This is a genomic window from Saccharibacillus qingshengii (assembly GCF_013185195.1).
Lineage (GTDB): Bacteria > Bacillota > Bacilli > Paenibacillales > Paenibacillaceae > Saccharibacillus > Saccharibacillus qingshengii.
Genome location: NZ_JAAZWC010000009.1, coordinates 57,672 through 115,342 on the forward strand (window position 1 = coordinate 57,672; position 57,671 = coordinate 115,342).

General features: G+C 56.6%; 43 protein-coding genes and 5 riboswitches (2 of these 48 cut by a window edge). Of the genes, 30 read left to right on the plus strand and 13 right to left on the minus strand.

The features are described 5' to 3' along the window. The 3 genes from HRQ60_RS09815 to HRQ60_RS09825 form a co-directional block, all read right to left on the minus strand. Positions 1 to 2,664, minus strand: the 5' portion of a protein-coding gene (locus tag HRQ60_RS09815) for an ATP-binding protein (RefSeq protein WP_172195636.1). The gene continues 66 nt to the left of window position 1, outside the view; the window shows 2,664 of its 2,730 coding nt (coding positions 1–2,664); it begins with the start codon at positions 2,662 to 2,664; its stop codon lies off the left edge, out of view. 267 nt (positions 2,665 to 2,931) lie between these two features. Beyond that, positions 2,932 to 4,632 (minus strand): hypothetical protein, encoded by a 1,701-nt coding sequence (locus tag HRQ60_RS09820; protein WP_172195637.1) that lies wholly within the window; start codon positions 4,630 to 4,632, stop codon positions 2,932 to 2,934. Beyond that, entirely contained in the window at positions 4,629 to 5,582 is a 954-nt protein-coding gene (locus HRQ60_RS09825; protein WP_172195638.1) for a hypothetical protein, read from the minus strand. Before HRQ60_RS09825 ends, HRQ60_RS09820 begins: the two co-directional genes overlap by 4 nt. Before the next feature lie 601 nt (positions 5,583 to 6,183). On the opposite strand from HRQ60_RS09825, the gene HRQ60_RS09830 reads away from it, so the two are divergent. The 13 genes from HRQ60_RS09830 to HRQ60_RS09890 all read left to right on the plus strand — a co-directional run bounded on the left by HRQ60_RS09830 (position 6,184) and on the right by HRQ60_RS09890 (position 27,262). Continuing rightward, positions 6,184 to 8,001 carry a vWA domain-containing protein gene (locus tag HRQ60_RS09830; protein ID WP_172195639.1) on the plus strand — a complete coding sequence of 606 codons (1,818 nt, stop codon included), beginning with the start codon at positions 6,184 to 6,186 and terminating at the stop codon, positions 7,999 to 8,001. Between the two features lie 624 nt (positions 8,002 to 8,625). Then, a complete protein-coding gene (locus HRQ60_RS09835) occupies positions 8,626 to 12,015 on the plus strand; it encodes a tubulin-like doman-containing protein (protein ID WP_172195640.1) in 3,390 nt (1,129 codons plus the stop codon). A 1-nt stretch (position 12,016) separates the two neighbouring features. Then, positions 12,017 to 14,530: a transcription initiation factor TFIID gene (locus HRQ60_RS09840; protein ID WP_172195641.1), complete on the plus strand. Its 2,514-nt coding sequence runs from the start codon at positions 12,017 to 12,019 to the stop codon at positions 14,528 to 14,530. A gap of 482 nt (positions 14,531 to 15,012) precedes the next feature. Further along, a complete protein-coding gene (locus HRQ60_RS09845; protein ID WP_172195642.1) occupies positions 15,013 to 16,341 on the plus strand; it encodes a vWA domain-containing protein in 1,329 nt (442 codons plus the stop codon). A 258-nt stretch (positions 16,342 to 16,599) separates the two neighbouring features. Beyond that, positions 16,600 to 17,961, plus strand: a complete 1,362-nt coding sequence (locus HRQ60_RS09850; protein ID WP_172195643.1) for a dihydrolipoyl dehydrogenase family protein — start codon at positions 16,600 to 16,602, stop codon at positions 17,959 to 17,961. Positions 17,962 to 18,390: 429 nt separating this feature from the next. Next, positions 18,391 to 19,062: a beta-mannanase gene (locus HRQ60_RS09855; RefSeq protein WP_172195644.1), complete on the plus strand. Its 672-nt coding sequence runs from the start codon at positions 18,391 to 18,393 to the stop codon at positions 19,060 to 19,062. Positions 19,063 to 19,127: 65 nt separating this feature from the next. Continuing rightward, the gene (locus HRQ60_RS09860) at positions 19,128 to 20,384 is read left to right on the plus strand and encodes a TRAFAC clade GTPase domain-containing protein (protein WP_172195645.1); all 1,257 of its coding nucleotides are present in this window, start codon (positions 19,128 to 19,130) and stop codon (positions 20,382 to 20,384) included. A gap of 3 nt (positions 20,385 to 20,387) precedes the next feature. Further along, the gene (locus HRQ60_RS09865) at positions 20,388 to 23,636 is read left to right on the plus strand and encodes a GAP1-N2 domain-containing protein (RefSeq protein WP_172195646.1); all 3,249 of its coding nucleotides are present in this window, start codon (positions 20,388 to 20,390) and stop codon (positions 23,634 to 23,636) included. 160 nt (positions 23,637 to 23,796) lie between these two features. Continuing rightward, a complete protein-coding gene (locus HRQ60_RS09870) occupies positions 23,797 to 24,411 on the plus strand; it encodes a hypothetical protein (protein ID WP_172195647.1) in 615 nt (204 codons plus the stop codon). Positions 24,412 to 24,478: 67 nt separating this feature from the next. Beyond that, positions 24,479 to 24,790 carry a hypothetical protein gene (locus HRQ60_RS09875; RefSeq protein WP_172195648.1) on the plus strand — a complete coding sequence of 104 codons (312 nt, stop codon included), beginning with the start codon at positions 24,479 to 24,481 and terminating at the stop codon, positions 24,788 to 24,790. Between the two features lie 137 nt (positions 24,791 to 24,927). Next, complete coding sequence (locus HRQ60_RS09880) at positions 24,928 to 25,929, plus strand: hypothetical protein (protein WP_172195649.1); 1,002 nt, start codon at positions 24,928 to 24,930, stop codon at positions 25,927 to 25,929. 144 nt (positions 25,930 to 26,073) lie between these two features. Then, positions 26,074 to 26,388 carry a hypothetical protein gene (locus HRQ60_RS09885; RefSeq protein ID WP_172195650.1) on the plus strand — a complete coding sequence of 105 codons (315 nt, stop codon included), beginning with the start codon at positions 26,074 to 26,076 and terminating at the stop codon, positions 26,386 to 26,388. Positions 26,389 to 26,971: 583 nt separating this feature from the next. After that, positions 26,972 to 27,262, plus strand: coding sequence for an immunity 53 family protein (locus tag HRQ60_RS09890; RefSeq protein ID WP_172195651.1), 291 nt, complete (start codon positions 26,972 to 26,974; stop codon positions 27,260 to 27,262). Between the two features lie 88 nt (positions 27,263 to 27,350). On the opposite strand, the gene HRQ60_RS09895 is transcribed toward HRQ60_RS09890, so the two are convergent. Together HRQ60_RS09895 and HRQ60_RS09900 are read right to left on the minus strand one after the other, a co-directional pair. After that, the gene (locus HRQ60_RS09895; RefSeq protein WP_172195652.1) at positions 27,351 to 28,208 is read right to left on the minus strand and encodes a carbohydrate ABC transporter permease; all 858 of its coding nucleotides are present in this window, start codon (positions 28,206 to 28,208) and stop codon (positions 27,351 to 27,353) included. Between the two features lies 1 nt (position 28,209). Further along, entirely contained in the window at positions 28,210 to 29,097 is an 888-nt protein-coding gene (locus HRQ60_RS09900) for a carbohydrate ABC transporter permease (protein ID WP_172195653.1), read from the minus strand. A gap of 170 nt (positions 29,098 to 29,267) precedes the next feature. Between HRQ60_RS09900 and HRQ60_RS09905 the strand changes: the two genes are divergently transcribed. Continuing rightward, positions 29,268 to 30,092: a cache domain-containing protein gene (locus tag HRQ60_RS09905; protein ID WP_172195654.1), complete on the plus strand. Its 825-nt coding sequence runs from the start codon at positions 29,268 to 29,270 to the stop codon at positions 30,090 to 30,092. Here the strand turns inward: HRQ60_RS09905 and HRQ60_RS09910 are convergent. After that, positions 30,032 to 30,274 (minus strand): RNA polymerase sigma factor, encoded by a 243-nt coding sequence (locus HRQ60_RS09910; RefSeq protein WP_172195655.1) that lies wholly within the window; start codon positions 30,272 to 30,274, stop codon positions 30,032 to 30,034. The genes HRQ60_RS09905 and HRQ60_RS09910 overlap by 61 nt on opposite strands. Before the next feature lie 218 nt (positions 30,275 to 30,492). Between HRQ60_RS09910 and HRQ60_RS09915 the strand changes: the two genes are divergently transcribed. Further along, complete coding sequence (locus HRQ60_RS09915; RefSeq protein ID WP_172195656.1) at positions 30,493 to 31,800, plus strand: extracellular solute-binding protein; 1,308 nt, start codon at positions 30,493 to 30,495, stop codon at positions 31,798 to 31,800. Between the two features lie 139 nt (positions 31,801 to 31,939). On the opposite strand, the gene HRQ60_RS09920 is transcribed toward HRQ60_RS09915, so the two are convergent. Next, entirely contained in the window at positions 31,940 to 32,287 is a 348-nt protein-coding gene (locus HRQ60_RS09920; protein WP_172195657.1) for a winged helix-turn-helix transcriptional regulator, read from the minus strand. Between the two features lie 109 nt (positions 32,288 to 32,396). Here HRQ60_RS09920 and HRQ60_RS09925 point away from each other — a divergent pair, with 109 nt between their 5' ends. After that, entirely contained in the window at positions 32,397 to 33,311 is a 915-nt protein-coding gene (locus tag HRQ60_RS09925; RefSeq protein ID WP_172195658.1) for an arginase family protein, read from the plus strand. A 75-nt stretch (positions 33,312 to 33,386) separates the two neighbouring features. Here the strand turns inward: HRQ60_RS09925 and HRQ60_RS09930 are convergent, their stop codons facing one another. Next, a complete protein-coding gene (locus HRQ60_RS09930) occupies positions 33,387 to 36,068 on the minus strand; it encodes a DUF4084 domain-containing protein (RefSeq protein WP_172195659.1) in 2,682 nt (893 codons plus the stop codon). Between the two features lie 203 nt (positions 36,069 to 36,271). Next, complete coding sequence (locus HRQ60_RS09935) at positions 36,272 to 37,246, minus strand: aldo/keto reductase (protein WP_216671541.1); 975 nt, start codon at positions 37,244 to 37,246, stop codon at positions 36,272 to 36,274. A 307-nt stretch (positions 37,247 to 37,553) separates the two neighbouring features. Between HRQ60_RS09935 and HRQ60_RS09940 the strand changes: the two genes are divergently transcribed. After that, positions 37,554 to 37,934: a DUF2750 domain-containing protein gene (locus HRQ60_RS09940; RefSeq protein WP_172195660.1), complete on the plus strand. Its 381-nt coding sequence runs from the start codon at positions 37,554 to 37,556 to the stop codon at positions 37,932 to 37,934. Positions 37,935 to 38,047: 113 nt separating this feature from the next. Here HRQ60_RS09940 and HRQ60_RS09945 read toward each other — a convergent pair whose 3' ends face one another. Then, positions 38,048 to 40,000 carry an FAD-dependent oxidoreductase gene (locus HRQ60_RS09945; RefSeq protein ID WP_172195661.1) on the minus strand — a complete coding sequence of 651 codons (1,953 nt, stop codon included), beginning with the start codon at positions 39,998 to 40,000 and terminating at the stop codon, positions 38,048 to 38,050. A 324-nt stretch (positions 40,001 to 40,324) separates the two neighbouring features. Here HRQ60_RS09945 and HRQ60_RS09950 point away from each other — a divergent pair, with 324 nt between their 5' ends. The 3 genes from HRQ60_RS09950 (at position 40,325) to HRQ60_RS09960 (ending at position 42,727) form a co-directional block, all read left to right on the plus strand. Beyond that, positions 40,325 to 40,831, plus strand: coding sequence for a hypothetical protein (locus tag HRQ60_RS09950; protein WP_172195662.1), 507 nt, complete (start codon positions 40,325 to 40,327; stop codon positions 40,829 to 40,831). Between the two features lie 274 nt (positions 40,832 to 41,105). Continuing rightward, positions 41,106 to 41,666, plus strand: coding sequence for an RNA polymerase sigma factor (locus HRQ60_RS09955; protein ID WP_172195663.1), 561 nt, complete (start codon positions 41,106 to 41,108; stop codon positions 41,664 to 41,666). Continuing rightward, positions 41,663 to 42,727 carry a hypothetical protein gene (locus HRQ60_RS09960; protein WP_172195600.1) on the plus strand — a complete coding sequence of 355 codons (1,065 nt, stop codon included), beginning with the start codon at positions 41,663 to 41,665 and terminating at the stop codon, positions 42,725 to 42,727. The genes HRQ60_RS09955 and HRQ60_RS09960 overlap by 4 nt, the downstream gene beginning before the upstream one ends. Positions 42,728 to 42,950: 223 nt before the next feature. On the opposite strand, the gene HRQ60_RS09965 is transcribed toward HRQ60_RS09960, so the two are convergent. The 3 genes from HRQ60_RS09965 to HRQ60_RS09975 all read right to left on the minus strand — a co-directional run bounded on the left by HRQ60_RS09965 (position 42,951) and on the right by HRQ60_RS09975 (position 45,740). Further along, the gene (locus tag HRQ60_RS09965) at positions 42,951 to 44,393 is read right to left on the minus strand and encodes an FtsW/RodA/SpoVE family cell cycle protein (protein ID WP_172195664.1); all 1,443 of its coding nucleotides are present in this window, start codon (positions 44,391 to 44,393) and stop codon (positions 42,951 to 42,953) included. Next, positions 44,390 to 44,722, minus strand: a complete 333-nt coding sequence (locus HRQ60_RS09970; RefSeq protein ID WP_172195665.1) for a PadR family transcriptional regulator — start codon at positions 44,720 to 44,722, stop codon at positions 44,390 to 44,392. The genes HRQ60_RS09965 and HRQ60_RS09970 overlap by 4 nt, the downstream gene beginning before the upstream one ends. Before the next feature lie 247 nt (positions 44,723 to 44,969). Then, the gene (locus tag HRQ60_RS09975; RefSeq protein WP_172195666.1) at positions 44,970 to 45,740 is read right to left on the minus strand and encodes an SH3 domain-containing protein; all 771 of its coding nucleotides are present in this window, start codon (positions 45,738 to 45,740) and stop codon (positions 44,970 to 44,972) included. Positions 45,741 to 46,535: 795 nt separating this feature from the next. Between HRQ60_RS09975 and HRQ60_RS09980 the strand changes: the two genes are divergently transcribed. The 10 genes from HRQ60_RS09980 to HRQ60_RS10025 all read left to right on the plus strand — a co-directional run. Continuing rightward, entirely contained in the window at positions 46,536 to 48,242 is a 1,707-nt protein-coding gene (locus HRQ60_RS09980; RefSeq protein WP_172195667.1) for a proline--tRNA ligase, read from the plus strand. A 115-nt stretch (positions 48,243 to 48,357) separates the two neighbouring features. After that, positions 48,358 to 48,447, plus strand: a riboswitch (cyclic di-GMP riboswitch). Positions 48,448 to 48,538: 91 nt separating this feature from the next. Continuing rightward, positions 48,539 to 48,629: riboswitch (cyclic di-GMP riboswitch) on the plus strand. 81 nt (positions 48,630 to 48,710) lie between these two features. Continuing rightward, the gene (locus tag HRQ60_RS09985) at positions 48,711 to 48,881 is read left to right on the plus strand and encodes a hypothetical protein (RefSeq protein ID WP_172195668.1); all 171 of its coding nucleotides are present in this window, start codon (positions 48,711 to 48,713) and stop codon (positions 48,879 to 48,881) included. A 372-nt stretch (positions 48,882 to 49,253) separates the two neighbouring features. Further along, complete coding sequence (locus tag HRQ60_RS09990) at positions 49,254 to 49,934, plus strand: class D sortase (protein ID WP_246281255.1); 681 nt, start codon at positions 49,254 to 49,256, stop codon at positions 49,932 to 49,934. A gap of 247 nt (positions 49,935 to 50,181) precedes the next feature. Beyond that, positions 50,182 to 50,268: riboswitch (cyclic di-GMP riboswitch) on the plus strand. A gap of 66 nt (positions 50,269 to 50,334) precedes the next feature. Then, positions 50,335 to 50,420, plus strand: a riboswitch (cyclic di-GMP riboswitch). Between the two features lie 13 nt (positions 50,421 to 50,433). Further along, positions 50,434 to 51,252, plus strand: a complete 819-nt coding sequence (locus HRQ60_RS09995; RefSeq protein WP_172195670.1) for a transglutaminase-like domain-containing protein — start codon at positions 50,434 to 50,436, stop codon at positions 51,250 to 51,252. Positions 51,253 to 51,431: 179 nt separating this feature from the next. Then, positions 51,432 to 51,517, plus strand: a riboswitch (cyclic di-GMP riboswitch). 13 nt (positions 51,518 to 51,530) lie between these two features. After that, positions 51,531 to 52,352, plus strand: a complete 822-nt coding sequence (locus HRQ60_RS10000) for a transglutaminase-like domain-containing protein (RefSeq protein ID WP_172195671.1) — start codon at positions 51,531 to 51,533, stop codon at positions 52,350 to 52,352. An 86-nt stretch (positions 52,353 to 52,438) separates the two neighbouring features. After that, a complete protein-coding gene (locus tag HRQ60_RS10005) occupies positions 52,439 to 53,032 on the plus strand; it encodes a hypothetical protein (protein ID WP_172195672.1) in 594 nt (197 codons plus the stop codon). 47 nt (positions 53,033 to 53,079) lie between these two features. Then, positions 53,080 to 53,820 (plus strand): LytR/AlgR family response regulator transcription factor, encoded by a 741-nt coding sequence (locus HRQ60_RS10010; protein ID WP_172195673.1) that lies wholly within the window; start codon positions 53,080 to 53,082, stop codon positions 53,818 to 53,820. Next, positions 53,820 to 55,109 (plus strand): GHKL domain-containing protein, encoded by a 1,290-nt coding sequence (locus tag HRQ60_RS10015; RefSeq protein ID WP_425501648.1) that lies wholly within the window; start codon positions 53,820 to 53,822, stop codon positions 55,107 to 55,109. Before HRQ60_RS10010 ends, HRQ60_RS10015 begins: the two co-directional genes overlap by 1 nt. 145 nt (positions 55,110 to 55,254) lie before the next feature. Then, a complete protein-coding gene (locus HRQ60_RS10020) occupies positions 55,255 to 57,384 on the plus strand; it encodes a serine hydrolase domain-containing protein (RefSeq protein WP_246281256.1) in 2,130 nt (709 codons plus the stop codon). Between the two features lie 210 nt (positions 57,385 to 57,594). After that, positions 57,595 to 57,671: the 5' portion of a methyl-accepting chemotaxis protein gene (locus HRQ60_RS10025; RefSeq protein WP_172195675.1), read on the plus strand. The gene runs 1,756 nt beyond the window's last position; the window shows 77 of its 1,833 coding nt (coding positions 1–77); its start codon is at positions 57,595 to 57,597; its stop codon lies off the right edge, out of view.

The following is a 57,671-nucleotide window of genomic DNA, read 5'->3' on the forward strand; positions in this document are numbered from 1 at the left end:
ATCCGACGCGCCGGCAGCCAAGCACATTTCCCGTTCTTCCTTCATGGCTTTGGCCGAAAGGACGATGATGGGTACGCTGCTGAACTCGGGTTTGGAACGAATCTGCTGCATCGCTTCGTATCCGTTCATCTCGGGCATCATGATATCCATCAGGATGAGATCGTACGAAGGGTCGCGTTCCAGCACTTCCAGCGCTTCGCGGCCGTTCTCGGCGATGCCGACTTCCGCGCCCTTGTTCTCGAGCGCGATCGAAATGGCATAAATATTGCGCGCGTCGTCGTCGACCAGCAGCAGCTTGCGGTTGCGGAACAGTTCCAGATCGCCTTCGCGATCCGCGGGCATGGCGAGCTTCGATACGCCCGGAGCAATGGCAGCGCGGCTCGGTACGGGAGCAGGCTTGAACATCAGATCCGCTTCGTCCGTCTGCGAATCGCGCAGATCGAGCGGAAGAATTACGGTGAACGTACTGCCTTTGCCATCGGCGCTTTCCACGTCGATCCGGCCTTTGAGCAGCCGCGAGAACTCGCGGCAGATCGATAATCCGAGCCCCGTTCCTCCGTATACGCGCTCCGTCGTGCTGTCCGCCTGGCGGAAAGCTTCGAAGATCAGGCTCCGCTTGTCGTCCTTGATCCCGATACCCGTATCGGAGACTTCGATCTTCAATTCGCGGCTTCCCGGTCCCGTTTCCGAATCGACGGTGCCAATCTTGAGCTTCACCGAGCCCTGCGGCGTAAACTTGATCGCATTGGACAGCAGATTTTTGACGATCTGCTCGACACGTCTTCCGTCTGTCCAGATCAACTCCGGCGTATCCGGTTCAAGGCTCGCTTCCAGCACAAGGTTTTTGCGTTTGGCGATTTCGCTGAACAGACCGAGCATCGAATGGGGGAGTTCCGTCACGTTGTACGGTTCGATGAGGACGTCCATTTGGCCGGCTTCCGCTTTAGCCAGGTCGAGAATATCGTCGATCAGAGCCAGCAGGTCTTTGCCGGAGCGATAGATCGTGGAGGCATATTCTTTCTCCTGTCCGCTCAGCGAGTGATCTTCTTTCTCGGACAAAATCTGCGACAGAATCAGGATGCTGTTCAGCGGCGTCCGCAGTTCGTGGGACATGTTGGCGAGGAACTCGGACTGGAACTCGGAGTTCCGGACCAGCTCGCTCTGCACGACTTCGAGCAGCCTGTTCTTCTCTTCGACCTGCAGGTTGGTGCGCTCGAGCTGTTCGTTGGCGCCGCGGAGCGTATCCTGCTGGCTGCGCAGCTCTTCCGATTGGGCCTGCATTTCTTCCGACTGGGACTGCAGCTCTTCCGCCTGTGTCTGTAGTTCTTCGGTCAGCATCTGCGATTCGCGCAGCAGGCGGTCGACTTCCATCCGGCCGGCTACGCTGTTGAGCGCGATGCCGAGCGTATTCGTCAGCTGTTCAACCAGGTGCTTCTGCGCAGGACTAAAAGGTTCGAGTGAAGCAAACTCCACGACCGCTTTGATCCGGTTCTCAAACTGAATCGGCACGATCAGAAGACTGGCCGGCGCCGCTTGTCCCGTTCCCGAAGCAATCCGCAAATAATGCTCCGGCACGTGGGCGATCGAGAGAATCTCTCCGCTTTCCGCGGCGCGCCCTACCAGCCCTTCGCCGATTTTGAAACTTTCGTGAGGTTCTCCCGAAGGATAACCGGCAAAGGACGAAATCCGTTTCAAGTCGTCGTTTTCCGTACGCAGATAAAATACGCCGTAAGCCGAGCCCGTCAGCGGGACCACTTTGCGCAGAAAGGTATAGGAGAGCTGATCGAGCGTGTTGATATTCTGGTACAGCGCCGAAGACTCCGCCAGCGCCGTCTGGATCCAATTGTATTCGGCAAGTTCTTCGTTCAATTCGCGGGCTTTGCGGTTATGGGTCTCCAGCGAAGCGGCCATTTCATTGAACGAAAAAGCGATATTTCCGATCTCGCCGTGCGGATCGGTATGAAGGCGGGGAAGCGACTCCGCATTGTTAAAATCGACACCGCGCATCACATCGCTTACCGACTTGAGACTGCGTGTCGTACCGCGTATGGTCCAGAACATAAGGAAAATAGAGAGGAGGATGGTTACGGGAATAGCGATTCCGATTACCCACAGCGTGATTCGGGTGATTTCGCCCGTACGCTTGCGGGATTCTTCCAGCGCCTGCTGCTGAACGGATTGAAAAGCATCGAGGTTTGTGACAAGGTCGGCGCGATTCCGCTCCGTGATGCGGCTCAGCTCCGCCGCCGCATCTGCGCTGCGGCCGCTGCCGATCTCTTCGGCCAGCGTCTGCGCGGAATCCAGATAGGTCTCGTAATCGACCCGGATCGCGGCAAGGCGCGCACTGCCCGGATCGCCGCCATCGAAGCTTTCGGCGATCAGCAGATGCTCCATGGCCTGGCGGCGGTACTGCTGAATCTGTTCAATCCGCGAAGCGACCCGGGATCGGTCTTCTTCGGCGACGAGATGGACCAATTCGCTGTCCAGTGTATAGAACGTGCTACGCAGGTCAGAGACGGCTTTGACCTTTCCGTAACGGGCTTCCATATCGACGTTGACCGATTTGTTGTTGAGATAGAGGAACACGGAAGCTGCGGCCAGTACGATTAACAAAATAGCCAGCAGACCGCTGAACCCTAAAATCTGTCTCTTCTTGTAGTTCAAGTGGGGTGTCCTCCAGACTGGATGTAGGTCGGATCGGATGTGTCAGATAAGTTGTGCTCAACTAGTACCTTGACCGAATCAAATCTGAGGTTTGCGTTCATCGGAAACACGCACGGTTCAAGCGGGTTTTCGAGGGGCGTAACCTAACATCGTTATCGGTCAAGGTACTAGTATAAACCAATTTCAGCGCCTTTGCCCTACAACGGCCGAGAGAATCAGAAAATGTTTGATCCGCATAGAGCAGGAAGCTGGAGCGCCGTCCATGGTCTACGGGGCAGCCTCTACTTCGAATACGGGCACGGACCGTTCTGCCGGTTCGGAAGTATCCGGCGCTGTGTGGGTCTCCGGCTCCATATCCGCTTCTGGCGTTTCTTCGGTGGCGATGCCCGGATCGAGTTCGACAAAAGAAAACACAAGGCCCTGAAGCTCGTATACGGCGCTCTCGCCTTCTTCTTCGGCATCGATCGGATGAGCGGCGCGCAGCGTTTGTCCGCCGTCTTCGATCGTGTATCCGTCCGCTTCGACGCGGAACATCGGCGTGAAAAAGCCGCCTTTCAGGCGGATAGCGGTATAGACCGCCTCGCGCGAGAGCGACTCGGACTCGATGACGACGACCGGAGTCGTCCCGTCGGACAGCTGCTCCTGGATCTTCAGGCTGCGGGCGTTCGCAGCAGCCAGGTTCTGCGGAGCGCGGTATACGGTCCGGCCGCTGCCAAACTTGAAGCCGAAGTGAAGAAGACCTTCTTCGTCCAGCGCGGCGACGTAGACATCCGCGCCGAACCGGTCTGTTCCGCTTATAGTCAAGGAGTAAGTATGCGACGAATCATTCAGTTGGAGGATGCGCAGCGGTTCGGCTTCCATCCAGGCTTCTTCCGCTTTGCGGACCGCTTCGGCCGTATCGGCATAGCCGTCCAGCGCTTGATACAAGGCGATCGCCTCCTCAAAGCGGCCGTCCGTAATCAGCGAACCGGCCCGATCATTCAGTTCGCCGATCCGCGTTTCGATCCAGCCGGACCGATCGGAAGACATTCCCGTTTCCGAGACGAAGTCCGCAAAGTTTCGGGCATGCGAAGCGAACGTCGAATAGGATGAAGCTTCGAGATCTTTGCGAAGCACCGTGCGGGCTGTCTCTTCGGCCTGCTCTCCGACCCACGGCGCCTCCATGCCGATCGCGGCGTAGTTGGCCAGCGTAATCTGCGCCTCATCCAGCATGCCGGTGTAATTTCCTGCGGCGGCGAGCTTTTTGAGCTTGCGGCGATCGTAATCGGCCAAAAGAGTATTCAGTTGGTCGGTTTTGACTTGTTCCTGAGTTTCTTCGTCCTGTGCGTTCTCGGTCTGCGTAGCGGCGGAATCCGGGGAAGCATCGTTCGGATTCTTTCCGGCAAAAAAAGCCGCGGGGATACGCAGCAGCTGCTCTTTGGCGGATTCGTCGCGGTAATCGCCCGATTCGAGATTGCCAGCCAGCTTCTGTTCGAAGCTTACCCGAAAAGCGGAGAATCCGGCGGCCGCCGTTTCCGCTGCGGCGTACCGTTGGTCAAGCTCGCGGTATTCGGCGGCGAATTCGCCGTCCAGAGACAGTTTCCCGAAATCGGCATAGACTTCGTAAGATCCGAGAAACGCTTCGAAATCGCCGGTTTCCGCCGCGTTCAGCAGTTCGCTTTTGGACAACAGGATCTCTTCGCGCAGACGGGTAATCGGAGCCAGTTCGGCCAGACGCTCTCGGACCTGCTCTTCCCGGTAGCGGATGACGGTGTTCGAGAGTGCCGCCGCATAAGCGGATTCGGCCGCGATTCGCCGCTTCTCCGTGTAGAAGGCATCGGCCTGCCGGACCTGCCGAATCTTCGCTTCGACCCGGAATCCTTTGACCGTTACGGCCGCAAACGCGGCTGCGCACAGAAAAATCAGCAGATTGCGCAGGGTCAGCGCACTGCGAATCGTCATAAAGATATTGTAGAGCTTTTGACTCATGAGAAATCGCCTTCATCGCCGGATGCGTTTCGCCTCGGGCTGCGTCCGCCGAAGCGGACGCGGTAGACCTCGTCCGCTTCGAGCTTCAGCGGCTCCAGGCTTCCGGGATGCTGGGCCAGCACTTCGCGCAGACGCTCGAGCCGGTCTTCGGGCAGCTTGTGCGCATAGCGGCGGATAAAGTCCGGGTACAGTTCGATATATCGCTTCATCCGTACGGCAGCGCCCGCCACAGACGCCAGAATATGGTCGCCGCGGGGCAGACTGCGAATCTGGGGTTCGTACCGCAGACAGTAGCGGATTGCATTTTCTTTGATCAATTCGCGATTGAGCCGGGCGACCTCACCGATATAGCCGGCCAGATGCGCGGAGAAGCTTTCCATAATCAGCGAATCCACCAGCAGATCCATATCCCGCCGGAGCAAGAACGTCTGCAGCAGTTCCGCCTGCAGTCCGCGAATCGGATCGTTGCGCAGCAGCGTATTGACCTCGCGCAGCATCTCGTAGGCGCGAGCGGGTTCGGATTCGAGCCGGGCTTCGGCGGCCCGGATATCCTGAATCAGGCCGTGCCGGATCCGGTCGCGGTCTCTGGCGAACAGGCGGTCGGTCCGGATCCGGATCTGCGCTTCGTAGGACCGGCGCTGGGCGAACGCCAATAGGCCCGTCAGCACAACACCGGCGGCTGCCGAGATGCCGATCCAGGGCATCGTCTCGGCGAAGAACATGGCGAGCAGGGTCAGCAGGGCGGCAAACAGCAGCTCCGACTGCATGGAGCGCCGGGTCTCGCGCCGGGCAGCCGCCGGAATGTCCGACAGCGTTCGGCTTCCGCATGACGGACAGACGTCCGCAGACAATACGGTATAACTGCCGCATTTGCGGCAGACCCGAAGTTTGTCGTAGGCATACCGGGTGCGTTCGTAGGGAGTGAAGGTGACGTTCAACTTTTTGTTCATTCGCGTTCACGCCGATCGTTTAGAGTATTGAGCAGCCGTTCGTCCAGTTCCGCCCGTTCGGGCGCCTGTTTGGGGCTTCGCATATAGAGAAAGGATTTAATTACCGTAAAAAGAAACAAAATCCCGAGCATTCCGTATGTGAGATAAATCAAATAAGCGGACAATGTCTGCACGTTCCTTTCCGGGCTCGATTTCGGCTTCGCCCAAGCCTGACGAAGCACCCAAACGGAAACAGCCGCTCTCCCTTCACGGAAGATACGGATGGATAAGCCGCCGTATAGGTTGAGCGATCATTCGGGCAGTGCCTTCTTGGTTAACGATAGCCGGAAACGGCTCTAGACGCAACCGTTCGCTTGGACGTCGGCGGGGAGCCGTTGGTTCGAAGCGCAGGGCGCATATTTGGGCAGGAAAAAGGACAGCCGCCGTTTGAAAAGACATCCTGAGGAGGAAGGTTACAGGGTTTTCAGAAGTTATTAACGAAATATTAAGGATTTTCACAGAAAACAGGCCTATGATAGTTTGGACGGCTTCCGCCGAAATCCGGAAAGTACCGAATCCATGAATACGTAATGCATTTAGTCGATAAAGGGGTTTTGATGAAATGGTTCAGAGAATGGGGAAATGGATTTATCCGCTGCTTGCGGCGCTGCTGTTGGCTTCGGGAGTATTCCCGGCCGGCGTGCAGCCTGCCTCGGCGTCGGGAACGGCTTCCTCCCAGCCGGGTGCAGGAGGGGCGTCGACCGCCGGCTCCGCGCCGATCGACGCGGTACTCGTGCTTGATGCCAGCAACTCGATGGCGGCAAGCGATCCGCAGAAGATCGGGAACGAAGCCATGCGGCTGTTCATCGATATGCTGCCCGTACAGGGCGACCGGGTCGGCATCGTGTCGTACACGGATGTGGTCCAGCGGGAGAAAGCGCTGCTGGAGATCCAGGGGCAGAGCGACAAGGACGAGCTGAAGACGTTTATCGGCCAGCTCGGCCGCGGCGCCTATACCGATACGGCGGTCGGCGTAACCGAAGCGGTCAATATGCTGCAGCGCGGCGCGCAGACCGGCCGCGAACCGATGATCGTGCTGCTGGCCGATGGCAATACGCAGCTCAATACGACCAAGTCCAAGACGCTCGACCAGTCGAAGCAGGAGTTGGCCGAGTCCGTGAAGAAAGCGACCGACGCCGGAATTTCGGTCTACACGATCGGGCTCAACGCCGACGGCAAGCTGAATCAGGCCGAACTCGAGAAGATCGCGTCGGATACGAACGGCAAATCGTTCGTGACGGATTCCGCGGACGATCTGCCCGGAATCCTGAGCGAGATTTTTGCCAGCCATCAGCAGCTTAACGTGACGGCGCTTGATCCCCTGACGGGCAATGGAGAATTCCAGAACGTCACGATCGCTGTGCCGAACGCCAACGTCCTGGAAGCGAATGTGTCCATCACCTCGGGCCAGCCGGTCGAGCTCAAGCTCCAAGACCCGGGCGGCGCCGAAGTGACGATTCCTTCGGACGCCGTTACGCTGTCCACCTCCAAGACGTATTCGCTGCTGAAGCTCATCAAGCCGCAGGAAGGCGATTGGACGCTCGGCGTCAAAGGCGCCAACAAAGACCAGATCGATATCAGCCTGGTCTTCAACTACGACCTTGAACTCGCAACCGCTCCGCTGGGCGCGGACTCCTACGGCAAAGGCGACAAGGTCGACGTTTCCGCGTACCTGACAAGCGCCGGCCAGAAGCTGGATTCGCCCGAGTTGGCTGCCACAATGAAAGCAACGCTCGTCGTCAAAGATGAAGAGACGGGGATCGAGACGAATGTGCCTATGGCGCTCAAGGATACGCAGTTCGACGGCAGCTACGAGCTGCCCGAAGCGCACAAGTATACGCTGATTGTCCGGGCCGAGGCCGACAGCTTCTATCGCGAATCCGCCCCGATTGAGATCGACGCCGCTTCCGGCTCGGTATCCGGCGGTTCGGGAGCCGAAGCGGACAAGCCTTTCCCGCTCGTACCGGTCATTCTGGGCGTCTTGGGGCTGCTTGCGCTCGCCGCGCTTGTCTTCTTCCTGATGCGTTATCTCAAAAAAGCGAACAAAGGCTTCGTCGGCCAAATGGTGATCGAGATCCGCGACGAAAACACCGGCGAACGTTCTTATCCGCAGTATAAGAAACTAAACACCTACAAAGGCCGTCTTAATCTGCATCAGCTTCTCCAGCTTGCGCCCGAACTGAAAGACGCCGAGAACATCGTCTTCACTCCGGGTTCGAACGACCGGATTCTGCTGCGCAGCAGCGCCGAAGGCGTCCCGATCGAGAAATCCGGCCGCGTCGTCGATACGTCGAAAGGTCTGGAACTGAAAAGCGGCGACCGCCTCACCGTTCCGATGGCCCAAGCCGGGAAGACGATTAATTTGGAATATTTAGTCTAGTCAAACTCCTCTCCGCGAATTTGACCAAAGAAGATCGAAGCGGGACGGTTCAACCCGCTTCGATTTCTATCCAAGAGCGGTTTTAATCCAAGTTGATTAAACCCGCTTCGGAACGCAAAAGGTTTGCCCGATTTCTCAAGCGATTCCAATCGACTCGGACAAACCCGCTCCAAAACGCAAAGGTTCGCCCGAATCCCGACTTCACCCGATTCCCGGCAGCCACATCGCACAAAATGCTGCCTTTACGGCAACATTTCCGCCCTGAACCGGCCCGAAAACCGAAAATGTTGCTTTTATGACAACATTTTCGCCGAATACGAAGCAGAAAAGCACGATGAAGTCGAAAATGCTGCCTTTTTGATCACATTATTCGCTTAACCGTTGTTTTTCGCTCGAAATGTTGACCTAATGACAACATTCATTCCGGCGAACGTTCAACATCGACATCGACGCCGCCGCACATACCGACATCGACGCCGCCACACATACCGACGCCGACGCCGCTACCACCGACGCCGCCACACATACCGACATCGGCTCCCGTCATCCTATCCGCCATTGCACCGAATCGGCTTTCCGCGAAGCAGCACAAGCGCGAAAGCCGCATCCCGAAAGGAGCTTTTCATGAAACCGATCGTAAGAGAACATATCCAGCAGCTCGACGTCTCGCTCGGAGGCGGGATCGTCAGCGAGAAGATCCGCGTCGATACCATCGACAATCCGATGCTCATCATCGGACTCGGCGGCACGGGCATCGACGCCCTGCTGCGCCTCAAATACCAGATCAACCGCCGCTTCAAACTGCCGGCCGATCCCGTCTCCAAGAAGAAAATGGAGAAGCCGTCCAACGTCGAATTCCTCGCGTTCGAGACGAACGAGCAGGATCGCGGCAAGCGCTACAAAGGCATCGGGCTCGACCCGATCAACGAATTCGTGCTGCTCGCCAACGCCGAGATCGGCGGACTGCTGCAGAACCGCAGCATCCTCGAGCCGTACATCACCGAATGGCTGTCGCCGGAGCTCAGCATCACCGACGGCATGAACGGCGCGGCCGGCGTACGCCAGGCGGGACGCCTGCTGCTGTTCACGAAGATCAACCAGGTCGTGCAGGCGATCGACAAGAAGATCAAGACGCTGTCCGTCGGCACCAACAAGAAACTCACCGTGTTCCTGCTGACCGGTCTGTCCGGCGGTACGGGCAGCGGCTCGTTCCTCGATATTTCGTACATCATCCGCGGGCTGGTCGAACGCGATCACGGCGCAGCCGGCGTCGACCGCCTCAACATGCTGGGCTATCTGTTCACGCCGGACGTCAATCTGGCGAACAAGAGTCTCAGCGAACATACGCGCGAATACGTCCGCAAAAACGGCTACGCCGCGCTCAAAGAGCTGGATTACTGGATGAACGTCGATGCGCGCGGGGAGCGGTTCAAGCAGCAGTACGGCAGCATCCTGACCGTCAACTCGCCGCTGCCGCCTTTTAACCTGTGCCATCTGATCTCCGCGACCAACACCGAAGGCAAGCTGCTGGAGAACGCGTACGATTACTGCATGAACGTGACGGCCGAGAACATCACCAACTTTATGGCCAGCGAGGAAAAAGCGTCGGGCGAAGAGTTCGCGATCCACGATTATATCAGCAACATCCGCACGAACATCGCGCAGATGACCAAAGCGTATCCGGCCAACTACGACTACAACATCATCGGCGCGTCGTCCGCGGTGCTGCCGATCGAAGAAATGACGACGTACCTCGCGTACCGCCTGTTCCAGAAGATGGAGAAGATGTTCCAGCACGCGCCGAACCAGGAAGAGGTCGAGCGGTTTGCGCAGAAGCTTATGCTGGATCCGGATTCGATGCTCAAGACGTTCGAGTCGAGAGTGCCGGAACCGATTCCGGGCTACCAGAACAGCGAACGCCTCAGCTACGCCAACGTGATCAAAATGCAAAGCGTGAGCATGGACGCGGAGCTGGAGCAGACGTTCCTGACGCGGGCGCGCGAAGAATACATCAAGATGAAGAAACAGCTGCCGGGCGAGATGCTGGAGCGCTTTTCCGAACAGATCCGGCGTGCTTTCCTGAGTCCGGAGCAGGGTCCGTTCTACGTGTCGCGCCTCATTTATACGGAGAAAGGATTCTCCCTGCTCAAAATGCTCCAGGCATACATCGAGAACCTGCGCGAGTCGCTGCTGCGGATTCCGCGCGACATCGAAGCGGCCGAAGAGCAGGCAAACGAGCGTCTAGGCGACGCGAAGAGCGCGCTCATTTCCCGGGACAAGAAGAAGAACGCCTATATCGAAGCCAAAATGAACGAATACTGGCTGCGGGCCGACATCGAGCGCACCGAGCAGATGATCGAGTTCTACGAAGACTTCTACGAGCTGCTGAACCGGGAAAACAACCGCATCTACGGCGTGTTTACCGAGATTCTGAACGCGCTGAGCTCCATCTTCGAACGAAACGGCGAGATTCTGACGCGCGGCGACGAACAGGTGGATCACAAAGGGAACAAAACGTATTACTGGAACGTCGTCAGCGTGCCGGACATCTCCAAATTCGTCGGCAGCCTGATGGAAAAACGCGACGTGGACGATCTGATCCGCGATTTCTCGCAGGAACTGATCGACCATTCGGACCGCTGGATCAAAGAGCAGGAAGTCGATATCATCGGTTCGATCTCGGACTTCCTGACGAGCAAATTCGGCGATCTGATCACGCAGTCGATGGAAGATTTCCTGCGGATGAAGTTCGGCGAAGACGAGTCGATCGAGAAGTTCGTCGAGCGCAACATCGCGGGCAAACTGGACGAGGAAGCGATCCCGGTCTTCCACTTGAGCAACAGCTCCGGCAATCTGCATTTCCCTTCGTGGGGCTTCGTGTCCGTGCCGGTTCAGGCGCCGGGCATTCTCAAGGGCATCCGCAACTACCAGGAGAACGCGATCGGCAAATCGAACTTTACGGTCAAGGAAAGCCAGGTGAAGAACCGGATTTTCTGGCTCAACACGCGCAACGGAGTGCCGCTGTTCGTCTATACGCCGCTCAAGGTCTATGAAGAAAACTACGAACGGACCATTCTCGGCAAAGAAGGCGTGGGACGCCATCTGGTGCAGACGGAACGCGACAACTGGACGTATCTGCCGTCGCCGATCCCGCAGCAGTCGTGGGGCGACGTCTACGATAACGGCCGGGTCAAAGACTATAACGGACGTGTCCGCGGCGAGTTCGACCGGGCGCGCGGATTCGGAGTCATTATCGAAAAAGACGCCGATCAGACGACCAGCAGCCGCTACTCCGTCGTCACGACGGTGTCGTTCGACTTGTTCGCTTCGCTCGCCGGCTTCGATATGCAGCTGCAAAGCGCCAAGCCGAACCTCGGCGAAGTGAAGCGCGCGCATGCCGAACTCAAGCGCCTGCTGAGCGAAGGCATCGGCCGGGAATCGGTCAAGGATATCTTCGGCAGCATCAACGAAGACCTGGCCAAAGAAAACCTGATCCGTTCGCCGGAGCAGATCCGCCGCGTGCGCGAAGAACTGGCGAAGTACGAAACGATCCAGGCCAAAGTGTCCGAACTGGAATCGCTGCTGTCGCAGCATGCCGGGGAAGAGAAACTGCTGGATCAATACATCGAAGCGCTCTACACCGAGACGATCGTCAAAAAAGGCGCGCTCTACGTCTACGACCGCGAAGAGGATGAGGAGAGCTGGGAGCCGTTCGTCAATCTGATGAAGAGCCGCAGCTATCCGCATTTCGAGATCTACGACGTGTTCCGTTCGCTCGGCGACCGGCAGCGGCAGACGCTGCTGCGCAAAGCATCCCGCCGCTCGAACGAGCTGACCGCTTCGGAAGACGTTTCCCTGCTGGTCGGCAAGCTGGACGAGCTGTACACGACGTTCATCGAAGCGAGGCAGCAGCTGGAATACGAGAAGATGGAACTTGTGAACGGCGAAGAAGCGTACCGCTTCTATCAAGAGACTGCGGCTAAGCTGAACGAGCTGCGCAAAAGGTTGAGATAACATGAACGAGCTGCTGGAGCAATTCGCCGCCGCGTACGCGGCGCGGGAAGAAGGGCTTCCGGGCTTCGCGGAAGGGAGGAGCGGCCTGCATTATCCGGCCGCTTTCCTGTTTGTGGGAGACCGGGCGGCCGAAGCGGCGTCGGCGCTGGCGCGGCTGAATGCGGGCAAATACGATAACGCGGCGGGCATCGCCTATTTCCATGTCGCTTCGTCCGCGCTGCCGCAGGACGATTTGGATCATCACCGTCAGGCGGTACGTTTCCGCTGGGATGCTTTTGGCGGGCAGGACGCCGAAGAGAATACGCTGCGCCGCGATACGCATCGCGCGTTCGTCAACTCGAAAGCGGACCATCTCTACGAACTGAACCGCGCGCTGCGCCGCTCGAGCCGCATGCTGTCCGAGAGCGGCCGGCTGTTCGCGTCGTTCGACCGGCTGCATCTGTCGGTCGTGACGCATGCGGACGATGTGATGAACGTGCTGACGCCGGAGATCTCGCTGCTGGCCGGCGCGGTGTTCGGACAGTCGTTCAAGTCCGTGCAGACGGATCTGTACGTGCTCGTCAGCGATCAGGAACAGGCCGATTCGTTCGGCTATTCCAGTTCGGTCGGCGTGTCGTTCCTACGAGAGCTGGATCTCGTCCAACGTCCGGAATACGCGTTCTCCGCGCCGCTTCAAGTGACGGAGAACCGGCTGACGATCGACGTGAACCACGCGCCCTCGCCGCTGTTCGATCTCGTCTATCTGCTGTCGGACAAGAACGAACGCGGCATCGCCGCACCGGGCGGGCTGCGCGGGGCATACGAGATTATCTGCCATGCGCATCTGCTCAAGAACCGCCGCCGCGATTCGAGTTCTTCGGCGGGCAGCGCCGCGGCCGGAGAAGAACAGCCGCTGGAGGGACTCAAGACCGGCGCCGGGCAGTACAACAATTCGTCGTTCAAAAGCGGGCTGTCGAACGAGTCCGGGCGCCGGGGAATGGCTTCGGGCGGTTTTGCCCGGGTGACCCGGCCGGATCGCTCGATCGCGCTGGCCGTGCTGCATTATTTCGCGCGCGGCCTGAACCGCCGTATGCGGGAGATTCCCGAGACGCCGGCGGCCGAGCAGCTGTCGCGCCTCGAACTGGACCGCCCGCATATGCGCGAGCGCGCCGAGCGCCTGGCGCCGGACGAAGGCAAGCTTGAAGATATGAACGGTATCATGAGTTCATCCGCGACGTATTCGTCGATCCGCCGCATGACGCTGGCGGAAGCGGAAGCGGCGCTGTTCGGCTCGGCCGCGGAGAGTTTCTTCCGCGGCAACTTCGAGGCGGAAGCGCAGCGGCGCTTGGCCGAGGCCGATATCGGCCGGGGCCTGCGGCAGTATGCCGAGCGGGCCGCGGCGGAAGACGCGCGGCACGGGCTGTACCGGATCGCCGCCTGGAGCGATCCGTCGGAATCCGCGAACGCGGCGCCGTCGGCGCTGCTGGAGAGGATGCGCGAAGCGATGCTGGAGCAGGGCAGCGCCCGGGAAGAGCTGGAGCAGCTCTACGGCGGCCTTGTCGAAGAGCAGCCGCATAAGAAAGCGCTGCTGCGCGACAGCCAGAATGTGCGGCACTTCGTCCGCTATTTCTTCGAGCATATCTACGGCCTCAAGCTGCGTATTCTGCGCCTGGAGATGGAGATCGAGCTGTACCGGCGCTACGAAGACGCGCTGTCCGAGCTGCATGTCCGCTACAAGGCGATGATTCGCCGCGTGGAGCAGCTCGAAGAGCGGCTGCGCCGCGCCGCCGAATACAGCGCCAAGAGTGCCGACGATTACATCGGCCAGAACCTGATGCCGTATTACGAGCGCGTCGTCGATACGCTGATGCGCGATGCGGAAGACCGGCGAGGCCGGGATTATTACTTCGAAGAGCGCCGCCTCGGCGATCTTGCCGCGCTGATCGCGGAGCGCCCCGAGGACGGGGACGGAACGGCTGCTGGAGAGAGCGCAGGACTTCGCGCAGGAGCAGGCGAAGCCGGACTGCAGCCGATGAACGCGGGCGAGCACCGGCTGCTTCGGCGGCTGACGGAGCTGTGCACCCGCGAGCTGCTGGGCGCGGATCCTCTTGTGCAGACGTACGAGCAGGAGCTGCTGCGCCGCGCCAACGTCGCTGTCGAATACGAGAACCGCGAGACGATGACCAAGGAAGATCTGTTCCGCATTCTCTACCGCAAACTCGAAGAACGCGCGGCGATCAATCTGCGGCTGTTCGACTACACCCAGGAGCACCGCCACGAAGAAAAGTATTTCTTCGGCGACGGCAACGGCGAATTCATGCGCTATGCGCTGAACGAGGAAGAGACGTCGCGGATCTACCGCGTCGGCTACGTCCACGAACGCCGCAGCGACGGGGTAGAGAAGCTCAACCTGATGGGCGGCTTCCATATCGAAGACTTGATGTACTACCGTAACGGCCGCGTTTATTACGACGCTTATGTAAAAGCGGGGTATCTGTTCCACGCGATCGACGCCAAGCGTCTGCCGGAGATCTGATCGGCCTGATCGGCTGCCGGAATGTTTCTTTCGAGTAGACCGGCAGGCGTTTTTTGAAAAGGGGAACGAAATAAATGCGCGGCGGCACTTATTTCGTCGGGTTTGGGCGTTTGGAGTCTTTTAGCTGCGAGAGAACCGTTATTTGGGCCGCCGCATGCTTTTTACGCCGGATTCGGAGGGAATAGCTGCTCGTACGCAGCTATTTGTCGAACAGCACCGGTCAGAAGAGAAATAGCAGTTGGTGCGCAGGTAGTTGAAGCTGCGCGGGAAAAAAGCCGCTGCCGTCTGCGGCCTGGAAGTGGCTGCGCCAGCCGCAGCCTATCGATTGGCCCGAAGGGATATTCAATAGGCTTTGCGGGGGAAAGGCCGCTGTCATCTGCGGCCTGAAAGTGGCTGCGCCAGCCGCAGTCTATCGATTGGCCCGAAGGGATATTCAATAGGCTGCGGCGGGTTGCGGCATACATAGAGAGGGGTGAGGAAGGATGCAGCGTAAAATCAATGGGCTGCTGCTGGTGTTGGCGCTTGTCGGCGGGGCGGTCGGTTTCGGGATCGGGGAATGGCTGCTGAGCCGTTACGAAGGGGAGATGTCCAGCATTCTGCTGGTCGGGATCTACTTTGCGGTGCTGGCTTTTTGTATCGGGCTGGGCTGCCTGGTTGCGGAGATGATCTCGCCGAAGCTGAACGGGCGCTCCTGGAGAGAACGCTACGCGGGAGTGTCGTGGAAGATGCTTGTCCCGGTCACGCTGGCTGCGTTTCTGGCGCTGGGTTCGCTGTTTGAGTTCGTGTACGAACTGGATCTGGGCGGAGCCAAGCGGATCAACGATATCGTGCTGTTGATCGACAATTCGGGCAGTATGACGGGCGACGAGAAGAGCAAAGGCAACGATCCCGAGAACGAGCGGTTCACGGCGGCCAAAGAACTGATCGGGCGAATGGACGCGGAGAAGAGAGTGGCCGTGTTTACTTTCGACGAGGTTCCGCAGCTGATCCAGCCGCTGACCTCAACGGCGACGGACAGTGCCAAGCAGCAGATTTACGCGAAGATCGATGCGATCCAGCCAACGACTTACAAAACGAAAATCGACCAGGCGCTGACCGGTACGATGGAGCATATCCGGGAGCAGGGCAATGCGGAGAGCGGCGCGATGGTCATTCTGCTGTCCGACGGCGTGACCGACGTGGATTTGAACGCGGTGGTGTCCGGGTATCGGGACCAGCGGGTTCCGATCAATGCGATCGCCCTCGGCAACGCGGAAGACCAGACGCTGAACGCCCAAGATCGCGAAGCTTTGGTAGAAGGATTCCGTCTGCTGGAGAGTTTGTCCGAGCGGACTGGCGGCACCTATACGAATGTCGCCAACGCCGACCAGATCTCGCTGGCGTTCCAGGATATCTACCGCGATCTGGATGACCATACGCTGCTGACCGAACGTACCGGGGCTCCGGCAGGCAGCACGTATCTGCAAATTTTGCATATCGGTCTGATCCTGCTGCTGGGTGCCGCACTCGGCATAGCGCTCGGGATCATGTTCGACAATCGGTTCCTCGCCAAAAGCTTCGGTATCGGCGGAGCACTGGCCGGTCTGGCCGCGGGACTGATTCTGGAACTCGGACTGCAGGGCGATTCGCTTGGGCATCCGACGGTCAGACTGCTGGCCGATCTGGCCCTGGCCTTGATTATCGCCGTGTTCACGCTGATTGTACCGGTCAGCGACCAGCAGCGGCGCGAACGCAGACGCAAAGGCGCGAGCGTATCCAATCCGTCTGCGGGTCTCGGGACACGTCCCGGCGATCGCAGCAGCGGTTTTTGAGTGCCGGATAAGGAAGTCTGAAACCGAGCGGATTCGCAAAAAGAATTCCGGCCGCCGCGCTGACAGACTAAGAGCGGCATGAGAGCCGGATAGGCCGGCAGGGTTGACGGAAGAGAGGGACGGGTAAAGATATTGAGAGTGATTAAATAGCACACTACCGATAGCGGGAGGCAGCCGAAGGGATTTTTTGTGAAAAAGATCCTGAATTCCGACCCTGCATCCCGAACCCCAAATCCCAAATCCGAGAGGAAGAATCCCATGACTCAATCCCTACAGCATTCGTTCGACATCCTGTTTATCGGCAGCGGCCAGGCGGCCTGGAACGCAGCGGTGCCGCTTGCCGCGGCAGGCCGGAAGATCGCCGTTATCGAGCGTCACAAGATTGCGGGCGTCTGCACCAGCTACGGCTGCAATCCGAAGATTATTCTGGACACGCCGATCAAGGTAATGGAAGACGCGCAGCTGTATGGCGGACACGGTCTGGAAAGCTCTTTTTCGCTCGACTGGTCCAAACTGATGGCGCACAAGAATTCGATTCTTGATCCGCTGCCGGATCTGGTGGAGCAGAGATTGACCGGAGCGGGCGTCACGATCGTGCACGGCGAAGCGAAGTTTGCCGATCCGCGTACGGTCGTGGTGGACGGCGTGTCCTATTCGGCGGAAACGATCGTGATCGCGGCGGGTCAGCGCCCGGCGGAACTGGACATTCCGGGCAGCGAACTGCTGAAGACGAGCGACGATTTCCTGTATCTGCCGGAGCTTCCGCAGCGGATCGTGTTGATCGGCGCGGGGTACGTGGCGATGGAGCTGGCGTCGATCGCGTCCAAAGCGGGCGCGCATGTCGAAGTCGTCCAGACCTCGAACCAGGCGCTGAACGGATTCCATCAACCGTATGCCCAGGCTCTGGTCGAGAAGATGCGGGGCGACGGCGTCGTGTTCCATTTTGAAGACCGGGCGGCAAGTTTGTCCAAGCAGGGCGAAGAGACCGTGCTCACGACGGAAAAAGGACTTTCGCTGCATGCCGATCTGGTCATTAACGCGACAGGCCGTATTCCGAACACGGATCAATTGGGTCTGGAAGCGGCAGGCGTCGAATATACCGGCAAAGGCATCGTCGTCGACCGGTATCTGCGTACCTCGCAGCCGAATATCTACGCAAGCGGCGACGTATTGGACAAGAAGCAGCCGCGCCTGACCCCGACATCCGTATTCGAAGCCAAGTACCTGGCCGCGCTGCTGTCGGGAGCGATCGATGCGCCGATCCAGTATCCGCCGATCGCCACGATCGCGTTTACCCTGCCGCGGATCTCGCAGATCGGCATCTCGCCGGAAGAAGCGGAGCAGTCCGACGCGTATACGGTGAAGCCGATCGAGCTGGGCAAACAGTGGGACTTCGCCGGTCGGGGCGATACGGATGCCCATCTGACGCTGGTGTTCGACAAGGACGGCAAACTCGCCGGAGCGGCCGCCTACAGCCGGGAAGCGCTGGATATCGTCAACGCGCTGACGCCGGTCATCGCGCTCAAGCTGTCGGCGGAGCAGGCAGATCAGCTGGTGTACGCTTTCCCTTCGTTCGAATCGACGATATCGGGTCTGCTGCGTCAGGGACAAACGAAGTAACGAGTCCAGAGTCGGCCGGGATGTCTGATAGAACGGCACGCAGGAAGTTTGAAAAAGAAAGCGTAAAAAGAGAAGGAGGCCGATGGAGCGACAGGTGTATCGGCCTCCTTTTTTGCTCTGCTTGAGCCCGCCTATCAGGCTGTGGGGAAGACGCGGTATGGCGAAAACGGATGTCGGCCGATTGTACGGATTCCCCGGCTGGAGGCGGGGGCCGCAAGCAGACGGCTGTGTTATAATGGGAGAAGCTGTGAAGATTGAAGAAAGCCGTTCGGGAGCCGGAATTGCGACTGCCGGAACCGGCGTGGCAAGGCATGAATAGAAGGACGATTTCGAACAGGGAAACCGGAGCGGATAACGGTCGAGCCGACGTTTGGCGCAGGAATCTCCGTCTCTCGAAATTGTTCCAAGTCGACGAAGGAGGCATCCGGGATGCGGTTTATCGAAGCGGGTCCGGAATCGCCGGTCATCCGCGAACTGACGCGCCGCGTCAGCGGCGACGTCTGCACGCTGCAGTGGCAGTGGCCGTCGGGCGCGGATTCGGTCTATATCGGCCGAAGGGCGCTCGACGCCGATCTTTCCGGCGCAGGCGGAACCCCGCCCGCGCCGGAACGCAGCTTCAGCCCCGATCCGTCCGGGCTGAAGCTGTATACGCGGGAAGAATACAAAGCGGCGGCCGGTTATCGCGATCGTCTGGACGGGATCGGCCGGTTTGCGTATACCGTATACGCGGTGGTCCCGGGCGCCGGCGAACCGGTGCTGGTCCGCCAGCCGGACGGTTCCAATACGATCGAGACGCCGGCCGGCCGCGCGAAGATTCGCTGCTCCGTCCGGGAGAAAAAAGCGCTGTTTCGTCCGTACAAATCGGTGCGTATCGAAATTTCCTGCGAGGTGCCGCTGGGCGAAGACGTACTCTGCTATGTCAAAAAAAGCGGCGCTTATCCGACCGGTCCGCAGGACGGCACGGTGTATCCGTTCGGGACCCCGTTCCCGGCCGGCCGCACCAGTCTGCCGGAGATCGAAGTGGGCAAGAACGATTTTGTGCGGGTGTTTTTTACGGATGGGAAAAAGTATGGGCTCTTGTATGAACTGCTGCCGGAATAAGCGCAGTTTACCTTGGGAATCATGCAGATCGCGATCCAACCAATAAGGAGTCAGGGGGAACGGCGATGAGCTTTTTTAGCCGATTCAAAAGAAAGCCGCAGGAAGAACCGAGGCCGCTGTTTTACGATATCGTCTGTCCGTACTGCTTCAGCAAGTTCTCGCCGGAAGAAGTCGTCTTCCGCGCTTCGCATCATCGCGAGGACGACGAAGATTTCGCGCTGCGCGAAGACGCGCCGCTGAACCGGTACCGGGAGCGGTTCGGTCTCGATACGGTGTACGACATGGAAGCGATTCTGAATCCGCAGGATATTTTGCCGGAACATCGCACGTACACGGACAATGTCCTCACTTCGCTGACGGACCGCTACGGCGAGACGACGCGCAGACGGCTGTGCCCGCACTGCCACAACGAGCTGCCGGTGACGGCGGGCAAGGTGCCGAGCAACATCATCTCGATCGTCGGCGCGTCGCAGGTCGGCAAGTCCGTCTACATGACGTCGCTGATCCATACGCTGCAGCAGACGACGGCCGACCGGTTCGACGCCGCGTGCATGCCGCTTAACGCGGAGATCAGCCGCAAGTTCCGCATGAATTACGAAGATCCGCTGTTCGAACGCGGCGACTTGCTCGCATCTACGCAGAAAGAGCGGATGCAGGAGCCGTTCATTTTCCAATTCGTGTTCAAAGACGACAAGAAACCTCCGCTGACGCTCGTCTTTTTCGACGTGGCGGGCGAAGGTATGGTGGACGAAGAATACATGAACCTGCACGGGCGGCATATCCGCAACTCGGCGGGCATCCTGTTCATGGTCGATCCGCTGCAGATCCGTTCGATCCGCGAGCGGATCCGGATCATGCTGGGCGACAAACCGGGCGAATGGACCAACCGTTACGACGAGCCGCGCGACGTGGTGCTCACCATGTTCAGCGACTTCATTTCGCATCAGGAAAAAGGCAAAACGGATATTCCGACCGCGGTCGTGCTGACCAAAAGCGATATGCTGCGCGCACTTGCGGACGAAGGCGGCGACTACATACGTCCCAACAGCAATGTGTTCAACAATATGGAGCACAACGACTACTTCGACCTGACCGAATTCGGCAATATCGACGGCGAAGTGCGGCGCTTTATCGAAAAAGTGGACCGGCCGTTCAAAGGCACGATGGATGTGTACTTTAACGAAACCGGGTATTTTGCGGTGTCGGCGCTCGGCAGCAATCCGGTGGACCAGAAGATTCAGGGCGTTGTCAGCCCGATCCGGGTCGACGAACCGTTTATCTGGCTGCTGTACAAGCTGAAATATATCGAGGGGAGAGAATAAAACGTGAGCCCATTCTCCTCCAAAAAAATCGGCCAGCAGCTCTACACGCGCGCGCGCAGCGGCATTTTCCGGGATACGGAAGGCTACGACACGATCGCGCGGACGGAAGGCCTGGACGAAACTTTTATCAAAAAAACGCTGCACCCGCTCTGCGCCTACGACGCGCCGGCCGAGCTGACCGCTTCCGGCGTCAAGGAAGAGTCCGCCTATCCGGATTCCGTGCATCTGGTGCAGCTCGAGAACGGCGATGTGGTACTGGGACGCAGTCTGTACAAATCGATCGACTTTGCGGGGCTGCGCAGCACCTTTTTCACCCATAACTATGTCATTCCGTCGGAAAAAGCGGATAGCCTGGCTTTGGAGTACATGAATTTCCTGTATGCCGACTTCGCGTCCGAAGCCGCCGAGTCGCCGGAAGGCGCCACGGATTCCGCCCTGCTGCCGGAGCTTGCCGCCCTGCCGATGAGAAGCGAGCTGCCGCAGCCGAAGACCGGCCCGGACAAACTGGACGAACTCGGCCTCGAAGCTTCGTCGTTCAAGCGGCTGCTGCTGGCGCTGATGGAATCGATGGGCGGACGGCGCAAAGTCTACGTGACGCTGAACGCGCCCGTTGCCGAGTCGAGCGCCCGTGCCCTCAGGCTGCTGGAGGTGCTGTATGCGGCGCTGCCGCCGGAGTTCCGCCGCCGTCTGGGCTTTGTCACGTATTCGCGTGAACCGCACAGCCGCAAAGGCGTTCATCTGACGTTCGTCGAACAAGGCTCGATGCGTCCGGGCGACCGGAATATCGAGAAAGATTTCCTGTTCGATTTCTCGCGCGGACGGATCGTCAATGCCGCCGAAGGCGGAAGCCTGCAGGAACTCGCGGACTTCCTGTATGAAGGGCTGCGCGATCCGCAGCGGCTGGAACGGTTCTATGCGTTCGCGGACGAAGCGCTCGGCAGTACGCCGGATGCGCTGAACTCCGAGCGCTATCTGGAGCTGTCCCGACTGTTCCGGATCGAAGAAGGCGAAGAAGAACCTTACGAGCAGGATCGGCGGGGGATTCTGGCGCTGCTGACCGCCTGGGTACGCCGTGCGGGCGAATCGCGCCTAAAAGCCCGGATGTTCGACCTGCTGGGCGGCCGTTTCGACCGCGAGCTGGACGATCTGATGGCCGGACGGATTCCGGAACCGGATCTGCTGCGCGATATCGTCGCGTATTTCCGGGTTGGAGGCAAAGGCGCCGGGGCCGCGGTACTGCGCTATCTGCTGACGCTGATGCCGATGGTGACCCGTCAGAAACGCAAAGACGGCGGCATGACCTATTACGCCGTGATCGAGAGCGATCCCGAACTTGCGGATATGTTCTTCTCGACGCTGATCGGCAACCGACAGCTGGCTTCCATGCTGTTCGAGCCGTATCTGGACCGCAAAATGGAATCGGCCGCGGACGCGGCGGAAGTCGTGCGGATCGTGCAGAAATGGTCCGACGACCACCCGGGCCTGCTGAACAACGATCACTTCTGCGACTCGTCGCTGCGGGCGATAGGCAGCAAGCTGCGCCGCTCCGGCGAACCGGTCTCGGCGGTGCGCGGCGTTGTCGAGACGCTGCGCGGCGACGGCAACCCGACCGCCGGTCTAATGGACGGCACGGGCGAAGAGCTGATGAAACATCCGCTGTGCGTGGCGCTGGCCGACGAAGCGGTCCAATACCTGCTCGACGAATGGGAATGGGAAAAAGTCACGCTGCAGCAGGTGACGGGACTCGGCTTCCTGTTCGAAGGAGAGAGCGACGAAGAACGTAAACGCAAAGTGCGCGGTCCGCGCGGAACGGACCGGTACGCCGCGCTGCGCGCCGCGTATCTCTGGTTCACGCTGGAGCGGCCGGATGCCAGTCTGCTGGACGGTCTGGGGATCCGGGAGACCGACGAAGTGCAGAAGCTCGGCCGGCGCCTGCTGCCGGCCGAGATCGCGGCCAGCCGTTACGGCCGCCTCATGCCGGCGTTCTCGCGCAGCCTGAGCGGAGGCGGCGAAGATGTGGATTACCGCCGCCTGGTCGACGCGGTGCGGATCAATTCTTCCGCGACCGGGGGACGCGAAGCGGTATACCGCTTCTTCGACTGGTCCGCTTCGCAGGAGCCGTACTTGCAAGACGGCAGACTGCATCCGGCTTATGCGGCCGCGATCGAACATTATTTTGCCGCGCACGACCGCGAAGCGTTCCGAGATAAGAACAAGCGCCGCGATTACTTCGACGGCGCACCCGCTCCGCTGGCCGCGGTATACCGCAAAATCCAGGCGCAGCAGGCTTCGCCGCTTGTGCGCTGGATGCGCAGGAACCGCAGCTTGGCGCTGCTGCTGATGGGCCTGCTGGCGCTGGTGATCGTCGGCGGCGGAACCGTCGGCGTGCTGTACGCCACCGGCGTGCTGGGCGGCGAAGAGCAGACCGCTCAGACGCCGGCCGATCCGCCGGAAGAGACGGTTGCGGATACGCCGGGCACAGGCGAGACGGTGCCCGGCGCGGATGCGGGACCGGCTATGCTGGTCTTCGCACCCTCTAACGGACAGACGGTCGAATTCCGTTTCCGCACCGCGGAAGAACGGGATGCTTTCCGGCCGGCCAAGCTGGAACTGAAGCTTGCGAATGCCAGCCGCGTTGTGCTCGACAACCCGGCGTTTGAGCAGGGAGCGGACCCCGACCCGACCGAAGGGTCGACCGGTACCGAAGATCCTGCGGCAGGCGAGCCTGCCGATGGCACATCCGGCGAAGCCGGGCAGGATGCCGCCGGAGAGACCGGCAGCGGCGGTACGGGCACGACTGCCGGAGAGCCGACCGGCACGGAAGCCGGTACGGAATCGGGAGAGACGACCGGCGAAGCGGCCGGTCAGGGCACCGATCCCGCAGCCGGCGATCCGGCCGGCGCCGAGCCGGGAAGTGAAGCCGGCAGCGAATCCGGCGAGAGCACCGACCCGGCCGCAGGCACGCCGGCCGGTGAAGAACCGGGTTCCGGGTCGGAGTCCGGAACCGATGCCGCCGGAGGAAATACCTCCGGCAGCGAACCGGGAACCGGCACGGACGCGGCCGGTTCGGGCACCGACGCTTCGGCAGAAGGCGCCGAAGCCGGAAGCGGGTCCGCCTACGAAGCGGCGGACCCCGGGAACTATCCGTACACGGCGGTGTACCGGATCGTGAGTGCACTCGGTTCCCCGGTCCAGCAGGTGACCGTTGACGGGGAGAGCTACGATATCCGCACGGATTCGGCGGCGGAATAAATACAAGAACCAAGTGAAGACCCTTAGGCAAGCGGCGGAAGCCTGCATGCCTGAGGGTCTTTTTGTGCAGAATTTAAATAGACTCTGTATAAAATTGTTTATTCACCCTTCAGTTGGCGTTGTAAGCGAATTAAATAAAGAATAGGTATAGAAGGAATTAATGAAGAAAAAAGACGGACTTAGAACCTTGCTTGTTTTTCTTCTTCCCAGCACTTTTTTGATGGCCGTTCTAGATCTTTACTTTCCAAATACGGGGCTCGGCATCATGTTCACTATTCCGGCTACCTACTTTTTGAACGTGATAATTTGTGGAATCGGAATGATTGGACTTGGATTTATGCTTGTGAACCTGCTGCGGCCTCGTTATTCGATTGGGGTATGGATAGTCATTGGAATCGCCACTCTCTTTATTACCGTTTGGTTTTATCCTCAAGAAAGTCAACCCCATATTATGCGTCAGGTTCTGGATGCGTTCGAGAAACGTGAAGGATTTCTATTCTTGAATCAAGTATGGGAAAAGAAAGGACTCATTTTATTTTGGACTTTAACTATGGGGATAACGGTTAGTTTGATTGGATGGTTCTTCTTAGTGAAAAATATTCCTGGAAGTCTGATCGGCAGTTTACTTGCAGGTATAATTGGTGCTTTGTCCGGAAACCACTTTTTTGAATACATGGGGATGTACGGATGGTACCGACTTATATTCGCATTTATTATGTCATGCGCTTTGGTGATTTTAACAGATTTGATGATTCGTTCAGCAAACTCCCAATAAAGATTATTTAAAATGCGTCCTAGAAGAGGCGACTTTGAAAAGTCATGTTTTAGAGGAGATGAATAAGATGTTTACCACCCTTTTGCAAACAAAAGACTTCGAAGTGATTGAAGAAATACCTTCAGTGGATGGAGACGAAAAGTATTTAATCCAAGAAGACAATGAAACCTTTCATTTACTGAGTGACTTCTCTAGTGTTGAGTACTTGCTAACCACAAGTGAGGATATGCCTGACTTGATTAAAGAGCTGGATTTGTTACTTGCTCAAGTTCAGAGTATTGAGTCCTTGGAGCATTTAAGAAACATCAAAGAATTGGCTAAGAAGTGTAAAAATCTAAAAGGAAGTTTTTTGATTATTACTCCTTTTGAGGTGGACTGAATGAAGAGAAGACAACGAAGGAACTTACCTTCATTGAATGAAAATTCGTTGTGTGATCTTTCTCAATGAATCGGCCAGCAAGTCTCGAAAAAACTTAACGCTCATCATCCCGGTATGAACATGAAAGGTCTGAATAGATGGATATCGATTACCGAATGGAAAGTATGAAGAGGCAGTTGGAACTCGCTTTATTTAAAATAGATGCAGCGCTGCGTTTTTCAGAACCCGTAAGAACCTCCGATTTAGAACTGGCAAAAAACTTGCTTCAAGAACTTTTCCTACCGTCAACCTGTGTCCCGAAAGAAATATTAAGTACGCTATACTGCGGTTTCCCCTATTTTTACGAAGCGGATTTGAGTTTTTCTTCTTTTGAAAAAGTAGTGAGAATTCGAGAGCTGTCAGCTGCTTTTCAATGTACGGTGCTGGGCACGTTGGAAACCAAAGAAGCTCCGGACGATCAAACCAGGCAATGGGTAGAGCAGATTGAAGGTTGGACAGAGGATGTACAGAAGAATCAAGCTCATATTGACGAATGGCTGAACCTTTTGGACAGGATCCATCTTGCATATAAAAAATCAGAGTTCCTCCCAAAAGCTTTGGCTTTTCATTTATTCAAACTTATTGGAGCATGCTTCGACAAAGGGCCTGTTCAAGAATCATATCTGAATTTCTATGCACGAATTGCAAAGATCTGTGCTTCAGAAGTGCAGAACAGCAAAAGCCCGAAGTGGGTGACCGGAGAAGCGCAGACAGGGTTGGAAGAAAAAATCGGGTTCCCTGAAGAGTTTGCGGGTCTGGGGCAAGACTGGGAGTTCATCGTCGCTGACGCGTCTCGATTAGACGAATTTTTGAAAGCCTACACGGAGTTGAATTTGAATATCGAAGAAAAATTCACTCTGATGATCATCATTGCGGAGTCTTACAACGATCTGCTGTGGGAATACGAAGTAGACCCTGGAGATTTGGAACCGCTGCGTAAGTTGTTGATCGAAGATTTCTTTATTCATAAAGAAGGAATCAGATATTGGATAGAAACACTTGATGAAAACCCGGATAACCATGAAGATTCTTTTCCGATTGCGCTGTTCATGAAAGAGCTTGTTAGATCGCAAGAGCTGGAGAACAAGTGGGCTTTTTGAATCTACTGTAGTTATTAGGGGGATGATCGTGGAGGGTGCAGAGGGCGTGATGCCAGAATCCGACTTCGGTTAATGACAAGTACAACGGCGGCGCGCAGTATCACGAAGATCGGCAGTGATTGAGTTTAAGAGGAGAAGAATAAAATGTTCACCATTCTTTTGCAAGTAGAGAACTACAAAGTGATTGAAGAGTTGACTTCAGTCGAAGGAGACGAAGAATATTTAATCCAAGAAGAAGACAGTGAAAACTTCCCTTTGCTCAGCGAATTATCTAATTGTGAGTACTTGCTGGTCATAAGTGAATGGATACCTTACTTGATGAGAGAGCTGGATTTGCTGCTTGACCAAGTCCAAGATATTCAATCTTTGGAGCATTTAAGAAACATCAAAGAATTGGCTGAGAAATGTAAGGATTTAGAGGGAATCTTCTTGTTTATTACTCCTTTTGAGGTGGACTGAATGAACAAATCCAATGAGCTTATAAATGATTTTTACCTAAAGCAAAGAAAGTATAACTGTTTGTAGGGCATAAATTTAAATAGAAGTTTAGATGGAGAAGAAAGACTACGACTACCATTTAACCATCAACTCACAGAGGATGAAAATTTGTTGTTCACTTTTTACTGTAACGAGTTTCGATTTGAAGTGGTGAAAATATGCAGTGAGGAGTCGAAGAGCTTCGAAGAACAATATTCTGCAAGAAGACGGGAGTTGAATACGAGGCCGTTTTTTATACAAGCTGGAGTGCCAAAGAGCATTCCTGTTCGATCGGAGCAAGACGAGTCGCTGTGGGACGCTATAGAATCGGTGTTTCCTCTACAAGGTGAGAGTACGGTACTGGTGTGGAATTATATTCCGATCCTGCTTGGTTACAAGTACGATATCGCTCTTATGGTGGAAGATCTTTTGCTTATTATCGAAGAGCTGCAAAGTCGGTGTTCGGGCGAGCTGACCAACCATTGGATATCGAATACATTTGCTCACGAGTGGCGATTTCTATGGAACGATCATACATTTGAAAAGGAAATAAAGGAGGGAGATCATGAACGATCTGGAATGGATACAAGATTGGTACGCCCGGCATTGCGACGGAGATTGGGAGCATAGCTGGGGTATACATATGGAGACGCTGGACAATCCCGGGTGGAAAGTCGCGATCCATCTGGAAGATACCGAGCTGGAGAGCAAAGACTTCGCACCGATCCAAATCGATCGAACGGAAGAAGATTGGCTGTATATCAAAGTGGAGAACGGCGTCTACGAGGGAGTAGGCGGGGCGCATAATTTAATCGAGATTTTCAGCACATTTCGGAAATGGGCGGAGACGACGTGAAGACCTTTATTCGTTCGTTCATGCCGATCAAAAAAGCTTGAGAACTCCGCTATCGGTCGGGTTCCCAAGCTTTTTTTCGTTTAAGCGACTACCCTTTCACCGCCCCCGCCACAACCCCTCTCACGATATATTTTTGCAGCAGGATAAACACCAGAATCGATGGCATTACCGCCATGACCATCGCCGTCATCGCGTACTGCCAGTCCGACGTGTACTGACCAACAAACGTATAGGCGGCGAGCGTCAGCGTCTTGGTCGCCGGCGAGCCGTTGACCATCAGCAGCGGGAGCAGGAAGTCGTTCCAGATCCACATGACGTCGATGATGATGATGGTGGTCGTTACGGACTTCAGCAGTGGGAAAATGACGGAGAAGAACAACCGGAAGCCGGAAGCTCCGTCGATCGTGGCGCTTTCGTCGATCTCGCGCGGGATGCTTTTGACGAAGCCGTGGTAGATGAAGATCGCGAGCGGTGCGCCGAACCCCCAGTACAGAATGCCGAGGCCCCAGGTGCTTTCGGACAGGTGCAGGGCTTTGGCCATCTGGAGCACGGTCAGCATGATCGATTGAAACGGAATCAGCATCGGGATAATGCAGAGCATGTACAGCACGCCGCTCATGCGCGAACGGCTGCGGGACATTTTGTAGGCGGCGATCGACGAGAACAGAATGATGCCGGCCAGCCCGATTCCGGTGACGATCGTATTGTTGAGGAACAGCCGCGGATAGTTGACGGCTTTCCAGACGTAGGCGTAGTTGGCGAAGCTGAACGACTGCGGCAGGGCGATCACGTCGCTCATGACTTCGGCGAAGCTCTTGAACGAGTTAATGACGGTCAGAATCAGCGGATAGAGAAACAGCAGCGACAGCAGGACCATGCCGATTTCCAGCACCAGACGGCCGGGGCGGATACGCCGTTTGGGCACTGCGGATACGGATTTGGACATCTTAGGCTTCGACCTCCCGGCGTTTGAAAATATAGAGCTGGACGAACGTGATCGCAAGTACGGCGACGAACAGAATCAGTGCTTTGGCGGTGCCGTACCCGTACAGATTGTTCTGGAACGTATCCCGGTAGATATCGTAGGCGACGCTGTACGTCGTGCCGCCCGGCCCGCCGGAAGTGAGCGACAAGATCACATCGAACACCTTGATCGCGTTGGTCAGCGCCATGAACACGGAGATGGTGATCGACGGGGCCAACAGGGGGAGCGTGATGCTGAAGAATCTTCGGACAGCGCCCGCACCGTCGACGGTGGCGGCTTCTTTGAGGTCGTCCGGCACGGACTGCAGTCCGGCGATATAGATGACCATGTAGAACCCGACGGACTGCCAGATCGAGACGCCGAGAATAGAGACGAAGGCCAGACCGGGTTCTCCGAGCCAACTGAGCGCAAACACGGACCAGCCGGTGGAGTCGCCGAGCGATTCGAAGCCCTGCATGAAAATGAATTTCCAGATAAAGCCGACGATGACCAGACTCAGAATGTACGGGACGAAAAAGGCGGCCCGCAGCCAGTTGGTCGAGCGCAGTCCCATGTCGAGAACCAGAGCCAGCGCAATCGCCAGTACGTTAACGAGTACAATATACAGAATCGTATACTTGAGCGTGAACAGGGCGGCATTCGTGAAATTGGCGTCACCGGTCAGGATTTGGCGGAAGTTGTCCAGTCCGATGAAGGTCGGATTCTTGGCGATGCCGTTCCATTTGGTCATGGAATAGCGTACAGTCAGCACAAACGGCACATAGAAAGCAAAAGCGATACAGATCAGGGCGGGCAGCGTAAACAGGCCGAACTCCAGCCGCTCCCCGCGTCTTCTTCCCAGATTGAACATGGCGCACCTCTTTTTCGATAAACGGATTCTTTCACCCGGGGCCCCAAAACGGAACGTTTGCGGCTCTGCGCGAAAAGGTATGGATTTTCTCGATGTTTGTATTATAGAATGTCGATATTCCAGCCAGAATGGACGAAAGAAAACTCTTGAGGGTAAAAAGGTGAACGAATATGCAAACGCTTACTTCGGAAGGAAGAGAAACGGCCGGGCGGCTGTGGAGACGCCTGACCGGCAGACTGGCGTACAAACTGTTCGTGCCGTTCACCACGATCGTGATTCTGGTCGTGGTGCTGCTGAGCGTGGTGTCGGATCAGAGGCTGCGCGGGGAAGCGGTTCGCCGCAGCATCGACAGCGCCGCCAACAATCTGCTGCTGGTCAACCGGAATGTGCAGGACTACATGGACGGGATTGCGCAGCTGACGCTTCCCCAGCTCCAGTACGACGATCTGATCCGTGCCGTGCTGAACGAAGAAAACGACTACGGATCGCGGATGTATCTGGAGAATTATCTGCGCCGGATGTTCTATTCGCGCAGCGATCTGGACGGGATGGAGCTGCATATCGTCAAGACGAACAAGACCTATTCGGTGACGCGAGAAGCCTACAATGTGGTGATTCGCGCGGCTCCGGACAGCGGGACGGCGCGGTCGGACTGGTATAGGCGGCTGAAGGAGCGGCCGGACAACCAGCTGTACCGCTCGCTGCTGCAGCTTGAGCCCGGTCCGGCCGCGGCCGAAGGCGAAGGAGAACGGTTCCTCGCGTATCACCGGGTGCTGCGCTCGATCGCATCGCGCCAACCGCAGGCCGTGCTGACCGTATACGCCAATCCTTCCGGGCTGGACACGATCGTCCGGGATGCGCCGCTCGAACAAGGCGAACATCTAATGCTGCTGAGTGCGGACGGGGATCCGTATTACACGGACGATCTCGGCTTCTATCGGCAGGCCGCGTCCGGGGGACTGGTACGGAAGCTCGCCCCTCCGCGTCCCTCGTAACGGCCGATAGAGCGGAGAATGGAGATGAAAATGTCTTGGGTCAGATCCAGCGCGAGGTCGTCGCTCGAGACCTGCCTGCGCACGAAACGGTAGATGTCGTCGTAATAATGCCGGACCAGTTGGTCGGCGGAGGCCCGATCGCCGCTTCGCCGAATCCGCTTGATGAGGCGCAGCTCGTTCAACCGCCCAACCTCCTTTTTTCTGTGATTCTATCTGTATAGTCGATGGGGACTGCGGAATAGTTTCAGCAGGCTGCGGCTACTTTTTTACCCCTAACAGGCCGCTTATGTACATTCTGCTCGGGCCTCGTCCTGCCCTAAAATAGCGGTAACGGATGCGGGTCGAGCTTTCTTTTGGAAATGCCGATCCGCTTCACTTTTCGAATACAGGGGGTACGAAAATGTTCAAGAAAATGTTTGCCCTGCCGGCGGTACTGCTGCTCGGCACATCGCTGCTGGCCGGCTGCGGAAGCAGCCCGGCGGCCGATACGGGAAGCACGGGATCGACCGGAGAAGCCGCCGCCGACCAACCGGTGACGATCAACATGTTCACGGCTTCGCCGGAGTATACGGATGCTTTCAATGCCTATATCGAAGAGTACAAGAAGGTGAAGCCCAACGTAACGATCAACCTCGAGATCATGCAGGCCGATTACAACACCGTCCTCAAATCGCGGATTGCCGCAGGCAGCACGCCGGACGTGTTCCAGACGACGGCGGGCGGAGATATCGATACGTATGCCGATTACAGCGCCGATCTGACGGACGAACCGCTTGCGGCCGCGATGACCGACGCCGTGCGCGCCAATATGAGCTCGCTGGACGGCAAAGTGCTGGGTCTTCCGGTCAAAGGCAATCTGTTTGCGATGATCTACAACAAAGACCTGTTCGAGCAGGCCGGCATCACCGAACCGCCGAAGACGATTGCCGAGATGGACGATGCGATCGCCAAGCTTGAAGCCAAAGGAATCACGCCTTTTGCGAACGCTTACAAGGAGTGGTGGGTCTGGAAGCACGTCTTCCAGCACTATGTGGACGCTGCCGCGGAGGATGCCGGCATCACCGCGCAGGAGCTGGTGAACAAGTTCATCAAGGGCGAGACCACGTTCGGCGAATACCCGACACTCACGGACAACTTCTTTGCTTTTATCGATACGACCGTCGCACACGGCACGGACAAACCGCTTGAGCGCGACAGCAACGCCGAAGTCAGCGATTTTGCATCCGGCAAAGCGGCCATGATGACCGGCAAAGGCGCCTGGGACGAAGAAGCGATCATGAAGATCAGCCTGGATTTCAAGATCGGCATCATGGGTTACCCGGTCAGCGACAAAGCCGAGCAGTCCCGGATCATCACCGGTGCCGATCAGGCGCTGCGCATCAACAAAGATTCGGCCGCGGCCCCGCAGACGATCGAATTCTTCAACTGGCTGTACACGTCGGAATACGGCAAGAACTGGTTCTCCCAGGTTGCCAAAGTCATTCCGCCGATTAAGGACGCGCCGCTGCCGGATCTGCAAATGCCCAAAGAAATGGACGAGATTCTAAAAAGCGGCAAATCCGGCGACCTGGCCGTCAACTATTCGCTCGACACGTTCCACCAGAAATTCGGCGAGATCATGCAGGCGTATATCGGCAAAAACAAAACGAAAGAACAGGCGATCGACGAGATCCAGCAGGCGTGGATTCAGTTGGGATCGTCGCAGTAAGAAGCAAGCAGCAATCATGAAAAAAGCCCTTCGTCGAAAACGTCTTCCCGCATTGCGCGTGGACGTTTTCCGTCGAGGGCTTTTTGGCGCGGTCCGAATTTATGCCTGCTAGGTACCCGATCTCGATCGGCAGGCCGATTTAGTCCTCCTTCGGCTGGTGCTCCATCCCCCAATCGCACATACCTTCCATCAGCGGCATCAGCTGCTCCGCTTTCTTCGTTAGGCGATACTCCACTTTCGGAGGGATCTGGGGATATTCGGTACGCTGGACCATGCCGTCCGCTTCCAGTTCTTTGAGCTGCGTGCTCAGCGTTTTGTACGTGATGACTCCGATCTGCCGCTTCAGGTCATTGAACCGGACCGGAGGATTTTCCGCCAGCAGGTAGAGGATGACCATCTTCCATTTGCCGCCGATTACGGACAGCGTATAGCCGAACGGTGTGTCCTGAATATTCTTCACTTTGCCTTTGAATTCCGCCATACTCATGATCCACACTATCCTTTCAGACAGTAGCTGTCTTTAAAGTGCGTACTGTTTATTGTCTCGCGTTCATTTTATAGTAACCTTACATTCCAAGCAAAGGGGACTTACAAAAATGAATCATTCAACACTGCGTGTACTGATGCCGCAATGGCAGGGAGGGGACAATCCCCATTATTCGCTGGGCGCGGAACTGCTGGCCTGGCTGGCGCCGAATAGCGGTCAGCCGCTGGTCCGCGTGCCGGTCCGTCCGCCGGGCGCCGCACCGCTTGCGAACGAGAACGGCGTCTACGGACGGACGGAGCTGCTGGAGCAGCTCGATGCGGCCGATCATCTGATCCGCGCGCACCAACCGGATCGGGTCGTGATGTTCGGCGGAGACTGTTTGGTCGAGCAGGCGCCTTTTGCCTATCTCAATGAACGCTACGACGGAGAGCTGGGCCTGATCTGGATCGACGCCCACAGCGACCTCGTGCAGATCGACGGTTATAACCGCGCGCATACGCTGCCGCTCGGCAATCTGCTGGGCGAAGGAGACGCGGAATTCGCCAAGCGGGTGAAGAAGCCTTTGAAGCCGGAGAATATATTTATCGCGGGATTGTCGGAGCCGACACCGGAAGAAGGAGCGGCGATTGGCGAAGCGTTCCAGCGGTTGGGAATTTCGATGAAAGAATCCGATACGGCCATGATCGACCGATTGGGGATTCGAACGGCGGACGCGCGGGAAACGGCGAACGGCACGGATTCGATCAAAGACTGGATTCGCAGCAGCGGAATTCGGCATCTGGCGATCCATGTAGATCTCGATGTGCTCGATCCGCATGAATTCCGGTCGCTGCTGTTCGCCAATCCGCATGAGCCCTATACGTATTCGCCGCCGGGACGCCTTACGCTTGCCCGCTTGGCCGAACTGCTGCGCGAGCTGTCGGCGGAGACGGACGTGGTCGGGCTGGGCTTCACCGAACATATGCCCTGGGATGCGATCCATCTCAAAAAAATGCTGGCGGAAGTTCCGATTCTGAACGGGTAAGAAAAGCTTGGCCGGCCCGCGCCAAAAAGCCTGAACGACAGCCGCTTGCACGCGGCCTAAGTTCAGGCTTTTTTCTCAGGAACCGGGAACCGGCTGCGGCAGACCGCCGATCTCGTCGGGAGGCACGGCTCTGCCGAACAAGGGGCCCTGCATGCCGAAACGGGCCGATCCGCGCAGAATCGAGACCTGATCTTCATTCTCTACGCCTTCGGCGGCTACGCGAATCTGCAGCGCCCTGCCGATGCCGGCAATCGAAGCGACGATCGTCTGTCCGACCCGGCTGCTTCCAAGATGACGGATCAGATCGGGGTCCACTTTGAGGGTGTCGATCGGCAGATTCTTCAGACCGGACAGTACGGCATACGGCGCCCCGCAGCCATCGACCGATAAGGACACGCCGAGCTGCTTGAGCGCATGCAGACGGGGCAGCAGATGTTGGGGATTGCGGAGGAACAGGGCTTCCGGAAATTCAAGTTCCAGCAATTCGGGGTGTGCGCCGCTCTCGTCCAGACTATGCTTGAGCCGTTCGGGGAGGCTGTCTTGTTCAAGCTGCACGGAGGAGAGATTAATCGTGATCTTAACGGGACTGCCTTGATCCTGCCAGATTCGCGACTGCCTACAGACTTCGCTCAGCATCCATTCGCCGATCGCCGGCATCATGCCGATTTCTGCCGCGGCCGGCATGAATTGGTCCGGCTCCAGCAGTCCGTAGGCCGGCCGCTCCCATCGAACCCTTGCTTCGACGCCGGTCAAAGCCCGGGTGTCGGGATGGTATTGGGGTTCATAATGCAGAGACAGTTCGCGGTTGGAGAGCGATTCGGCCAGATCCTGTTCCAGTGCCAGCTTATCGAAGACCCAAGAAGCCGAGTCGCCGAACAGCCGGTAATGGCCTTTGCCGCCGTCTTTGACCTGATAGAGGGCGATGTCCGCTTTCTTCATCAAGCCTACCGATGTGGTATCGTCGGCCGGATAACGGGCGATGCCCATACTCGGCGTCCCCCATACTGTGCGTCCTTCGATATCGTGGGGAAGGCTCAGCTCGTCCAGAATGCGCCGCGCCCGATTCTTGACATCGTCGACTCCCGAGATGTTCTGGAAGAGCAGCGTGAACTCGTCCCCACCTTGGCGGGCGATCATATCGCCTTTGCGCATGCAGGACCGCAGACGCTCCGCTACCGAGACGAGCAGCTTGTCGCCGACATCGTGGCCCATCGTATCGTTGACCGTCTTGAACCGGTCCAGATCGATAAAGACGACGGCCAGTTCCTGTTCTTGGGCATCGGCGTCGGCCAGAGCCTGCTTGAGTGCTTCGTCAAAAGAAGTCCGGTTAGCCAGATCCGTCAGCGAATCGTGATAGGCCAGGTGATTGATCTTGGCTTCGTTCCGTTTGTTTTCCGTAATGTCCCGGCCGATCCCGAACAGTCCGACGACCCGGCCGCCTACCCAGATCGGAATGCTGGTAATGCTCACTTCGTACAGCTGACCGGCACGGTTCCGGATCGTGATGTCCTGCCGTCTCGACTGGCCTTCCCGACGCTGCTTGGCTTCTCCCCATATGCCCGCAGAAGAAGGATCGTTAATAAAGTCCGTGTAAGACATGCCTCTGAGTTCCTCTGCGGTATAGCCGAGGATTTCTGCGCAGGCTCCGTTGGCGCTCTCGAAATTTCCGTCCAGATCAAGCGAGTAGACCGCATCGGGGTGATAATCGAACAGGGACCGATACCGCTGCTCGCTGATCTCCAGTTCCTGCGTTTTTTCGTACAGATTCTGCAGCAGACGCCGATTCTCCAGCAGAATGAAGATCTGGCGGGCGATCACGAGCAGAATCGAGATTCCGCATCCGATCGTAAGGGGGCCGATCCGGCCGGTATCCAACACCATGAAGAGAAACAAGACGATGACATTCGCATAAGGAAGCGCCACGCGTACAAAGTCCCTTCTCCGACTCGGCTTCATGAGATTCTCCGCCTGCTTGGGCGCGGCTTCCGCCGTCCGGCTGCGCCGTTCCAGTGCTCCGGCGCCGCCGATCAGCAGCAGACTGAGCGTGAACACGGGATCGACCAGATTGCCCATGGCATAAGCGTCGCTCGAGATCAGATACAAGTAGACCGAGTTGGCCGCCGCATGAACCACCAGGCCTCCGACCACCAACAGAACAAGCTTGTCCGCGAAGATCTGCCGGGCACCCCAGTAGAGACTGACCGCGCCGAACAGCAGAGCGAGATCGCCGACGGGATATACCAGGGAGACGGCCAGATGCAGCATATCGGCGTCTCCGGCACTCAGCAGCGGGTCGATCAGGAAATGCCAGCTGAAGGTGGTGGCGACCGTCATGACGATCAGGACGTCGAACAGCAGGCGAAGGGCGCGGTAATTCCGCTCGATCCGGGTGAACGGATAGATGAAGGCGGCCAGATAGAAGACGATTTGAAGAATGAAGAAGACGTCCGTCCAACCCGGAGAAGGCGGAGAAATTCCCAGCACGGCTTCGTCGTACAGCCAGAGTGTCTCCGCGATCAGATAGCTGAAGCTGCCCAGCGAGAGGAGCATCCAGAAATGTTTTCTCTCGCGGGAACTTCTTCTCGCGGCATTCGTCAGCCAGATCGCCGCGATCAGATTCCCGGCGCCCGAGAAGAAGCTGCCCCCCATCGCGGAGAGGTCCGGGCTGTGTTTCCACAGGCTGATCCAGGCGTAATAACCGACAGTAAATATTATGATAAACATACAAAGAGCGATGTGTTTTTTGCGATCCGTCATAGTCTTCAAGCTCTCCTGTCTCATTCAATATGATTCTAAAGTTCTAGTTCTATAGTCTATTATAAACAGGATTGTCAAAAAAACGACTATTCAAGTAAGCAATCGGAAAAACAGGGCCGGCGACCAAGAAAGAATGTAAAAAAAGCCCGCCGCGGGAGCCGGTTCACGGTTCCTGCAGCGGACGTTGTCGGAATAAACGGAGGTCAGGCGTAGAAATTCCGTGCCCAGCGGTGAGCTTTCAACTTCTCGAGCTGCTCCTGCGGCAGTCCCTGTCCGTCGCCGATCCGCATATTGCGCTCGACGTTGCGAACGCTCCGCATGCCGGGAATGACCGTCGAGACGGCTGGGTGACTCAGTACGTAGCGCAGCGCCGTCTCGGCGATCGCGTCCTGCCCGATCTCCAGGTCCTGCGTGATCTTCTGTACCCGTTCGTACACTTCGCGCTTGCGGTCTCCGCGGAAATAACGGCTGCGGAAGTCGCCTTCTTCGAACTCCGAATCCGGCGTGATGCTGCCCGTCAGTCCGCCTTCGTCGAGCGCCACGCGCACGATTACGCCCACATTGTGCTCGATGCAGGCCGGCAGCAGGCGGTCTTCCGGCGTTTGTTCGAAGATGTTGTAGATCACCTGAACCGTATCCACGATACCGCTCTCGATCAGCTTGAGTGCGTTATCCGGTTCGTAATCGTTGATCGACACGCCGAAGTGGCGGATTTTGCCCTGCTCTTTGAGCTTTTGCACGCCTTCCAGCCAATCGCCCTGCGAGGCCCATTCATCGGACCAGACATGGAACTGCTGCACATCGATCGTATCGAGTCCCAGATTGCGCAGGCTGATTTCGGTAGAAGAGATGACATGTTCGGCGGTAAACGTCTCGCTGGACGGAACGCCCGCCCGTGCCGGCCACTGTCCGTTCGCGGGCGGGATCTTGGAAGCGACGTAGACCGTCTCGGACCGCTCGCGCATCACTTGTCCGACCAGCTTCTCGCTGTGTCCGTCGCCATACACCAGCGCCGTGTCGATAAAGTTCAGACCCAGCCCGATCGCACGGTGCAGCGCCTGAACCGATTCGTCGTCCTGGGCTCCAAGCCACCCCGAATTGCCGATTCCCCAAGCGCCGTACCCGATCTCCGATACCTGCAGTCCCGTTTTGCCCAGTGTTCTGTAGTTCATGACCATAGATGGACCCTGCCTCCTTGGCTGCCGCCGAATAGGATGTGAAAAGATCGAAACGCTATCCTTTAACCCGGATCCGGCCTTTTGATAGACGGAATAGGCGGGTTCGGCTTATTTTTTGCAAAAAAGGTCCGGTTCGTGCCGCTCTTCCCGATCGCCGATACTGTCATCTTCCTGCCGCTTATGGTTAAATGATAAGAATAACGCAGCAAATCCAGCGCTTCGACCGTGGGTGACCGCAGCATTCCGACAAGCGTACAAGCGGAAGCGGGAGAAGCTTTTTCGACGATTCGGCCATACGGGAGGACTTATGAACCTAAAAGAATTCAATGCGATTGTCAGCCGTCCGGCCGATCTGCGCTACGAATATTTCGTGGAGAAAACGGCGGATTCCGAGATGCTCTGGGGACTGTACGAGGAGGGCTGGGCTATGACGAACGATTCGTCCGGCGCGGCTCTGCTGCCGCTCTGGCCCAAGAGCGAATTTGCGCTTCACTGCGCCATCGACGAATGGGCCGGATATTCCAGCCGTCCGCTGGATCTCCGTGCTTTTATGGAGAAGATCCTGCCCCGGTTGGAGCAGGACGGTGTCCGCACGGCCATCTTCTATAACAACAGCGACTCGGCGATCGTGGAAGCGGACAAGCTGCTAAAAGATTTGCAAGCGGCGCTGAACCAAAACGGGAAGTAACGGCAGCAGCGAGAAGAACGGCAACAAGGCAGCAACGACAAAACGGCAAAAAAAGCTTGGCCGGGTCCTTAAGCGGACTTGGCCAAGCTTTTTGCGGAGTCCGGGCGGCCCGGTTACTTCAGCGGCGGAGTTTCCGATTCGTCTTCCGGCAGAAAATGCGGAGCCAGATCGCCGATCAGCGAATAATAGTCGCCGTTCGTGAGCTTCTCCTTGTCGGTGATCCGATCCAGAGTCTCCTGTCGAAGCCAGCCGTCCGCGACGAGGATTTCCAGGGCTCCGCCTTCCGGTGGGGACAGATCCATGGCGCTTGCGATCAGCTTGGCCGCCGTCTCCAGAGACAGCGGATCGGTCGACGTGCCGTCCGTGCCGGCCAGCGCCGACTGCATGTCTCCCGGGAAAAAGTCCGGATGCAGCGAACGCATGACGCGTACTGCATTGAAGAAACGCTGGACATTGGCTTCATTGTCCATTCCCCATCCGTCATTGTTATAGCCTCCGGATGTCAGATACATATTGGCTGCGATCAGCATCCCCGGATAATCTTTGTGCTGCATGAACGCCGGCTGCGGCAGATCCGGCATGGCGAGATCCATCCCCTGTTTGCGCAGCCGCTGCTGCAGCACTTCGACCTGCTCTTTCGAGCCGGACAATTCGCGCAGGCTCATATTTCCTTCAAGGGCAAGCTTGACCGCGGCGCCTGCGGCTTGGCCTGTCGCCATGCCGACGGGAATGGTCCGCGCGCTGCCGTGCGGCACGGTGTCGAACCCGGCCGAACGGCCCACGACGAGCAGACCGTCCACGCCGCGGGGGACAAGCGTCCGCAGCGGCACGCCGTATTGGCTCGGCTGCATCAGCACGGTGCCGATCCGTCCGTCGCTTGTGCTCTGGATATCGACCGCATACGAACCGTAAGCGATATCGTCCCAATGGGCGCGGTTCTCCATCACGTCGGCCAGCTTCAACCGGTACTCGGCTTGGAGATGGCGCGATTCCCGCAAATACAGTTCGCTTGCGACGCCGTCATACTTCAGCGAAGCCATCTCGGGGAAACGCTGTTTGAGGAATTCGACGACCTTGGGCGCTTCTTTCGTTCCGACCGCGATTCCCTGCCGCACCGACTCGGGATCGAGCGGATCGACGCCGAACAGCAGCAGGGCATTGATCAGAATGGTGCCGTCGTTCTGACGCCCGATATTCAGGCCCCGCATCTTCACTTTGGCCGGGTCGCTCGAGACATACTCCTGGGCTTCCTTATAACCCCAGGAGCTCATCCGGTCGATACCCGCATCTTCGCGTTTGCCGAGCTTTTCCCAGATTTCCTGGGTCATGCCGCTCATCCGGAAGACGAGGGTAGAAACCATCCGGCTGTTCGTATCGCCGATATCTTCCCGGCCGATCGTAAACTTGGCGCCGGCCGCGGCCGCGGCATCGGCATTCTGCGTCGCATCGATCACGGCGGAAGTGAGCACCTTTTTGCGGCTGCCGTCTTGGAGAGTCAGATTCATGCCGGTCACGGCGATGCGGTCGCCCCGCGTCTCCGTCAGCGGAACCATGGCCTGCGTCTTCATCAGCAGATCGATATTGGATTCGGCTTTGACCATGCCGTAGAACAAATTGGCGGCCGTATTCACATCAAACGCGGACTCGCCGAAATGATCGTACCATTCATAGAATAGGCCTTTATTCAACTGCTGCTTCTCACGCAGCTGCGGCAGAAACAACGGCTGCTTGGGAGAGTAGCTGGGGTCGATCATATTCAGCCCGCCGACCGTCATCAGCCCGCCCAGTACGCTTCGGTCGTGTCCGTCGACAAGCAGGACCTTCAAGCCGTTTCGGGCGGCGGAGACCGCGGCTGTGACGCCTTCGGGGTCTGTTCCGGCGACGATCACATCGTAGCGATCCGCAATTTCGGTAACGGAGACAACAGGCAGCGGAGCTTCCGGTTTGCCGTGGTTGACGAGTCTGGCATGCTCCAGGTAGCGGATCGTCAGGAATCCCGCGAGGCCCAGAACCAGCATGGCGGCAAGGGAGAGGACGACGACTTTTTTCCAGTTTCTCAAACGCATTTGAATGTGTAATTCCTTTCTTCGATTCGGCGGTACAGCCGCATTTGCGCAGGGTTTTTTCCGGACGCATGGTTTGACTATATCGGTTTTTTGGCAGCCGGACAAGGTTTAGTGATCCATTTCAGAGAGAGGGTTTTTCCGTAAAAAGCCCGGATTTTTCTGTGGAAAGTTCGGAAAAAAGCCCGTTTGCCGTTAAAAAAACCGAAATAAAAGAAGATTTTAAGCAAAAAACACTTTAAACAGGAATTAAGACTCATACATTTAGGTCTAATTGCATAGTAGGATTGGGTAGCATTACGAATTTTCGGTATAGGAGGTGTTGAAATGGAAAAGATCTCTTTCAGTAAAGGAGATTCGGGAGATTGGGGAATGAATTACCGGACTTCGAATATCGTAAACCCGGATCTGCTGGACAAAAGTCCAAAAAGCGAAGGAATCGGATCGAAGTCGATCTTGCAAAAAGACGCGGCCGGGTCGGTGGACGAATCTAATGGAGAAAAAAATTCGGCCAGTCAGACGGAGCGCAAAAAGCATGATGATCTGATGGCCCGGAAGTTGGAAGAAGAACATCTGGCGCAGCAGCGTCTGCTCCAAACGTTCTACAGCGAGAAGCTGCGGATCGAGATGTCGCCCGAGAAATTCAAAGATTCAATGAAATCGATGGCCGAACGTTCAATCGAACAGTTGATGAGCCGGGAAGGCTCATCGCTGAAGCTGGAATGGAAATCGGAGCTGCATCAGTTCAGCCTGGCAATCAGCATGGAGGCCTACGACAAACTGAACGAGGAGAATTCCCGGAAGCCGGAACTCGTCGGATCGGACCAATCGTAAACGGCTGCCACCTATTAGAAGCGCTTTTTCCGGATAACGGAAAGGCGCTTTTTTTGTGTACAAAGGCAGTGAAACCTTCCAATATCATCAGCCAAGTGAACCAGCCGCTGTCTGAACGGAGATAACCGGTTCGTATTTGGCCGGATTCGCGAGAATCAGTCCAACGCTTCGATTTCCGAAAATTCGGGGATCGAAGTTTTTTTGCGTGGGGCGGGAACTTTTGCGCGGCGCTGCAGTTTTATTGACCGAGAGTGACGTCAGGAGGAAACGGGATATGGAGCATGAGGATCGACAAGCGCAGGCCGGCGAACCGTCGGTATCCGGTCCGTCCGACGAACGCGGAGTCCTTTTGAAGCGCATGATGGAGAATTACGGCAGCGATGTGTGGCATTATGCTTATTTTTTGACGCGCAGCCGCGATTTGGCCGACGATATTGCCCAGGATACGTTTGTCAAAGCGTACGGGGCATTGGATTCTTTTCGGGGAGAAGCGAAGATCAAGACGTGGCTGCTGTCGATTACGCGTCATACGGCGTTCGATTATCGACGTTCCGCTTTTGCAAGGCGCAGCGTGCCGATGGACCGGCTGCCCGAACGGGAGCGGGCAGAGTCGGCGGAAGAAGCCTATATGCGCCGCGAGGATTCCGTGCAGGTCTGGGCGGTTATCATGCAGCTGCCGGATCGGTACCGCGAAGTGCTGGTGCTGGATCTCAAACACGATCTGAGGCTGGCCGAAATCGCGCAGCTGCTCGGCATTGCGGAAGGAACCGTCAAATCCCGGTTGTTCCGGGCAAGAGCCAAAGTCGGAAAAAGATTAAAGGAGGAACGGGAATGAACGAGCGGAAACCGGATTGGTACAAGCGGGCTCAGACAGGTCCGTTCGAACGAGAACCGTTCACCGAAGCGGATATGCGGCGCATCGAACAGGTCGTGCAAGAGCGGTATTCGGACGAACCGAAGCCTACTCGCCTGAATCGCAAACCGCGAACCGATGCGGCTGTCGGTGCAGTGCGGTTGACGCGGACTGCGCGGATATCGGCTGCGGCTGCGCTTTTGCTGCTTGCGGGAGGAGGCGTCTATACGGCGGTGCAGATATCCGGCTGCCCGCCGACCCAAGCGGTGATGTCGAGCCCGGGCGGAGACGCTGCGGATCCGTCTAAAACGAAGAGGGTACCGCCTGAAGGCGTTTCGACCTTTTTGCTCGGGGGGACGACTTATTTTTACGACGATTCGGCCGCTAGGATTCCCGAGTGGACGCGCGCTGTACGCACGACGGAGGGAATCGTATGGACGCCGGCTCCACAGATGACAGGCCGGGCGATGATGATCCGCAGCATGAGTGTGGACGATCATCCGACGACGCCGTTCCAGCTGTATTTTAGCGATCCCAACCAACAGCAGCTTACGGAGAAAAATTCGTTCATGCTGCCCGGCATGCCGCTGCAAGGCCAGGATTCGTCGCGCTACGGCTACATCGATAACTTGTGGGCCGTCGGCGGACATGTCGTGTATACGACGAGCATGCATGTGGCGGGAGATTCGCGGCGCGAAGAAGAACAGGCTTGGATCGTGGATACGCGTGGGCTGCCGACGGCGCCAAGCCCCGGGACCGATATGAACGTGCATCCCCTGACAGATTTCGATTCGGAAGGCGGGCACCCGCTCGAACTGGCTTACGACGAAGCCAACGGTCTGCTGATCTATACGATGCGGGTACCTCCCGAAGACGGCGGAACCGAAGGCGAAGAGCACTTGATCGCCCAGCAGTTGGACAACGGAGGAAAAGTATTCGTCGAATGGTACGGGAGCGATATACGAACGAAAGCCGACGGATCCATGAGCATCGATTACAAATTGGACGGCGTGACCCATACGGCGAAACGGCTCAGTCCTTAACCCGGCATACAGCCCGTAATAGGGAGCGCAGCGGAAAAAGCGGACGAAACGATCATTGAGACCGTTTCGTCCGCTTTTTGTGGATTTTGAAAAACAGCTTTACCCGCCACCGTCTGTTCGGTTTGTTTCGTCCGAAGTCGGCTGCACCTGATATCCGGCCGTTCGGCGAGCATCACCTTGCAAGCCGGATACGGAGCTGCGCTTTCTTCTCGGATGTGCTGCGTTATCCATGATGCGGCGCGGCGGAGGGGGCGATCTTCGGGCTGCCGATGTGCCGCTTTGCGGGCAGCATGTCTTTGCGCCGATAGATGCCGAGGATCAGGCCGACGATCGCGCAGTGCACGATCGTCGAACTTCCGCCGTAGCCGATAAACGGCAGCAGCAGGCTCGTAAAAGGCAGCAGGCTGAGCGAAGCGCCGATGCCGTAGATCCACTGTCCGGCCAGCAAAATAGACAAGCCGGCTGCCATTGAACGTCCAATCGGATCGCCGATTTTCCGTACGGTATGCAGCAGCAGGACGATCAGCCATACGATGGAAGCCACGAGAAGGCCCGCCATAATCCAGCCGAAGCTGTACGTCAGATAAGGAAAGATTGTGTCGGAATGGGCATAGACGATCGAACGGCCCGACGATCCGAATCCCCGGCCGAACCACCCTCCTTCCCGGATGGCGACAGCCATGGCGTCATTCATATAATGGGCATCCGGACTTTGCAGACGGGGAGCGAAAATGGCTTGAAACCGGTCCTGCCAGTGCGGATTGCGCAGGTACAAACCCGCTGCCCAGGCCGCCGCCGCCGCAGGAAGCGGATAGAGGTACAGCTTGGCGCCTCCCGCTCTGGCATACAATAAAGTGGCGGCGATCAGATACAGCCCGAGCGCCAGCCAGGCCAGCAGATCAAAGTAGACGTATAAAGCTGTCGGCAGAAGAATGACGCCGATTGCGATCGAATGCCGGATACTCCGTCCGGGCGCATGCCGGAGAGACAACCGATCCAGGACACCCGGAAGAGCAAGGACGAACAGCACGAACATGCAGAGCGTCCCGTTGAAAGTCAAAGGTCCGACCGAGATCCAGCCTGAGTTCCCGTTGACGGTTACGGAAGCGAATGTAAATAAAAAGATCATCAGCAGAGCCGTGCCCGTGTACAGCGAGACCGCATACTTATTCAGTAGGCGATAGTCGAACAAGCAGCAGGCGATCAGCACAACGACGCCCATCCCGTAAAAAAACAGCTGCTGTTTGCCCGGATTGAAGGATTCGAACATACTCGTACCCGAGGCGGCAAGCGAGAACAGCGCCAGCAGGCCAATTCCCGCCATCACCGCAAGCGGCACCAGCAGCCGCCAATTGAACTTCGGCCGGTGGACCTGTCCAAGCGTGCCGCCGATTTCGTCCGCGTCGCCCATTTGCTCCATCGCCCAGGCGGCGGCTTCAACCGGCGAAGCGCCTTCGTCTTTTTTGGATGCGATCAGCTCTTCGATATGTCCGCGCATCTCGTCCCGAAGCTCCGGATGCAGTTCCTTGGCTCGGATACGGGCGCATAGGCGGTCGAGGTAGGCATTGATCGAAGTTTCCGCTTCCCGGCGTTCCAGTCCCCGTACATGGGCATCGCGATCTGCGGTCGCATCCGGCTGCCCGGTCTTGCGCTGATCGTCGTTCATGAACGTCCCTCCCCAAGCACCGCGTTGACCGCGCCGCTGAACATCCGCCATTCGTCTTTCTTCTCCTTGAGCTGCTTCAGCCCCGCTTCGGTGACCGTGTAATATTTGCGTTTGCGGCCGCTGCTTTCTTCCCAATGCGCCGCGACCCAGCTCTCCGCTTCCATGGCGTGCAGGATCGGGTAGAGCGTCCCTTCCTTGAGGGCGAACACGCCGTCCGAACGGCTGTCCAGTTCTTTGATCAGCTCGTAGCCGTACATGCTTTTGCCGGACAGGACGGTCAGGACAAGCGTCCCGGTCGAGCCTTTGAGCAGTTCTTTGCTTACTTTCATCGCGGCGGGTCTCCTTTGTGCTTATACATAGAATTACTATGTATCGTAAATCTATGTACATATACCTGTCAAGTTCGAAGTTAAATATGATGACCAAGTTAACTTAGGATCGAAGTCAAAAGGTTAAGGATCGATCATGTAACTAAATTTGAAATAACTAGACAGTTAACCGAAGTTAGGCATAAAAAAATAATCTCTCGCAGAGAGAGATTATTTCAGAAGTTGAATAAGAAAGGCAGGTTGCAAGTCATCGAATAACTTTTCCACTAATCCATCCGTAAGTTCCGCTAGGAGACCATACTTCGTACCAAGTTCTTCCGTCCGTCGAATCGTATATCGATTCGCCCCAATACTCTAGGCGGTCGTTCAGATAAACGACGGCTGCTGGAGAGGCATCAATCGACGGATAGGAACGCATATTAGCCTGATCGACGATCACGGTTAGATATTCGCTCTGCGCTGAATAATCTACAGCCCCTGAGTAATATCTTCCATCCGATTGTTTGACGACTTTGCTGCTTACCCACCCGATACTGCCATCTTGTAATTGTGCTTGATACCAGGTTCTTCCGTCCGTTGGATCAAAATTTTTACGATGCATATAAAGCGCTTCTTGATCTTCATATAAAATGCCGACGGATCTCGAATCGATGCTGGGAGCTACACGTACGTTAATTTGTGAAGTAGTTGGACGAAGATAGTCTACTGCTTGTTCAGCAGTGCTTTCCTCGACCGAATAACTGGCTTCGATTACAGGCTTCTGTACCTCAGGTTCTTTTTGATTGGTCAACTTAGAAACAGGGTTAGCTGAAACGGCAGGGGACGCCGATTTGACAGTCTTGGCCGGATCGACCGAAGCAGCAGCTTCTGTATGCGAAGCATTGACAGGCGAAGTCGGTTCCTCCGCAGTTGCAGCAGGCTTTCCTTCATCTTTGATCGTAATTTGAATACCGCCGCAACCTCCCAAAACTAGAGGCAGGAGAAGCAAAGCTCCACATAGACATATTTTCTTTTTCATGGTTCATCCCTCTTCAATGAATTTAGGTATAAAAGACTAATCCTTTCGACCTTATTAACATTATAGGATCAAATATACAAAAAGTACATATGATAGATTGTTTTGTTAAGTTAAATTGAGTTGCTAACATTTGCTGTCTTGACATTTACTGAAAACTAGTGTTAAAAATATTTTACAACTATTTATTATGCCTGCGATCAACAGCCATGACCGGAACCCTAACCCGCGAACGCCGCCGTATGCTGCGGCGCATCCGTCTGCCGACAGAGAAGAATCCCTTGAGCTGCGAGGATTCCCGGCAGACCCGCGGCGGCCCTATTCCGCGAGCTGCGGCGCTTCAATCGCCGCCGGATGTCCCCGTTACCGGACATCGAGCCTTTTTGCGCCGCTGCGGCTGCCGACCGGATATCCTTCTCTCGAGAGGATCCGCTGTGGTTCGCCTGCGCAGGAAGGGAACCAGGGTGGTACCGCGAAGACGCATTCGTCCCTAACGAATGCGTCAGGCTGTCGAGAAAGTCCTATTCGTTGTAGAAGCTCGTCGGCTGCGGGAGAAATTCGTTCCGGTCGCGTGTTGAAATCGGGGAAAAGGATTGAAATTTAGCGGAATTCCCCCGATTTCAAAGGCGAACACTGTCGTTCCTACACTGAATTTCTCCCTTCGCCTCCTTGCTTCATTTAGGATTAGACTTTCTCGACACGTTGACGCATTCGTCCCTAACGAATGCGTCTTTTTTGTGTGCTCTGCCTGTGCTTCATCCGTTTGGCCTACTCATTTTGTTGAAGGAGAGATTTATTATGAAACAAAGTCAACTGTTGATCCCTACCCTGCGCGAAGCGCCTGCGGACGCCGAGGCGGCCAGCCATAAGCTTATGCTGCGCGCCGGATTGATCCGCCAGCTCGCCTCCGGCGTGTATACCTATCTGCCGCTCGGCTTCCGGGTGCTGAGAAAAGTCCAGGAGATCGTCCGCCAGGAAATGGACCGGGCGGGTGCGCAGGAACTGCTCATGCCGGCGATGCAGCCGGCCGAACTGTGGCGCGAATCGGGACGCTATGAGGTGTACGGTCCGGAGCTGATCCGGCTCAAAGACCGTCACGACCGCGAATTTGCACTCGGACCCACGCATGAGGAAGTCATCACCTCGCTGGTCGCAGGCGAAGTCAGCTCGTACCGTCAGCTGCCGATGACCCTGTACCAGATCCAGACCAAGTATCGCGACGAACGCCGTCCGCGCTTCGGTCTGCTGCGCGGCCGCGAATTTCTGATGAAGGACGCCTATTCGTTCGGGCGAAGCTGGGAAGAGCTGGACGAGACCTACCGGGCAATGTACGACGCCTATACGCGGATCTTCACACGGGTCGGTCTGAACTTCCGCGCCGTTCAGGCGGATGCGGGAGCGATTGGCGGCGAAGGGGAGACGCATGAATTCATGGCTTTGGCGGAGATCGGCGAAGATACCATCGTCGTCAGCGAGAACGGAACCTATGCGGCCAATCTCGAGAAAGCGGAGATGTTCTGGGAAGAACCGACCGCCGCCGATTCGGATATTCCGGCTATGAACCGTGTGCATACGCCGGGCGTCCATACCATTGAGCAGCTGCGTGTCCATTTCTCGATCGAAGCGTCGGCGCTGATCAAGACGCTGCTGTACCTCGTCGACGACCGTCCGGTCGCGGTGGCCGTTCGCGGAGACCGCGAAGTGAACGAGACCAAAGTCCTCAATGCGCTCGGAGGAGAGCGGATCGAGCTGGCGGATGCGGCCGCCGTGGAACGTCTGACCGGAGCGGCTGTCGGTTTCGCCGGTCCGGCGGGGCTTGCGGGCGTTACGCTGCTCGTCGACCGTGAAGTGCAGGCTATGCCTGCGGGAATCGCCGGTGCCAACGAAACGGACTATCATATGGAGAACGTCAAGCCGGGCCGGGACTTTACCGGTGAGAGAATCGGAGATTTCCGCAACGCGGCCGAAGGAGACCGGAGTCCGGACGGAAGCGGGCTGCTGCAGTTCTACCGGGGAATCGAAGTCGGCCATGTCTTCAAGCTGGGCACCAAATACAGCGAGAAGCTGGGAGCGAAATATCTGGATGAAGGAGGCCGCCGCCAGACCGCGATCATGGGCTGCTACGGGATCGGCATCTCGCGGATTCTGTCCGCTGTCGTCGAGCAGCATTACGACGAGAACGGCATTCTGTGGCCGATCGAGATTGCGCCTGCCGCGGTGCATATCATTCCGGCTTCGGTCAAGGACGAAGGGCAGCTGCAGCTTGCGCTGGCGCTCTATCGGCGCTTTACCGAAGCCGGCATCGAAGCGCTGCTGGATGACCGCGACGAGCGGGCCGGCGTCAAGTTCAAAGACGCCGATCTGATCGGTCTTCCCTACCGGATCGTGGTGGGACGCGAAGCGGCCGAAGGACGGGTCGAGTTCAAATCTCGCGCTCTTGAAGGTAAAGAAGCGATGACGGCGGATGAAGCGTTCGACCGGATTGCCGCACCGTCGCAAGGTTGAATTCCTGCGGGAATAGGGTGCGCAGGGGATGATTTTGAACGCTTCCGAATTGCCAAAAAAGGATTGACAGCCCCCGTGTTTTCCCGCTATAATCGGGATAGCTAAATAACCGATTGAAAGAGAAAAGCAAACCGGATCGAAAGACCGGGACGCAAAGTCTGGAATCTACAGCGGGGCCTTCCGCTATGATCGTCCGACCGCCACAATTTATTGTGGCGGTCTTTTGATGTTTTTCAGATTCTGTTGTCCCGGTTGTCCGGTTCTGCCGCAGTACCTCCCCCCGCAGTTCCGTTCTCCCCCGAGAAAAGCAAACCAGCCGAAAGGCTGGGACGCAAAGTCAGGAATCTAAGGCGAGACCCCCCTCGTCAAGATCGTCCGACCGCCACGATTTATTGTGGCGGTTTTTTTGTGCCTTTTCTTATACATATCCCCGCGGGACAGCCCCTTTCAACGAAAAAAGGAGATTAAATGATGCAGGCAGCAGACAGAATGGAAGCAGCGGAAGCGATCGAAATGGTACAGGCGGCTCAGGCGGCCAAAGCGGCACGGATGGCGAAAGTCATGCGGGCGGCGGAAGCGATGCGGCAGGCCAAGATGATCCCGGCTCTTCAGCCGCTGAGATTCGGAAAAGGATACTGAACAAAAAAGCGGACAGCCGTATTCAAGATAAACCTTGAATGCGGCTCAACGTGTCGAGAAAGGTCTGCTTCCGAGTGAAGCGAGGAGGCGAAGGGAGAAATTCAGTGTAGGAACGACAGTGTTCGCCTTTGAAATCGGGGAAATTCCGCTAAATTTCAATCCTTTTCCCCGATTTCAACACGCGACCGGAACGAATTTCTCCCGCAGCCGACGAGCTTCTACAACGAATAGGACTTTCTCGACAGCCTGAGCCGTATTCAAGATAAACCTTGAATGCGGCTTTCATTTTGTGTCATACTTTTGGGTTATAAGGATCGCGGAAAGTGCGGGGCTGCAAAAGGGTCCGACTTTTTGAAGAAAGGAGTGGACGTATTGAAGAAGGGGTGGCCTTATATCATTATGCTGCTGGGGCTTTGCATCGTCCTCTACCCGTCCGTAAATGGCTGGCTGGAAGACCGGACGCAGGATCAGCTGCTGCAAAAAGCGGAGGCGGCGAGCCGCCAGCCGTTGGATCTGTCCAAGGTTTCCGGCGAAGCGGCGGTACCGGATTACGAGAAGATCTCGAATCTGCTGGACGAAGGCGACGAGGCAGAAGCGGAGCCGGCGGCGCAAGCCGACGCGAAAGATCCGCAGGAAGGCGAGATTCTGGGCGTGATCCGTTACGACAAGCTCAAGATCAAGCTGCCGGTCGTGGAAGGGGCAACGAAGGAAAATATGCGAAGCGCGGCCGTGCACGTGACCGGAACCGGCTTGGCGGGCGTCGAAGGCAACATGGCCCTTGCCGCCCATCGCGCGCACAAAACGGGCAGACTGTTCAACCGGCTGAACGAAGCCAAAGTCGGCGACGTGATCGAAATCGATCAGGGCGGACAGACCTACCGGTATGAAGTGGACAAGATCCATATCGTTGAACCGACGGACGTCTGGGTACTGGATCCGGTTCAAGGCGAGAAAGGCCTTACGCTGATTACATGCGATCCGCTGGTCAATCCCACGCACCGCCTTATTGTGTATGCGGTATTGAGCGGCAGCCCTTCTTCGGCCGCCAATTGAATATCCACTCACAGCATCCGCTCCCGATTACCGGTGAGCGGATTTTTTGTGCGCCGAATAGTTCTTTATATCCAATAAAATCGACTATTAAAGAAGAAGTATAGATCTATATTCTTAATAGTAGATAAAAAGCAACTCGGCTTTAGGTACAGCTTTATGAATTGAAACAGGGATTTGGTAGGAAAAGGACGAAGTTTTGCTTGCTAATTCTTTTTTTCGTGGTACGATGAGACTAATAGAAGCTTTTCTCGATAAACGGCAAACCTGACTCGAAAGACAGGGACGCAAAGCTAAAGGGCCTTACCCCCAAGTGGGTTGGCAGCCAGCCGCCGAAAGATAGGGCTTTTTTCGCGTATCCGCTTTTCCGTATTCGATCGACCGCACGTCCAAGATAAGACAACAACGATAAAGGCAAACCTGCTTCGAAAGACAGGGACGCAAAGCTAAAGGGCCTTACCCCACGCGGGTTGGCAGCCAGCCGCCGAAAGGAGTTTTATCCATGCGCAAATGGATGTCCAAGATGGTTCTCGCTCTGAGCTTGACTGCCGGCTTAATCTCCGCCGCAGCCGCACCGGTTTCCGCCGCTTCCGTCGATGCGACCTGGCTCGACACCTCGTCCCTGCGTCAAGGGACCATCGGAGTCAGCTACAATTCCGCCGCTTCCAAGAGAGTCAAAGTCATGATCGCCAAGGCAAGCACGGTGTACACGTATGACCTGAACACATCGAAATCTTCCGAGAACTTCCCGCTTCAGTCGGGTGCGGGTTCGTACGAAGTGACCCTGCTCGAGAACACCGCAGGCAACAGCTACAAGAAAATCGGCTCGACTTCCGTCGAACTGAGTGCCGAAGATCAGACCAATGTCTTCCTCGGCTCCGTACAGAACGTCAACTGGAAAGAAGCGCGCAATGCAACGGCCCTGGCTGCCAAACTGACGGCCGGCAAGAAGACGGACACGGAAAAAGCACAGGCGATCTACGATTATGTAGCTTCCACTATCAAATATGATAAAGAGCTGGCCAAGACGGTAGGTACGGTCTACATTCCTTCCGCAGACGCAACGCTCGTATCCCGCAAAGGGATCTGCTACGATTACGCTTCCCTGATGGCCGTGATGCTGAGAAGTTCGGGAGTTCCGACCAAGCTGGTCATGGGCAGCACTTCGTACGTCAAGGAATATCATGCCTGGAACGAAATCTACCTCGACGGTAAATGGGTCATCGTGGATGCAACCGTCGATTCCGCCTACAAGCAGGCCGGGAAATCGATCCCATTCGCCAAAGAAGCCAATAAATACAGCGTACAAAAAGTATACTAAGCGATTGCGGAGTTCCTTCCTATAGGACCTTCCGGTCCCGCTTTCGAAGCCCCATCCAGGAGATGGGGCTTTTTTGCGTTCAAATTTTTGGAGGAAATAGGAGCGGATTCTCAGTCGGGAAGGCGAAATTTGTCCGTTGTAAACAGTAGGGACACGTATTCCATCCGAATACGTTCCCCGCACGATAAAGGCAAACCTGCTTCGAAAGACAGGGACGCAAAGCTAAAGGGCCTTACCCCGCCGGGGTTGGCAGCCAGCTATCGAAAGGAGTCTTGAAGATGTACAAATGGATAGCCAAAACAGTCCTTGCCTTGATCCTGGCGGCCGCTCCGATCTGCTGCGCTTCTGCCCGTCCGGCCGCGGCCGCGGAGACGGAAGTATCCTGGATCGACACCTCCTCTCTCAAGCAGGGAACGATCGGGATTCGCTGCAGCGGAAGCCCGACCAAACGCCATAAAGTGATGATTGTCAAAGCGGATAAGGTCTATACGTACGACCTTCAGGTAGCCGGACAATCGCAGACGTTTCCTCTGCAGTCCGGCAACGGCGCGTACGAAGTGACCATGTTGGAACAAGCCTCCGGAACCCAGTACCAAAAAATCGGCAGCACTTCCGTCAATCTTCAGGCAGCCAGCGACAATGCGGTATTCTTAGGTTCGGTGCAAAATGTGAATTGGAAAGATTCCAAAACCGCAGCTGCGCTGGCCAAGAAGCTTACCGCCGGCAAAAAAACCGACACGGCAAAAGCGAAAGCCATTCATGAATATGTGACAGCCCATATCGGATACGATTTTAAAAAGGCCAAGTCGCTTGGAAGCCTCTATCTCCCTTCGGCCGACCAGACGCTGAGTTCGCAAAAAGGCATCTGCTACGATTACGCGTCCCTGATGGGAGTCATGCTGAGAAGTTCGGGAATTCCGACCAAGCTGGTCATGGGCAGCACGACTTACGTGAAAGAATATCATGCGTGGAACGAAATTTACCTGAACGGCCGATGGGTCATCGTGGATGCGACGATCGATGCCGCTTACAAGCAGGCCGGCAAAGAGATTCCTTTTGCCAAGTCGGCCGATAAATACAGTACGTCCAAAGTTTATTGATAAGGAACAACTCATTGCGACCTCGGAGCGTTTAATGGATAAAGCGGCAGTAAGCCGATCCAACGGAGCCCGCATAAGGAGGTCGCATGAAAACACATTACGCACTTGGACTCATTCTTTTGTTCGTGCTGGCCTTTGTGCTGGCGGAGTATCCGTTTACCCGACAGATCGACAAAGCGATTCCGGCGGTCTTGTCGAATGCCGATCTACCGAATTCGGACAAGCGGACGGTGATCCGCGTCCAAGGCGAAGTGTCGCGGAAGCTTTTTCGCCGACCGGAATTTAAGGTGAATGTCACGGTCGACGGATTCGACTGGATGACGGATGGCCGCCATTCCGGTGAAGTCCTGCGCACTGAACGCAATAAGGGCATTAATATGGGAATCCTGCAGCATACGTATAGCCCGAAATATGCCGCTTCAAACGGGTTTGATTGGATCAAGACGGCTACGATCTGGTTCGATGACGATTTTGGACAGGTATATATCATGGCTTCAACGGCCAGTTGGATGGACGATCCGGTCAAGGAAGCGGGAACGCTGCGGATGACCGGGGCGGCCGACAATCCGGACGAAGCCTGGGAGATCCAGCGGCAGATCGGCGAAGCCTATCCGGGATGGTTCGAAGTGGAATCCGATCAGGTGTCTGCAGCCCTCCCCATGCCGGGTCTTTCTCCTTGAAGCGGCGGAACGTATAATAGAAGGAAAAAGTACGGGAGGCTCATGATATGTACCGGATCGCCATTTGTGACGACGAGCAGCCGCGGAGAAAAGATGTCCGGCGGATGCTGCTCGATCTGTCCGTCAAGTCGGGTATCGACTTCGAGACCGGTCTCTTCGCATCGGGCGAAGAACTGCTGGTTCATTACGAGGAGGGCGGCGAGCCTTTTCATATTCTGGTCCTGGATATCGAGATGACCGGCCTGAGCGGAATCGAGACGGCGCGGAAGCTGCGGGACATGCGGCGTCTGGGCGAACAGATCATCTTCTTGACGAGCTACGCCGAATACATGCTGGAGAGTTTCGACGTCATGACGTTCCAATACCTGCTCAAGCCGGTCGATCCCGCCGTGTTCGAAGAGAAAATGCTCAAGCTGTGCCGCTATTTCGAGGAAAAGGAACGGGAGATCCTGATCGTCAAATCGGCGGAAGGCGATCTGGTGCTGCATCACGACGAGATTATTTCGATCGAAGCCGCCAACGGCTTGACCGTTAAGAATAAGCTGAAGATTACGACGACCCGCGGCGTGTACGACGGCCGGGGCTTGATCTCGAGCTACGCCGAAGCGTTGAAAGACGGACGTTTCCTGCAGATCCACCGTTCGATCCTGATCAATCTGTCGCATGTGCATAAATTTTCCGGCAGCCGGGTGGTCATGTCCAACGCGGCGGAACTGCCGATCGGCCGTTCCAAAGTCAAAGAAGTCAAAGACGCCTGCACCCGGTTCATGGTTGCGAGGGCGGAATGATGCAGAGTCCTCTCCTGCTGCTCCTGCTGAATATCGGGATTGCGCTGGTCATGACCGTGCAGGCCGACTTTTATTTCAATTCCGTTTTTGGCAAAGAGAACAGCAAACCCGGCAAAAAATACTGGATCGCCGCTTTTTTGCCGCTGACGTTTCTTTATCTGACCTTCGATCTTCCGGATCTGCTGTCTTCGCTGATGGCGCTCGGCATCTTGTTCCTGTTCGCTCAAGGGTACGAGGTATCCCAGAAACTCAGAGCCATGTTCGCGATCTTGTACGCCGTGCTGCTGACGCTCATCAATTTTCTCCTGGTCTACCTGATTCATCCGTCCCTGCAGATCGAAACGGCCAGACCGGACGATTTCCTCGAACGGATCCAACTGGCGACGGTGCTGCTGATCGGCTGCACGATCATGTTTGCGGTAATCCAGGCGATCCGGCTAGTGGTCAAAAGGCGGCGCTTTCCGCTGGAGTCGCGTTATTCGCTTCTGTTTCTGTGCGTGCCGCTGATCAGCGTCTATCAGGTCAACGCCATTACCTTGTACAGCGTGAAGAATATCCATTATTTCGTGACGGTGTTTGGTTTTATCGTGCTGAATATCCTGGTCGTCTATATGCTCGATACGGTGATTGCCCGGTTTCAACTGACGCTGCAGAACGAACGGCTGCAGAGCCAAATGGATTATCAAGACGCCAATTACGAGAAGACCGTGCACAGTTTCAAAGAGATCAAGCGCATCATTCACGATACGAACAAGCAGCTGCTGGTCGTGGCGGAATATATCGAGCACGGACGGGCCGAAGAAGCGCGCGAGCATATTCTGACCACGCTCAGCGAGATCGACAGCGCTTATCGGCGGGTCAATACCGGCAATCTGGTGGTTGATGCGCTGGTTACGAATGCGCTGAACGTGGGCCGGGCGAACGGGATCCGCATCGATACGGAATTGGGGCTGCGCGAGCCGGAGGTGCCGATCGAGCGCTATGATCTGTGCGTCGTGCTCGGCAATATGCTGGATAATGCGGTCGAGGCGTCGAAAAAGATCAAGATCGCCGAAGATCGGCATATCCGCGTCCATATCCGTTCGAGCGAAGCGGCGCTGTTCATCCGCGTACGCAATCGGACCGAGCGGGAAGTGACCGATCTGCGCAGCGGCAAAGCCGATCCGGATAATCATGGGTTCGGGCTGACCAATATCGAGCGAATCTGCGACAAATACGGCGGCCATATGGCGATCGAGACGGAGAATCTGACGTTCGACAATATGGTCATGCTGCCTTTTTCCCGATAAAAAAGAACAAAGATCTCCGGCGGCGATGTCGTTCGGGGATCTTTTTTGACGTTTCGGGATCGTGATGCGCACCAGGCGGCTGCCGGAGCTATGCTGAGTATACGAAGCGCAGATCACGAATCCAACCGGAAAGAAGGAGTTACCGATGAAACGAACCAAGATGAGTACGAAGATATGGAAAAAGACAGGGACGGCCGCCATGGCGGCGATGCTGCTCGCACTGCCGCTGGCCGAAGGGCAGGGACGGGCACAGACCGCTCCGGCTTCATCCGGGCAGACTGCTCCGAACGTGCTGTCGCACAGCGCCGCCCAGGCCGCAGCGAAGAAAATGACCGAAGCGCTGATGGAAAATTACGGCGTGACCGGCGTACAGTATGCGATCCGGGACAAAGGAAAAGTGGTGCTGTCGGGCGGAACGACGCTTGATGACGTGGGCGCCAAACAAGACATTTCCAATACCCGAATGTTCGGCATAGGCTCGGTCAGCAAAATGTATGTGACCGCGGCGGCGATGATGCTGGCCGACGACGGGAAAGTGGATATCGACCGTCCGCTGACCGATTATATTCCGGATTTCCGTATGGCGGACGAACGCTACAAACAGATTACGGTTCGTATGCTGATGAATCACTCGTCGGGCCTGTACGGTTCGCATTACAAGAACAGCATGCTGCTCGGCGATAACGATTCGGAGAATTACAAGGCCCTGCTCTCGAATCTGAGTGTACAGCGGCTGAAGTCCGACCCGGGCGAATATTCCGTCTACGCCAACGATGGCTTCCAGCTGCTGGAGCTGCTGGTCGAACGGGTCAGCAAAATGAGCTACAGCGATTTCCTGCAGAAGCGGATTGCGGAACCGTTGTCGCTGACTTCGACCCGGACACCGATGGACGAGTTCGACCGCAAGCAGCTTGAGCCGATTCGCCTGCCGGGGATCAAGCAGGCTCTGCCTCCGGAAAATGCCAATATCCTCGGTACGGGCGGCGTGTATTCGACAGCGGAAGAGCTGACATTATTCTCCGAAGTGCTGAGCGGCAAGCATCCGAAGCTGCTGTCCGAAGCGTCGGTCGAAGCCATGCTGCAGCCGGAATACCGCAAAGGCGTCTGGGTACCGGATACGAAAAACGCCTTCGGCTACGGCCTGGGCTGGGATTCCGTCGATCTCGAACCGTTCGGCGACTACAACATCCGCGCGGCAACCAAAGGCGGAGACACGATCATGTACCACTCCGCACTGATCAGCCTGCCGGACGACGACATCTCGATCGCATTCCAGACCTCCGGCGGTTCGTCCGTGTTCAACACGACCGCAGCGACGAATGTCCTGTTGGAGTATTTGAAGCAGACCGGGAAGATCACGAACATTTTGCCGGAAAAAACGCACGCCAAGCCGGTTAAGCAGACGATGCCGGCAGAGATGGACAAGTATGCCGGACTGTATGGAATGGTGGGAGAGACACGCGAACTTAAGATCCAAAACAGCGAGATCCAAATGCCGGCGCTGATGAGCGACATGATCCCGGCCCAGACTTATGTCTATACCGGAAAAGGAGAGTTCACAAGCGAAGACGGCCGCACCGTACTGGGCTTCGACGAACAAACCAACGGACATACGTACATGCGCATTCGCAGCGATATCGCGCTTCCCGGCATCGGAAATTCGCGGATGGCCTTCTACGAATCGCAGAAGCTGGATCAAAATCCGGTAGACGCTTCGGCAGCGGCAGCCTGGGCGAAACGCCAGGGCAAAACGTATTATGCGCTGGACGAGAAGATCAATTCCCTGTTCTACATTTCGCCTTCGATTCTGACCAAGAAAATCGCGGTGAAGGCGGAGAGCGGCTATGCCAACGGAACCCGGATCGTCGATGCGGACCATGCCGTCAACGCCGTCGAAATCCCGGTCATGAACGGACGCGATACCTTTGATCTGGACTTCTCCCGCGAAGGCGGCACCGAGTACCTCAAAGCCGACGGACGGACTTATGTGAGCGAAGACGCAATCACTCCAATCTATGCAGGAGAGTCCTCCGTCGTAACGATTCCGGCTGCCGGAAGCGTGCGCTGGTTCAAGATTCCGGCCGGCGCGGCGGGCAAGACGCTGATGCCGACCCTTCCACAGGGAGCGGGCTTTGCGGTCTATGATGCTGCGGGAACGCCGGTCGCCCTGTCGATCGCAAGCGGCGTCAAAACGGCAGTGCTGCCGGAAGGCGGCATGGTGGTCTTCGGAGGCCAAGCCGGAGATACGCTGAACGTCTCGCTGAAGAAAAAATAAGCACAAGAAGAGTCAAGCAAGCCGATTCGTCGGTCCTTCCGGAGTCCGGTTCCCCTTTGACAGAGGGAACCGGATTTTTTGGCGTGGATCGATGAACTCAGTTTGGTGTACGCTCTTCATTCGGCTGCCCCAAATGTCGAAGAGTAGGTACGGACCTATCTAGTACCCTTTCAACTCTTAATCACAGGTTTACGTTTCCCTGAAACGCACATGATTCTAGTGCGATTCAGGGGAGCGTATTCCTACCTTAAATTGAACGCGACCGGCGCAGCCGATCAGGCGGGATT

Excerpts from the sequence above, each read along its gene's own strand:
- HRQ60_RS09820 (WP_172195637.1), bottom strand. The coding sequence starts at position 4,632 with ATGAGTCAAAAGCTCTACAATATCTTTATGACGATTCGCAGTGCGCTG.
- HRQ60_RS09825 (WP_172195638.1), bottom strand. The coding sequence starts at position 5,582 with ATGAACAAAAAGTTGAACGTCACCTTCACTCCCTACGAACGCACCCGG.
- HRQ60_RS09830 (WP_172195639.1), top strand. The coding sequence starts at position 6,184 with ATGGTTCAGAGAATGGGGAAATGGATTTATCCGCTGCTTGCGGCGCTG.
- HRQ60_RS09835 (WP_172195640.1), top strand. The coding sequence starts at position 8,626 with ATGAAACCGATCGTAAGAGAACATATCCAGCAGCTCGACGTCTCGCTC.
- HRQ60_RS09840 (WP_172195641.1), top strand. The coding sequence starts at position 12,017 with ATGAACGAGCTGCTGGAGCAATTCGCCGCCGCGTACGCGGCGCGGGAA.
- HRQ60_RS09845 (WP_172195642.1), top strand. The coding sequence starts at position 15,013 with ATGCAGCGTAAAATCAATGGGCTGCTGCTGGTGTTGGCGCTTGTCGGC.
- HRQ60_RS09850 (WP_172195643.1), top strand. The coding sequence starts at position 16,600 with ATGACTCAATCCCTACAGCATTCGTTCGACATCCTGTTTATCGGCAGC.
- HRQ60_RS09855 (WP_172195644.1), top strand. The coding sequence starts at position 18,391 with ATGCGGTTTATCGAAGCGGGTCCGGAATCGCCGGTCATCCGCGAACTG.
- HRQ60_RS09860 (WP_172195645.1), top strand. The coding sequence starts at position 19,128 with ATGAGCTTTTTTAGCCGATTCAAAAGAAAGCCGCAGGAAGAACCGAGG.
- HRQ60_RS09870 (WP_172195647.1), top strand. The coding sequence starts at position 23,797 with ATGAAGAAAAAAGACGGACTTAGAACCTTGCTTGTTTTTCTTCTTCCC.
- HRQ60_RS09875 (WP_172195648.1), top strand. The coding sequence starts at position 24,479 with ATGTTTACCACCCTTTTGCAAACAAAAGACTTCGAAGTGATTGAAGAA.
- HRQ60_RS09880 (WP_172195649.1), top strand. The coding sequence starts at position 24,928 with ATGGATATCGATTACCGAATGGAAAGTATGAAGAGGCAGTTGGAACTC.
- HRQ60_RS09885 (WP_172195650.1), top strand. The coding sequence starts at position 26,074 with ATGTTCACCATTCTTTTGCAAGTAGAGAACTACAAAGTGATTGAAGAG.
- HRQ60_RS09890 (WP_172195651.1), top strand. The coding sequence starts at position 26,972 with ATGAACGATCTGGAATGGATACAAGATTGGTACGCCCGGCATTGCGAC.
- HRQ60_RS09895 (WP_172195652.1), bottom strand. The coding sequence starts at position 28,208 with ATGTCCAAATCCGTATCCGCAGTGCCCAAACGGCGTATCCGCCCCGGC.
- HRQ60_RS09900 (WP_172195653.1), bottom strand. The coding sequence starts at position 29,097 with ATGTTCAATCTGGGAAGAAGACGCGGGGAGCGGCTGGAGTTCGGCCTG.
- HRQ60_RS09905 (WP_172195654.1), top strand. The coding sequence starts at position 29,268 with ATGCAAACGCTTACTTCGGAAGGAAGAGAAACGGCCGGGCGGCTGTGG.
- HRQ60_RS09915 (WP_172195656.1), top strand. The coding sequence starts at position 30,493 with ATGTTCAAGAAAATGTTTGCCCTGCCGGCGGTACTGCTGCTCGGCACA.
- HRQ60_RS09920 (WP_172195657.1), bottom strand. The coding sequence starts at position 32,287 with ATGAGTATGGCGGAATTCAAAGGCAAAGTGAAGAATATTCAGGACACA.
- HRQ60_RS09925 (WP_172195658.1), top strand. The coding sequence starts at position 32,397 with ATGAATCATTCAACACTGCGTGTACTGATGCCGCAATGGCAGGGAGGG.
- HRQ60_RS09930 (WP_172195659.1), bottom strand. The coding sequence starts at position 36,068 with ATGACGGATCGCAAAAAACACATCGCTCTTTGTATGTTTATCATAATA.
- HRQ60_RS09935 (WP_216671541.1), bottom strand. The coding sequence starts at position 37,246 with ATGGTCATGAACTACAGAACACTGGGCAAAACGGGACTGCAGGTATCG.
- HRQ60_RS09940 (WP_172195660.1), top strand. The coding sequence starts at position 37,554 with ATGAACCTAAAAGAATTCAATGCGATTGTCAGCCGTCCGGCCGATCTG.
- HRQ60_RS09945 (WP_172195661.1), bottom strand. The coding sequence starts at position 40,000 with ATGCGTTTGAGAAACTGGAAAAAAGTCGTCGTCCTCTCCCTTGCCGCC.
- HRQ60_RS09950 (WP_172195662.1), top strand. The coding sequence starts at position 40,325 with ATGGAAAAGATCTCTTTCAGTAAAGGAGATTCGGGAGATTGGGGAATG.
- HRQ60_RS09955 (WP_172195663.1), top strand. The coding sequence starts at position 41,106 with ATGGAGCATGAGGATCGACAAGCGCAGGCCGGCGAACCGTCGGTATCC.
- HRQ60_RS09960 (WP_172195600.1), top strand. The coding sequence starts at position 41,663 with ATGAACGAGCGGAAACCGGATTGGTACAAGCGGGCTCAGACAGGTCCG.
- HRQ60_RS09965 (WP_172195664.1), bottom strand. The coding sequence starts at position 44,393 with ATGAACGACGATCAGCGCAAGACCGGGCAGCCGGATGCGACCGCAGAT.
- HRQ60_RS09970 (WP_172195665.1), bottom strand. The coding sequence starts at position 44,722 with ATGAAAGTAAGCAAAGAACTGCTCAAAGGCTCGACCGGGACGCTTGTC.
- HRQ60_RS09975 (WP_172195666.1), bottom strand. The coding sequence starts at position 45,740 with ATGAAAAAGAAAATATGTCTATGTGGAGCTTTGCTTCTCCTGCCTCTA.
- HRQ60_RS09980 (WP_172195667.1), top strand. The coding sequence starts at position 46,536 with ATGAAACAAAGTCAACTGTTGATCCCTACCCTGCGCGAAGCGCCTGCG.
- HRQ60_RS09985 (WP_172195668.1), top strand. The coding sequence starts at position 48,711 with ATGATGCAGGCAGCAGACAGAATGGAAGCAGCGGAAGCGATCGAAATG.
- HRQ60_RS09995 (WP_172195670.1), top strand. The coding sequence starts at position 50,434 with ATGCGCAAATGGATGTCCAAGATGGTTCTCGCTCTGAGCTTGACTGCC.
- HRQ60_RS10000 (WP_172195671.1), top strand. The coding sequence starts at position 51,531 with ATGTACAAATGGATAGCCAAAACAGTCCTTGCCTTGATCCTGGCGGCC.
- HRQ60_RS10005 (WP_172195672.1), top strand. The coding sequence starts at position 52,439 with ATGAAAACACATTACGCACTTGGACTCATTCTTTTGTTCGTGCTGGCC.
- HRQ60_RS10010 (WP_172195673.1), top strand. The coding sequence starts at position 53,080 with ATGTACCGGATCGCCATTTGTGACGACGAGCAGCCGCGGAGAAAAGAT.
- HRQ60_RS10015 (WP_425501648.1), top strand. The coding sequence starts at position 53,820 with ATGCAGAGTCCTCTCCTGCTGCTCCTGCTGAATATCGGGATTGCGCTG.
- HRQ60_RS10020 (WP_246281256.1), top strand. The coding sequence starts at position 55,255 with ATGAAACGAACCAAGATGAGTACGAAGATATGGAAAAAGACAGGGACG.